The following is a 56,006-nucleotide window of genomic DNA, read 5'->3' on the forward strand; positions in this document are numbered from 1 at the left end:
CCACGCCCCATTCCGTGACCGAGGCGGATTTGCCGCCAGACGACACGCCGAAAGGCTGGCCCGCGACGGGGCCTTTGAACTTGATCCGCATCACAGTGCCCCGCATTCGAAGGTGTCCAGCGATCCCAGCGGCAGGCCAGCCGCATCGCGGGCGTTGATGAACCCAACGCCCGCCTTTCCGGCGCCAGGGAAGGTGGTGTCCGTCGCCGTGGCGACGACGGTCGTTCCGATGAACATCCGCAGTGTCGATCCCTGGACCTCGCCCCGGATCACGCCGCCCAGCGGGATAGTGGCTGACGTGCCGTTCACAATGGTCGTCACCACGCCCCCGACGGATTTGATAATCCGGGTCGCGCCATTGGCCCGCCACCACATCCCCAGCCAGTTGTTGGCATCCTGCCAGCGCAAGAAGGCGTAGAAATAGCCGTTGACCGCGACGTTCAGCTTTTCCGGCACGGTCACCTGCACATACTGATCCGCCGGCAGATCGACGTTCGCCACGGCGGCATGACTGCCAGCCGCATCCGCCGCATTGGTTCTGACCGCCGCCCCGACGATTTCCGGCGACGACCCGATAAAAGCCGTCCAGTTCGGTGAGGCCGTCAACGGCTGATCCGCCCGGTTGAAATCATCCACGAACGGCAGGTCGGACGGAATGGCCGTGGCATTGCTGACGCTGGACGCCACCTTGGCCCCGCTCGTCGCGGTCTCGACCACCGTGATCGCGGCCCCCGCATCGGCGGGATCAACCACATAGACCAGCCCGGTCGCCCCGCTGATCGGCGCCGCGCCCCGCATCCACTGATAGGACAGCGCCGGCTCGGGGTCAGCTTCGGCATAGATCCACAGCCCGCCATCGGCCGTCAGGGTCTCGCCCACATCCGCCGATCCGGTCACCACCGGGGGGACCAGATTGACGGGGCCGGCGGTCAGATCCGCCCGCGACACCAGCGCAGGCCATGTCAGCCCGGCCGCGATGCGCCGGCTATACCACGGCTCGGCCGTGACCGTGATCGGCACGTCTTGATCGGAGGGGAGGGCCTGGGCGATGGTGATGGCGATGGTCGTGTCGGCGTCCTCGATCACATCCACGCCCACCTCGACGGTGGCGGACAGGTGGCGCGTGATCTCAGGCGATCCTGCGTCATCCGTGACGGTGACCGTCACCGCAAAGACCTGCGGCGCCGCCAGCGGCGTCGTGCCCGATATGACCAGCCCGCCAAGCGTGTAGACCGGCGTGACGGTCACGCTGCCGGCGCTGGACACATAGGCCCCCAGATCCACCGCGTCCTGCGCCAGCACCCCGTCCAGCGCGGCCGTGATGGACGGATCGCGCGTGGCGATGATCGTCTCGCTCGACACCTCGACCGCGACAGACGCCGACGCCGCATCCTCTCCGATGCGGTTGAACCCGGTGTAGGTGAGAGAGAAAACGCCGGCCTCAGCCGGCACGAAGGTGTAGGTGCCCGGCTCGGTCGGGATCGGCACCGCAACGCCGTCGAAACTCGCCTGTATCGACAATTCCGGCGTGGGTGTCCCGGCCCAGACATTGGCCGGGACGGTGATCGTGATCGTGTCGCCGGGGTGCGCGATGGGCGGTGCGACCGTGATCGGATTGGCCAGCGTCGGCGCGGCCACCGCCACCGACACATCAACCGTCGCATCGGCTGCGGAAAACGCCTCGAAGTCCCCGCTCTCGGTCAATTGCTCTACCGGGCGGAACGGCACGCCGCCGTCAAAGACATGCGCCTTCCCCGTCGCTTTATGAACGTAGACGACCTTCGGCATCAGGCATACTCCAGAACGGGGTTACCGGCCGCGCCGGTGTTGACGAACGGCGGCGGCGGCACCGGCATCGACAGCACGACGCCATCCTCGATCACCCAGGCGATCAGGGGCGGCGCCGCGGTGCGGGCCGCGGTGGCGAACACGCGCGTAGTGCCGACGCTGTCGGTCACCAGCACCACCACCTGCGCCACCTGCCCGGCGGCAACCGCCGTCGAGCCAGCCACCGGCACGCCGTCGAGCAGATAGGTCGGGGTGGCGGACACGATGACCCCGGCCGCGCTGGCAAAGACGCCGGCGGTGTAGGCGCTCTGGGTCGTGTCTCCCACGGCCAGCGGCCCGAGCGACGGCGCTACCAGCGCCGTGATGATGAGCGGCTTGGCCTTGCCGCCCCCGCGCGTGAGCGAAACCCCGAACCCCAGTTGCATCTCAGACCCAGCCCGTGATGTCGGTCGCGGTGGTGCCTGTCGCGAGGATGCGGCTGGCCTGCAGGGGGTAGGTTCCGGCCGGGAGCGTGCCGGTCACCTGCTCCTCGCCGCGCAGGTTGAGCCAGGCGATGACGCCCTCGCCGCCGATGGTCACGGCGCGGATCGCGCTGGCGAGGTCGGCGGTGTCGGAGGGCGTCACGGCGAGGGAGCCCACTGCGGGCGAGGTCAGGCCGGGCTGGTGGTGCTCGAAGGGCGTTTTCATGGGCGGAACCTCAGAACTCGTTGGCGCTTTGCGGGATGCCCTCCGGCGTCATGCGCGGGAGAGGCTTGTGGATGTGCGGGTAGGTCGTGGGCCACCGGGCCTTGTCGAGCAGCCGGCTCTTGTGGATGCGGACGATCGAGACGGAGTCGCCCTGATTGCCGCCGAGGACGTAGAAGCTGGCGACATCCTCCCCGACCGCGAATCCGACGTGGCCGCCCTTGTCGCGCGAGAAGACCAGCACGGCGCCATAGGTCGGGGCGACAGCCTTGCCGAACTGGAGCCAGTTGCGGGCCCAGAAGGGATTTTCGCCGAGGGCGCCCGGAAGCGGCTCGCCCGGCAGGCCGCGGGCGAAGGCAGATTCCACCGCTTCCCCGCACCAGGGCAGGTCCGAGGGGTCGCCGAGGAACTTGCCCGCCTTCAGCCACGCCGTGAGCCGCGCCTTGTCGCGGACCTCGTGAAGCCCGAAGACGCTGCGGATCTCGCGCATCCAAGGCAGGTCGCCGTCGTTTGCCGTGGCGCCCTTCGCGCCGCCTTTGGCATAGGCCGCCGCCGCGGCGCGGGTCTTCGGCCCGTCGAGGCCGTCGATCAGCCCGGGGCTATACCCCAGCGCCTGCAGGCCCATCTGGATCATCTTGACGGCTTCGCTCACGGTCTCAGCCCCCCATCCAGTGCGAGAGCGCGCCCCAGAGCACAAGCAGCGCCACGACGCAGACCCAGGTCCGCGCCTCCTCTTTCAGCGCGATCTGGATGGCATCGCGGCGCGGGTGCGTCTTACGGCCGGCCATCGCCTCCCCCGAACTTTGCGGCGCGGGCTTCCACCTGCGCGGCGACAATGCGCAGGACGCTCATTCCGAGCGTCCCGGTGACAAAGGCGGCCATGGCGATGTTGTTGGGCGTCTCCTCGAGACCCAGCGTCGAGAGGCCCAGCGGCCAGAGGTATCGGCCGACGAGGACGCCGACGATGACGGCCACGATCCCGTCGACGATCCGCCGCGGGTGGGAGACCAGCCAGCGGGTCAGCCCGCCGGCGCCGGAGGCGATGAGGATGCGGCCGGCATCGCCGGAGAAGTAGGCGACCATTGCCGCCCACCAGATAGCCAGAGACTGCCAGAGGCCGGTGGTTCCATCAGGCACGGCGGCACCCCCAGGGGCGGCGCGGTGGGCTGGGCGAATTGCTCGATGCCATGTGAGGCTCCTATCAGGGGCCTATGGCCCGATCAGAAGCCGCACATCCTATGCGGTGGATGAGGTGACCATACCAGATGTTGCTGGCGCGCGCCAGATGATGAAGGGCGCGGCCGGGGCCTCACTGGTAGAGGGTGGTGGCGCCGAACTTGGCGACGATCTCGCGCTCGATCTTGTCGTTCAGCCGGATGCCGCCGCCCTCCTTGATGTCGGATGTGGCCTTGATCCGCGCCCGGAGCGATCGGCGCACGGTCTCGCCCGTGATCGCGAACGAGGGATAGGCCCGGTTGAACTCCTGCACCTGCCGCATCACCTTCGGCGGCGGCGGCCGGCCCTCGCGCGCCGCCTTCGTGATCTCGTTCAGGATCTCGCTCCGATCATCCTCGATCCGCTTCTGCGCGTTCATGCGGCGGTTGTTGATCTCGTAGCGTTCGGCCACCTGCGCCGGGCTGAAGCCCATCGCCTGCGAGAAGGCCTGCACGGGAGAGACCGACTCCAGCACCGGATCGCCCTTCCGGGTGGTGACCCCCTCGGCCATGTAGCGATAGGCCTTCATCAAGTCCCGCACCGACTTCGGAACCGCCGTCTCGACGCCGCGGTAGAGGTTGCCGTCGGCCGCCAGCCCGATCCCGGTGAAGACGTTGGCGCCGATCGCGGGAACCGGGCCGATCAGCTGCTCCACCCAGTAGGCGTAGGCGTCCTTGCCTTCCATCTGCCGGTCGGGCGAGCGGAACCAAAGTTCCGCCATGCCGAGGCGGCTGGTCAGATCCAGCCCGGTCACCTGCCCCGGCACGCCCTTGATGAGCGCGCCGCCGATCTGCGGGCCGAAGATGGAGATGATACCCTCCTTCAGTTCCTCCTCGATCTCGTCGCCGCCGCCGGGCGCGAACATGCCGAGAAGCGCCACCGTCAGGGCATAGCCCCAGGTGCCGGTGATGCCGACATGGAACATCATCGACATGGTGATGCCGCCCAACTGGATGCGCGCCTCCCGCCGCTCCTCCGCGGTGCGCCCGTGCATCGCCTGGTGCGTGTCACGGAACAGCCGGTAGAGCATGTTGATCTGGAAGTTGCGGAAGGTCAGCGCCACCCGCAGCCAGTCCTGCTGCAGAAGGCGCGGGCGCGCATCGGCCTCGTAGTTGAAGTGGGTGTCCCACGTCACCCGGTCGGCCTTGTCGATCGCGGCGTCATGGGAGAGGCCTTCGGCCCGGCCCAGACGGTAGGCGGCGAGGAAGGTCATCGGACTGGAAAGCCCAATCGAGGAACTCGTTGAAGATTTCCGTGCCCTTGATCTGGCTTTCGGCCGTGGCCTCCTCATCGACGTGGGTTTTCCCCTCGGAATCCCTGTACGTCACCTTGAGCGGCGCGCTGTTCAGAAGGCGCTCGACAATCTCAGCCGGGCTCAATGCCCGGTCCGAGGTGGCCCATTGGGATGCCGGATTGCCGTCAGCCTGAACCCCGAACAAGTTGCTGACCGGCTGGAACACCACCGCAGAACGGCCGTAGCCAAGGTGCTTCAGGAAGTCGGCATAGACCTGCGGCGGGATCCACGTCGATCCGAGGTTCGGCGTGATGTCGCCCGCTTCCCAGCGCGGCGGCTGCACGGCATCGAGCGCCTTGATGTTGGCGTCCAGCCCGGCGGCGATGGCAGCGTTCAGCTTCCGGCGCACAAGGCCCGACAGATAGAGGTCTGCCGGTTCCCAGCGCCCGGTTTCCGGGTCGAAGAACGCCCGCGGGCTCTCACCCTCACTCAGCGCCTTCTCCGCGCCCGCCTGATCTGTCCCGAGCAGCTGGGCGACGCGCTCAAGGTCGATCTCACCGCGCTCAGACAGCGAGACGGCGACGGCTTCCGACGCATCCTTGGCCGCGGTGATCGGTGCCGGTGGCATGGTCACGCGGCGCGACATGATGGCCGCCTTCTGCGGCTTGCCCTCAACAATCTCCTCGGCCCCGAGCGCAAGCGCGCCGTCCGGCATCGTCAGCAGCATCCGGGCGGTGCTGGCCTTGGTGAGCGGGCCGTGCGCCTTCACAAAGGCGTCGTGGGCGGCGTTCAGCTTCTCCCGGTTCCTCGCGATTTGCTTCTCGGTGCCGTCCTGCACCTCCAGCACGAACTGGCGCTTCATCAGGTCGCGGATTGGCAGCGCATCCCGCAGCATGGCGATGCGGTTCTTCCCCCAGCGGCTCGCCACCGGAACATCGGCTTGGTCGATCGTGCGGATGATCTTCTGGTTGCGCGTGGAAAGGGTGCCATCAGCCTTGCGAACCTTTGCCGGCTTGCCCTTCTCGTCCAGCACATCCTCCTGGATCTGCCACTTCCCATCACCAGCATAGGTGTAATCCGGGCTGAACGGAGTGTCGGCGGTCAGCTCGATCTCGGTCAGGAGCGGACGGCCGTCGCCAGCGTCCATCTCGACCACGGCCTTCAGGGTGCCGCTCTCATCGACGCGCACGCCGCCCGGCTCGGCCCCGGCGACCGCAAGGCGCATCGCCTCGGCCATGCAGGAGAAGCCGGCAGAGGTGCGCTCGGCGACCGCATCGCGTGGGCTGCGCTCGCGGATTCCCGCGATGGCTTCTTTCAGCTTCGCCCCGAACTCCGCCGGATTCTCCATCGTCACGTTCAGGTCGGCGCGGCCGTTCATCGTGCCGCTCGCGTCGATCTCGCCGATAACCGCGCGCGGGTTTCCTCCGTCGTCCTTGCGCGGATGATCGGAGTCACCCAGAAATGCGCCTGGAAGATCGGGCACGCCATCCGCGAGATGATGGGTCAGGCCAACTCGCCCGCAACCCAGCTCGCCGGCATCGTGGAGGTCGATGAGACCTATGTCGGCGGGGCGCCCAAGTATCGCGCTGGCAAGAAGAACAAGCGCGGCAAGGGGACGAAGAAGCAGTGCGTCCTGGTCGCCGTGGAGCGTGCCGGAAAGGCACGCGCAGCGACGCTGCCCGGATTGAAGGGATCGGACATCAAGCCGCTGGTGGATGCCTGGATCGACCCGGAGACCACGCTAATGACCGACGGCAACAAGGCATACAACAAGATCGGCGCGTGCTTCCTCGACCACCTGTCCGTCAAGCACAGCGCCAGGAACTTCGCGGATCCCGTTTCAGGTGCTCACATCAACACGGCCGAGGCGTTTTCGGCCTATGTCGAGCGCGCCCGGGTGGGCGTCTATCATCGCCTCGTCGGTATTCACGTCCAGCGTTACCTCGATGAACTCGCGTGGCGCTGGAACCGTCGGCAAGCGGCAGAGAAGGTCCGGACGGATGCCAATGGAAAGGCCTCACGCCACTTGAAGTGGCACCCGATTCCCGTGGTTCAGCAAATGCGAGAGCTGTTCAGATCCGCGCCCGGAAAGGAGATGCGACGGTCGGCAAACTACTGAATCTGCTGGCCTAATGCGTGATTTGTTTGGGGGATAACGGCGAATGTTTTCAAAGTGAAATGGTGGGCGACCCTGGAATCGAACCAGGCACGAGTCGCCTCGGCGGAGTTACAGTCCGCTGCCGCACCTTGCAGCACGTCGCCCACTGGCGGCGTGATTATCCGAGGGGCACGGTAGGGTCAAGCCTCAATCGGCGCTTTTCTTTCGCCTTGCGCCGACCCGCCTTGCGGCGCATTCTACGGCCCGTTTTCAGGAGATCCCGATGCCGAAACCCGTCAAGCCCGCCTGGGTGATCGACAAGGAGCGCGCCCGCCGCGCCTCTGCGCAGGAAACCGTCTGGCTGTTCGGTATCCACGCTGTGCGCGACGCGCTGATGAACCCGGCCCGCGAAAAGCTTCGGTTGGTGCTGACCCGCAATGCCGCTGACCGTCTGGCCGAGGCCATCGCCGCCGGCGGGATCGAACCCGAGATCGTCGACCCGCGCAAGTTTTCTGCGCCGCTTGATGAAGGCTCGGTCCATCAGGGTGCGGCGCTTGAGGCGCGGCCGCTGGAATGGGGGCGGCTGGACGATCTTGCGGCTTCGGGGGCGGGGGCGCCGCTGGTGGTTCTGCTGGACCGGGTGACGGACCCGCACAATGTGGGCGCGGTGCTGCGCTCGGCCGAGGTGTTCGGGGCGCGGGCGGTGGTGGCGCCGCACCGGCACTCGGCGCCGGAAACCGGCGCGCTGGCCAAGACCGCCAGCGGCGCGCTGGAACGCCAGCCCTATCTGCGGGTTCAGAACCTGGCCGAGGCGATGGAATCGCTGAAGGCGATGGGATACGTCCTGCTGGGGCTGGATGGCGAGGCTGAAACGACGCTGGCCGAGGCGCTGGCCGATGTGGGCAGCCGCCCGTTGGGCCTTGTGCTGGGGGCCGAGGGGCCGGGTCTGCGCGACAAGACCCGCGAGACCTGCGATCGGCTGGTGCGCATTCCGGCCCTTGGGGGATTCGGCTCTTTGAACGTGTCGAATGCCGCGGCGGTCGCGCTGTATGCCGCCAGCGTCAGATAAATCTTCACGGATGCGCGAGCGGCACTTTTCTTCGCTGCTGTGGCCCCCATGTTACAGGAAGAACGGGGCCGGAACCCTCGTTCTTCCTTCACTGTCCCTCGTTCCGCACTTGCGCCCGGCCCCCAGGTCAGGGCGCATTTTTTTTCGGAGGCGGGCATGATCGAGCCGAGCGATGAAACCCTGTGCGCGATCCTGCGCGAAACCCGAACCATCGCGCTGGTGGGCTGGTCGCCCAATCCCGACCGGCCAAGCCATGAGGTCGCGGCCTTCCTGAAGGCCAAGGGGTATCGGGTGATCCCGGTCAATCCGGGGCAGGCGGGACAACAGGCGCTGGGCGAGACGATTGCCCCCGATCTGGCGGCGCTTGCGGGCGAAGGGGTGGACATGGTCGACATCTTCCGCCGCACCGACCATGTCCCGGCGGTGGTGCGCGAGGCGCTGGCGCATCTGCCGGCGCTGAAGACCATCTGGATGCAACTGGGCATCCGCCACGCAGGGGCCGCAGACGAAGCCGGAGCGCAAGGCGTCGCAGTGGTGCAGGACCGTTGCCCGGCGATCGAGATCCCGCGGCTTGGCCTTTAGCCGCGGCGGACGCCTTCGGCGCGATCCGCGATCGTTCCGGTTCAGCCGCGGGCGGCCTTTTCGGCGACGCCCGAGGTGCCCTCGCGCCGTTCGAGTTCGGCTTTGACATCGGCAAGGCTGATGTCGCGGGCGGCCAGCATCACCAGCAAATGGTAAAGCACGTCGGCAGCTTCCGCGGTCAGCCGGGCACGGTCGCCTTTGACCGCCTCGATGATCGCCTCGACGGCTTCTTCACCGAATTTCTCGGCGCATTTCTCGGGGCCCTTGGCCAAAAGCTTGGCGGTCCAGGAACTGTCGGGGTCGGCACCGCGGCGCGACTCGATGGTGGCGGCAAGGCGGTCAAGGACGCTCATGCCAGCCGCACCGGGATGCCGGCGGCAGCCATGTGGGCCTTGGCCTCGCCAATGGTGAATTCGCCGAAGTGGAAGATCGAGGCGGCAAGGACGGCGCTGGCGCCACCCAGGGTGACGCCTTCCACCAGATGATCGAGTGTGCCGACCCCGCCCGATGCGATCACCGGGATCGGCACGGCGTCGGAAATCGCCCGCGTCAGGGGCAGGTTGAAGCCCGCCCGCGTGCCGTCGCGGTCCATCGAGGTGAGCAGGATCTCGCCCGCGCCGCGGCCTGCCACCTCTCGGGCGAATTCCACGGCGTCGATGCCGGTGGCGCGGCGGCCGCCGTGGGTGAAGATCTCCCACCGGCCGGGGGCCACGGTCTTGGCGTCGATGGCCACGACGATGCACTGGCTGCCGAAGCGGTCGGCGGCCTCGGCCACCACGTCCGGGTTCGCGACGGCGGCCGAGTTGAAGCTGACCTTGTCGGCGCCGGCCAGCAGCAGGGCGCGCACGTCCTGATGGCTGCGCACGCCGCCGCCCACCGTCAGCGGCATGAAGCATTGTTCGGCCGTGCGGGTCACGAGGTCATACATCGTGCCACGGTTTTCGTGGGTGGCGTGGATGTCGAGGAAGCAGAGTTCATCGGCGCCGGCGGCGTCATAGGCGCGGGCGGCCTCGACCGGGTCGCCGGCGTCGCGCAGGTCGACGAAGTTCACGCCCTTGACCACGCGGCCGTCGGCCACGTCCAGGCAGGGGATGATGCGGGTCTTGAGCATGGCGGGTCTCCTGCGGATGTCCTAGCGCCTTGGGCCGGGCGGGGGAAGGGGGCTCTGCCCCCTCGCCGCGGGCGCGGCTCACCCCCGGGATATTTGGGCCAGAATGAAAGTCAGCCGCGCAGGGTTTCCAGGGCCCGGGCGAGGTCGATGGCGCCGTCGTAGAGTGCGCGGCCCGAGATGGCGCCGGCGATGGTGCCGATGTCACGCAGGGCGATCAGGTCGGCCATCGACGAGACGCCGCCCGAGGCGATCACCGGGATGGTGACGGCGCGGGCGAGGGCGTCGGTTGCCTCGATGTTGGGTCCGGCCATGGCGCCGTCGCGGTCGATGTCGGTGTAGATGATGGCGGCGACGCCGGCGTCTTCGAAGGATTTCGCAAGGTCGGTGGCCATGACGTCGGTTTCGGTGGCCCAGCCCTTGGTGGCGACGCGGCCCTTGCGGGCGTCGATGCCGACTGCGACGCGGCCGGGGAAGGTGCGGGCGGCGTCACGCACGAGGGTGGGATTTTCCACCGCGACGGTGCCGAGGATGACGCGGGCGAGGCCCTTTGTCAGCCACATTTCGATGGTGGCCATGTCGCGGATGCCGCCGCCGAGCTGGGCGGGGACGGTGAGGCGCGCAAGGATCGCCTCGACCGCGGCGCCGTTCACCGGGTGGCCGGCGAAGGCGCCGTTGAGGTCGACGAGGTGGACCCATTCGCAGCCCGCGGCTTCGAAGCGGGCGGCCTGGGCGGCGGGGTCATCGCCGAACACGGTTGCGGCCTCCATTTCGCCGCGCAGCAGGCGGACGCACTGGCCGTCCTTCAGGTCGATGGCGGGGTAGAGGATCATGGGTGCTCTCCGGGTTCGGTTCGCGTGGCTTCTGGCACGGGACGGGGCGGTTGCCAAGAACCCGCGCGGACCTGACGTCAGGCTTGCGTGCGGGGGGTGGGCGCTGCGATGATTTGTCTTGTCGTGGACGGGGGAGGGTTGGCGATGAAGGCTGTGCTTTTGGCGGTGGGGCTGGGGCTGGTGGCGGGGGCGGCGCTGGCCGATCCGGTGGTGGGGGTCTGGCAGACCGAGGTGGACGAGGGCGCCTATGCCCATGTCACCATGGCGCCGTGCGGGGCGAAGATCTGCGGCACGCTGACCCGGACGTTCAATGCCGACGGCGAATACAGATCGCCCAATCTGGGCAAGGCTCTGGTCTGGGACATGGTGCCTGGGGGCGATGGCAGCTATGGCGAGGGCAAGGTCTGGCAGCCGTCGAGCGGCAAGGTCTACCGCTCGAAGATGCAGTTGCAGGGAAGTCGGCTGAAGGTGTCCGGTTGTGTCGGGCCGTTCTGCCGCGGTCAGGTCTGGAGTCGGCTGCGCTGACGCGGCTGTTCTGCCGATCGGCGGGGCCTTGTCCTGAGGCGGGGGCTTGTGCGGCGGACGGGTGCTGCGCAGCCCGGCGGGGGGCAGGGCTGCGTCAGGGGGTCCAGCGCAGGAAGTTGGCGATCAGCCGCAGGCCGGTCTTCTGGCTTTTTTCCGGGTGGAACTGGGTGCCGACCATGGTTTCGCGCCCGACGATGGCGGTGATGGCCGCGCCGTAATCGACGTGGGCCAGCCGGTCGGCGTCGTGCTTGACCCGGAAATGATAGGAATGGACGAAATAGGCGTGATCGCCGGTCGCGATCCCTTCCAGAACCGGGTGGGGGTGGTCCACTGTCAGGTCGTTCCAGCCCATATGCGGCACTTTCAGGTGGCCTTCGGGTTCGATGCGGACCACCTCGCCCTCGATCCAGCCGAAGCCGGGGGTTTCCTGATATTCAAGGCCGCGGCTCGCCATCATCTGCATCCCGACGCAGATGCCAAGGAACGGGCGGGCCTTTGCCGTCACTGCTTCCTCGATCGCTTCCGACAGACCGCCGTAGCTGCCCAGTGCCCGGCGGCAGGCGGGAAAGGCGCCATCGCCCGGCAGCACGATGCGGTCGGCGCGGGCCACGTCTTCGGGTTTGCCCGAAACAAGGACGGTGCCGCCGCCCACTTCGGTCGCCATGCGCTGGAACGCCTTTTCCGCCGAATGCAGGTTGCCGCTGTCGTAATCGACCAGAACCGTCAGCATCACAGCATCCCCTTGGTGGACGGAATGGCATCCGCGCGGCGCGGGTCGGGTTCCACCGCTTCGCGCAGGGCCCGCGCCACAGCCTTGAAGGCGGCCTCGGCGATGTGGTGACTGTTCAGCCCGTGCAGCATGTCGATATGCAGCGTGATGCCGCCATGGGTGGACAGCGCCTGAAAGAATTCACGCACCAGTTCGGTGTCGAAGCTGCCGATCTTCTGGGTGGGAAAGGGCAGGTTGCAGATCAGCCACGGCCGGCCCGACAGGTCCAGCGCCGCGCGCACAAGGGTGTCGTCCATCGCCAGATGGAAACTGCCATAGCGGCGGATGCCGCGCTTGTCGCCAAGGGCCTGCGTCAGCGCCTGACCAAGGGCTATGCCGCAATCCTCGACCGTGTGGTGGTCGTCGATATGCAGATCCCCTTCGCACCGCAGGGTGATGTCGATCAGCGAATGGCGGGCCAACTGGTCCAGCATGTGGTCGAAGAAGCCCACGCCGGTCTTGACGTCATAGACCCCGGTGCCGTCGAGGTTCACGGCGACGCTGATCCGGGTTTCGGCGGTCTGGCGAGTGATCTCGGCCTTGCGCATGGGCGGCTCCTTTGCACTTGCCCGCCTTATAGGAAGTTGCGCCGGCGGTGGGAAGGCCATGGCTTCGGGCGGATTCCATTGATTCATGTCAAGGCGGCCGGGGCAGGGCGGGTGGAGCAATTCGGTCAGGCAGGACCACGCAAGGCTGGTCAGCTGTCCGGCAAAGCCGCACACTGCGCCGGAGAGGGGTGTTTGCGGACCTCTCTGCCCCCCGATTGTGCGATGGGAGAACGATCCATGAGCCATCAACCATCAGGCCCACGCTGCGCCGCACTGGTCGGCAGCTATACCTGCGGCAAGACGACCCTTCTTGAGGATCTTCTGTTTGCCGCAGGTGCCATCGACCGGCGCGGCGCCGTGAGGGACGGCAATACCGTGGGCGATGCCGCCCCCGAGGCGCGGGCGCGCCAGATGAGCACCGAACTGTCGGTGGCGAATTTCGACTATCTGGGCGAGAGCTGGTCGCTGATCGACTGCCCCGGCTCGGTCGAGCTGACCTATGACGCGCAATGCGCGATGATGGTGGCCGACATCGTGGTGGTCGTGGCCGAGCCGATGCCGGAACGCGCGGTGACGCTGTCGCCGATCCTGCGGTTTCTGGATGACCGCAACATCCCGCACCTGATCTATATCAACAAGATGGACCTGCCCGAGGCCACCGCCCGCGGCACCTTCGAGGCGTTGCAGGCGGTGTCGTCGCGGCCCTTGGTGCTGCGCGAGATCCCGATCCGCGACGGGGCGGGCAAGGTCACCGGCATGGTCGATCTGGTCAGCGAACGGGCGTGGCGCTGGAACCCGCACAAGCCGTCGGATCTGGTAGCGATGCCCGATGCGCTGAAGGACGAGGAAGGCGAGGCGCGGGCCGGGATGCTTGAGGCGCTGGCCGATTTCGACGACGGGTTGATGGCGGAACTGCTGGAAGATGTGGTGCCCTCGACCGACGAGATCTACGCCAGCCTGACGCGGGATCTGCAAAAGGATCTGATCGTGCCGGTGTTCTTCGGCTCGGCCGAGAACGAGAACGGCATCCGGCGGCTGCTGAAGGCGCTGCGCCACGATGCGCCGGGGGTCGAGGCGACGGCCGACCGGCTGGGGATCGCCCCCGAGGGCACGATGGCGCAGGTGTTCCGCACAGTCTATGTCGGGCAGTCGGGCAAGATGTCGCTGGTCCGGGTCTGGTCGGGCGAGCTGCGCGACGGGATGACGCTGGGGCAGGACCGGGTCGGGTCGGTCAATGCGCTGATGGGGCGCAAGACCACGCCGAAGGGGGTGGCGGTCGCGGGCGAGGTCGTCTCGCTTGGCCGGATGGCGGGGGCTGCGACGGGCGATCTGCTGACCGCGCAGGGCGTGGCTGAGGCCGACTGGCCTGCACCGCCCGACCCGCTTCATGCGCTGGCGATCCGGGCCGAGAAGCAGGCCGACGATGTGAAGCTGGCGGCGGCGCTGGCGCGGCTGGCAGAGGAAGATCCGTCGATCTCGTCGGCGCATCTGGCCGAGACCGGGGAACTGGTGTTGCGCGGGCAGGGCGAGATGCAGTTGCAGATCGCGCTGTCGCGGATGAAGAACGAATACGGGCTGGCCGTGGTGGCGACAAAGCCCGCGGTTCCCTATCGCGAGACGATCACCACGCCGGCCTCGATCCATGCGCGGCACAAGAAGCAGTCGGGCGGGCATGGCGAATTTGCCGATGTCCATCTGGAAATCCGGCCGCAGCCGCGCGGCGACGGTTTCGTCTTTGGCGACCGGATCACCGGCGGCGTGGTGCCGAAGAACTATATTCCCGCGGTCGAGAAGGGGGTGCAGTCCTATCTGGCGAAGGGGCCACTGGGCCATACCGTCGTCGATATCGCGGTGACGCTGACCGACGGCAGCTATCACACCGTCGACAGCTCCGACATGGCGTTCCAGAAGGCGGCGCAGAAGGCGATGTCCGAGGCGATGCCGGGCTGCGGCCCGGTGTTGCTGGAGCCGGTGCTGGCGGTGACGGTTTCGGTTCCGTCCGAGTTCACGCCGCGCGTGCAGCGTATCGTGACTGGGCGGCGTGGGCAGTTGCTGGGATTTGACGCCAAGGCCGGCTGGCCGGGCTGGGACGAGGTGCAGGCGCTGATCCCGCAGGGCGAGATGGACGGGCTGATCGTCGAGATCCGCTCGCAGAGCCTTGGGGTGGGAACCTATGCCTGCCGGTTCGACCATTTGCAGGAGTTGCATGGTCGCGAGGCCGAGCGCGTTCTGGCGGCGCAGGGCGGCTGAGGTCTGCCCTGTCCGGGGCCGGTGCCTGAGGCCGGCGTTGCGCGGGGGGCTTCACGCCCCCCGCACCCCCCGTGGGATATTTGGGCCAGAATGAAAGGGGGAGGGTAAGGCGATCGGCGCCTTGGCTTGGGGGTCAGCCCCTTGTTTCCTTGACCGATTCCATGGCGACGTGGGTCGAGGTCGAGGCGACATGGGGCAGGGTCGAGAGTTTTTCGCCCAGCGTGCGGCGATAGTCGTGGATGTCGGCGGTGCGCACTTTCAGCAGATAGTCGAACCGGCTGGCGATCATGTGGCATTCCTCGACTTCGGGGATGGCGCGGACGGCGCGGTTGAAGGCTTGCAGGGCGGCTTCGCGGGTGTCCGAGAGTTTCACCTCGACGAAGGCGACATGGGCGAGGCCCATGCGGATCGGATCGATCCGGGCGCCGTAACCGGTGATGACGCCTTGCGATTCGAGCCGTTTCATCCGCGCCTGTGTGGGCGATTTCGTCAGGCCGATGCGGCGGGCGAGTTCGGTGGCGCTGATCCGGCCGTCGGCGGCAAGGACGCGCAGGATCGCGTGGTCGAACCGGTCGAGGGGGGGATCTGTTTGCACTGTCAGATGCCTTGATTATGGCCGATTTGGCTGTCTTCTGGAGATAAACGGGACAAACGGCTGAGGGTTACCCTGTATCATAGGCCAAACAGGAGTTTGTCGTCCATGCTTGCCGCCCCTTGTCTTCCTGCGGATGAAACCGCGCTTGTCGTCCGTCTGATTGCCGAGGCCGCGCTTGATCCCGCGGCGCGTGCCCGGATCGTTGCCCGTGGTGCCGATCTGGTGCGGCGTATCCGGCAGACCACGAAGCCCGGGCTGATGGAGGGGTTTCTGGCCGAATATGGTCTGTCCACCGACGAGGGCATTGCGCTGATGTGTCTGGCCGAGGCGCTGTTGCGGGTGCCCGACGCCGAGACGATGGATGCGTTGATCGAGGACAAGATCGCGCCTTCGGACTGGAACCGGCATCTGGGGCGGTCGGCGTCCAGTCTGGTCAATGCCTCGACCTGGGCGTTGATGCTGACGGGCAAGGTTCTGGACGAGCGCGAGCCGGGGGTGGCGGGCCATCTGCGCGGTCTTGTGAAGCGTCTGGGCGAGCCGGTGATCCGTGCGGCCGTCGCCCGGGCGATGAAGGAGATGGGCCGCCAGTTCGTGCTGGGCGAGACGATCGAGGCCGCGATGGCCCGCGCGGCCGAGCTTGAGGCGCGCGGCTATACCTACAGCTATGACATGCTGGGCGAGGCGGCGCGGACCGAAGCCGATGCGCGGCGCTATCATCTGGCCTATTCGCGGGCGATCACCGCCATTGCCGGGGCGGCGCGGTCGCGTGATATCCGCGACAATCCGGGGATCTCGGTCAAGCTGTCGGCGCTGCATCCGCGCTATGAGGTGGCCAAGGATGCGCGGGTGATGGCCGAACTGGTGCCGCGGGTGAAGGCGTTGGCGGGGTTGGCGCGGGCGGCGGGGCTGGGTTTCAACATCGATGCCGAAGAGGCCGATCGGCTGGACCTGTCGCTTCGGGTGATCGAGGCCGCGCTGGAGGAGCCGTCTCTGGCGGGCTGGGACGGGTTCGGCGTGGTGGTGCAGGCTTATGGCCGCCGTGCGGGTTGGGTGCTTGACCGGCTTTACGCGCTGGCCACGCGGCTGGATCGGCGGATCATGGTCCGGTTGGTCAAGGGTGCCTATTGGGATGGCGAGGTGAAGCGCGCGCAGGTGTTGGGGCTGGCGGATTTCCCGGTCTTTACCCGCAAGCAGGCGACCGACGTCAGCTATGTCGCCAATGCGCGCAAGCTGTTCGGGATGACCGACCGGATCTATCCGCAGTTTGCCACCCACAATGCCCATACTGTCGCCGCGATCCTGGACATGGCCGGGGGCCGCCCGTTCGAGTTCCAGCGCCTGCATGGCATGGGCGAGCGGCTGCACGATCTGGTCAAGGCCGAGGAAACCACCCGCTGCCGGATCTATGCCCCCGTGGGGGCGCATCGCGATCTGCTGGCCTATCTGGTGCGTCGGCTGCTGGAAAACGGCGCGAATTCCAGTTTTGTCAATCAGATCGTCGATGAGGGTGTTCCGCCCGATGTGGTGGCCGCCTGCCCCCTGACCGCGATGGAGGCGGCGCCGGGCGCCAATCCCGCGCTGCGCACGGGGGCCGGGCTGTTCGACGGTCGGCAGAACGCGCGCGGCTTCGATCTGACCGACGCGGCCGATCTGGCGCGGATCGAGGCCGCGCGCGGGCCGCACCGCGGGGCGATTCTGGATGCGCGGCCGCTTTTGGCGGGCTCGCTTGCGGGGGGGCTGCGGGTGGGGGTGTGCAATCCCGCCGATGGCAGCCGGGTCGGCAATGTCGTGCCCGCCACCCCGCCCGATGTCGAAACCGCGCTGCATTACGCCCTGCCGTGGGAGGCCCTGCCCGAGGACCGCGCCGAGGTGTTGCGCCGGGCCGCTGACCTGTTCGAAGCCGATTTCGGCGCGATCTTCGCGCTTCTGGCGCGCGAGGCCGGCAAGACCCTGCCCGATGCGGTGGGCGAATTGCGCGAGGCGGTGGATTTTCTGCGCTATTACGCTGCCGAAGGCGAAGGGCTTCGGGCCGTGCCTCTGGGCACCGTGGTCTGCATCAGCCCGTGGAACTTTCCCCTTGCGATCTTTACCGGCCAGATCGCGGCGGCGCTGATGGCGGGCAATGCGGTGGTGGCCAAGCCCGCCGAACAGACGCCGCTGATCGCGGCCCATGCGGTCGATCTGCTGCATCGCGCGGGCGTGCCGATGACGGCGCTGCAACTGCTGCCGGGCGAGGGCGCGACGGTGGGCGCGGCGCTGACGCGCGATCCGCGGGTGGGGGGCGTGGCCTTTACCGGCTCGACCGAAACCGCACTGGCGATCCGGCGGGCGATGGCAGATCACCTTGATCCCGCGGCACCACTGATTGCCGAGACCGGCGGGCTGAACGCGATGATCGTCGATTCGACCGCGCTGCCGGAACAGGCGGTGCGCGACATTCTGGCCTCTGGCTTTCAGTCGGCAGGGCAACGCTGTTCGGCGCTGCGCTGCCTGTATCTGCAAGAGGATGTGGCCGAAACCGTGCTGGACATGCTGTTTGGCGCGATGGACGAACTGGCGCTGGGCGATCCGTGGGATCTGGCGACCGATGTGGGCCCGGTGATCGATGCCGAGGCGCAGGGCACGATCCGCGACTGGATCGCTGCGGCCCGCGCCAAGGGCCGGGTGCTGAAGGAACTGCCGGCGCCCGCGGGGGGCACCTTCGTCGGCCCCACCGTGATCCGCGTGGACGGTATCGCCGGGATGGGGCGAGAGATCTTCGGCCCGGTGCTGCATGTTGCAACCTTCCGCGCCGCCGAGCTTGACCGGGTGATCCATGAGATCGACGCCACCGGCTATGGGCTGACCTTCGGTCTGCACAGCCGCATCGACGACCGCGTGCAGCACATCGTCGAGCGGCTGCGCGTCGGCAACATCTATGTCAACCGCAACCAGATCGGTGCGGTGGTGGGCAGCCAGCCCTTTGGCGGCGAGGGCCTGTCGGGCACCGGGCCGAAGGCGGGCGGGCCGGCCTATCTGGCGCGGTTCTGCGCCCGGCCCGCGCCCCTGACCGAGGCGGATGGCGCCAGCACGTCCGAGGCGGCGGTTCAGGCCGCGCTGGATGCCGCCCCGGCCGGGATGCCTCTGGGGTCGCGCGACATGCCGGGGCCCACGGGCGAATCGAACCGGCTGTCGTCGTTCCGCCGGCCGCCGCTGCTGTGCCTTGGGCCGGGGGCCGGGGCTGCGGCGGTGCAGGCGCAAGCGGTGCGCGATCTGGGCGGGCTGGCGATCGAGGCGCCGGGCCTGCCGCCCGAGGCGCTGGGCCGGCTGCGCGGTTTTGCCGGCGCGCTGCTCTGGGCGCCGGCCGGGGTGGGGCGGCCCCATGCGCAGGCGCTGGCGGGGCGCGCAGGGCCGATCCTGCCGCTGATCGGCGGCCTGCCCGACGAAGCGCATGTCGCGGTCGAGCGGCATCTGTGCATCGACACCACCGCCTCGGGGGGCAATGCCGACCTGCTGGCGGCGGCTTCGGGCATCTGACGGGTTGACGCGGGCGGGGGGATCGGAAACGCTGCGACGATGTTCCCGATCCGCGACCACAACCCGTCCGGCCGGACGCCCTATGTGACCTGGGCGCTGATCGCGGCCAATGTCGGGATCTTCCTGCTGATGTGGTATGGCGCGCCCTCGCAACAGGTGCTGGAGCGGTCGTATTTCGACTGGGGGCTGGTGCCCGGCGAGGTCACGCAGGGCGATGGCCTGTCGGGGCTGGTCACCTCGATGTTCCTGCATGGCGGCTGGGCGCATCTGCTGGGCAACATGTTGTTTCTATACATCTTCGGCGACAATCTGGAAGATGTGATGGGCCATCTTGGCTTTGCCGCCTTCTACCTGCTGGCGGGGCTGGCGGCGGCCGGGGGGCAGGTGTTGGCCGATCCGGGGTCGTGGATTCCGATGGTGGGGGCGTCGGGTGCCATCGCCGGGGTGATGGGCGGCTATCTGCTGCTGTTTCCCCGCGCGAAGGTGGATGTGCTGATCATCTTCGTGGTCTTCTTCCGCATCCTGCCGGTGCCGGCCTTCATCATGCTGGGGCTGTGGTTCGGGCTGCAACTGCTGGGGGGATTTGCCGCGCCCTCGGATGTGGGGGGCGTGGCCTATTGGGCCCATGCCGGCGGGTTCCTGGCGGGGGTGGCGCTGACGCTGCCGGTCTGGCTGGTGCTTGGCGGGCCGGGCTTCTGGGGCCGGACGCAGGGCGCCCCACCCCACCCCGAGGCGACCCTGCCGCGGTCGGACGTGCCGTTGATCCGGCGGCGGCGCTAAGGCGCACCGGCAGCACGGCTACCCCCGTGCGAGTGTTCCGGCGGGCCGTGGAGGACGGATCGGCCCGCTGCGGCCACAGCCGGGCCACAGCGTCACGCCGGCGGCGATCACTCGGCGCGGATGATCTTGCGGAAGGGTTCGAACAGGTTCTGGTTGCCGCAGATCAGCGCGCCATCCAGCGGGTTCTGATCCTCGCGGATGCCGGAAATCAGCCCGCCGGCTTCGCGCACCAGCACGATGCCCGCGGCCACGTCCCAGGCGCTGATCCCGCGTTCCCAATAGCCGTCGTAGCGGCCGGCCGCGACATAGGCCAGATCCAGCGCGGCCGAACCCCAGCGCCGCACGCCCGCACAGGTGGGCATCAGCCGGGCCAGATCCTGAAGCGCGGCCGGCAGGGCCGGGCGGCCGCCGAACGGCACGCCGGTGGCAAAGATCGCCTCGATCATGTGGCGGCGACCCGAGACGCGCAGCCGGCTTTCGTTCATCCAGGCGCCGGCACCCTTTTCGGCCCAGAACATCTCGTCCTTGGCGGCGTCGAAGATCACGCCGGCGACGATCTCGCCCTTGTGTTCCAGCGCGATCGACACCGCCCAGTGCGGCAGGCCATGCAGGAAGTTCGTCGTGCCGTCCAGCGGATCGACGATCCAGCGCCGGGTGGGGTCCTGGCCTTCGGCTTCCCCGGTTTCCTCGCCGACCCAGCCATAGGTCGGGCGGGCGCCCATCAGTTCCTCGCGGATGATGCGCTCGGCCTCGCGGTCGGCCTTGGACACGAAGTCGCCCGGGCCTTTCGATGAGACCTGAAGGTTCTCGACCTCGCGGAAGTCCTTCACAAGCGAGCGGCCGGCCTTGCGGGCGGCCTTGATCATCAGGTTGAGGTTCGCGCTGCCTTGCATCCGTCCGGCTCCATCCGTTCAAGGGCGCTGCTATAAGGCGGGACGCGCGCGAAGGAAAGGGCGCTTGCGTCCCGCATCGGGTAGAACAGGGATCAGGTCAGCCGGTCCAGCAGCAAAAACAGCAGTGCAGCGATCACGGCAGTGGCGGGTACGGTGATGACCCAGGCCGCGCCGATGTTCAGGAAATGCGCGCGGCGGACCAGCTTGCGCCGGCCGCGTTCATCTTGCGGGACGGGTTTGCCCTTTTGCAGCCCCAGCGCGCGGGCACGCCGTTCGGCATACCATTCGCGGAAGAAGCCCACGCCGAACACGCCCCCCACTGCGATATGGGTTGACGACACCGGCAACCCCAGCGCCGAGGCCAAGATCACCGTGATCGCCGCAGACAGCGCCACGCAATAGGCGCGCATCGGATTCAGCTTGGTGATCTCGGTGCCGACCATGCGGATCAGTTTCGGCCCGAACAGCACCAGCCCGAACGAGATCCCCGCCGCGCCGATCGCCATGACCCAGAACGGAATCGTCACCTGCGAGGCGGTGTCGTGTTCCGACACCGTATGCACGATGGCCGCCAGCGGCCCCACGGCGTTGGCCACATCGTTGGCGCCATGCGCGAACGACAGCAGCGCCGCCGAGATCACCAGCGGCAGGCCGAACAGTTTCTTCAGCGATTTCTTGCGGTTCTCCATCCCTTCGGACTGGCGCCGCACATGCGGGCGGGTCAGCAGCGTCACCGCGACCCCCACCGCCAGCCCCAGCAGGATGGCGGTGCCCAGATCGATCGCCATCAGCTTTTTCAGGCCCTTCATCGCGATATAGGTCGTGAAGGTGCCGCACATGACCCCGATCAGCAGCGGCACCCAGAACCGGGCGGCGGCGATCTTGTCCTCGCGTTCGATCAGGCGGTTCTTGATGACGGCCAGAAACAGCGCGGCGAAAATGCCGCCCAGCACCGGCGAGATCACCCAGCTTGCCGCGATCTGGCCCATGGTGGGCCAGTTTACCGCACCGACGCCGGCCGCGACGATCCCAGCCCCCATGACGCCGCCGACGATGGAATGGGTGGTCGAGACCGGCGCCCCGCTGGCGGTGGCAAGGTTCAGCCAGACCGCGGCCGCCAAAAGCGCCGACATCATCACCCAGATGAACGTGTCCGGATCGGCCACGGTTTCGGGATGCACGATCCCGCCGGAAATAGTGCTGACCACCTCACCGCCCGCGATCAACGAGCCAGAGATCTCGAACACTGCGGCGATGGCCAGCGCGCCGCCCATGGTCAGCGCATTGGCGCGCACTGCGGGGCCCATGTTGTTGGCCACGTCATTGGCGCCGATGTTCAGCGCCATATAGGCGCCGATGGTGGCGGCCGCCACGATGATCAGCGTGCCGTTTGCCCCCCCGGCCAGAATCGAGGCCGCGACACCGCAGAACACGATGAAAACAAGCGCGATTCCGATCGCGACCAGCGGGCGGCCGACGAATTGCGTCGCCTGCTCCAACTGGCTGATCCGCCTGAGATCCTTGTCCAGTGTTTTCCATTGGTTGACCGGCTTTGCGGGCCGGTCGGCCCCCGCGAGGGGCGGGGTGGGAGGGTTCGTCATGCGTGACCTGTCATCTTTCTGTCGCGCGCGGGAGGTATCCTGAATGGCTGATTCCAGCAATCCGTTTACGACTCTCTCGGGCCTGTCCCCAGCCGGGGGGGCGGCCGTTCTGTCACGTCAGGCGCCCCCGCCGGGCGGTCCGGGCCGGTCATGCAGGCGTTCTGGCCGATGGGCACCACACGGGGCGATCGATGCCCGTCGCAGGTTCTGGCTGACGCGCCGTGCGGGGTCAGGCGCGTTGCAGTTTCACCGGCTCGCTTCGGCCCAGCCGCAGGAAATGCGCCATGAAGGGCTTGGTCGCATCCTCGGTGCGGGTGGCGGCGTAAAGCCGCTTGGTCACGGTCTGCGGCCCCAGCGGGCGGGTCACATAGTCGGAATGGCTGCGAATATCGCGCAAGACCCAGTCGGGCAGCACCGACACCCCCCGATTCGACGCCACCAGCATCAGGATCACCGCCGTCAGTTCCACCTGCCGGGTGCCGCGGGGTTCGACCTTGGCCGGGGTCAGCAGTTCGGTGAAGACATCCAGCCGGTCGCGCGACACCGGATAGGTGATCAGCATCTGGTCGCGGAAATCCTCGGCCGCGATGAAATCCTTTTGCGCCAACGGGTTCGCGGCGGCGGCGACAAAGGTCGGATGATAGTCGAACAGCGGGTTGAAGGTCATCCCCTCGACCGTCACCGGGTCCGAGGAAATCACAAGGTCCACCTCTTCGCGCATCAAGGCGGGCAGGGCCTCGAAGGCGAGGCCCGCGCGGATGTCCACGTCGATCTCGGGCCAGGCGTGGCGGAACAGTTCCAGCACCGGGAACAGCCATTCGAAACATGCATGGCATTCGATGGCGATATGCAGCCGCCCCGTCCGCCCCGAGCGCAGGGCGCGGAACTCGTCTTCCAGCGCGTCGATCTCGGGCAGGATGCGTTCGGCCAGCCGCAGCATCCGCACACCGGCAGCCGACAGCTTCAAGGGCTTGGACCGCCTGACGAAAAGTTCGATCCCGGCTTGATCTTCCAGCCCCTTGACCTGATGCGACAGCGCCGATTGCGTCATGTTCAGCATGTCGGCCGCCCGCGCCAGCCCCCCCGCCTGATGGATCGCGCGGATGGTGCGAAGGTGGCGAAGTTCGAGGTGCATGCTACGGTTCGCCTCATATTGATCTTGAGTATTATGAATTTGTCTCACATGGCCGAAGCTGCGACAAGGGTGGCAAGGAACAGGAGACTATCCATGGCCAGACCGCGTATCTCGTTCGAATTCTTCCCGCCCCAGACGCTGGAAGCGTCGTTCCGGCTGTGGGAGACGGCGCAGATGCTGGCGCCCCTGAAACCCGATTTCGTCTCGGTCACCTATGGCGCGGGCGGAACCACCCGCAAGCTGACCCATGATGCGGTGGCCACGATCCACACTCATTACAAGCTGAACGTGGCCGCGCATCTGACCTGCGTCGATGCCACGAAGGCCGAGACGCTGGAAATCGCCAATTCCTACGCCGAAGTCGGCGTGACCGAGATCGTGGCACTGCGGGGCGACGCGCCCAAGGGTGCCGAACGCTTCACCCCCCATCCCGAGGGCTTCGCCAGTTCCATCGAACTGGTCGAGGCACTGGCCGCCACCGGCAAGTTCAAGCTGCGCGTCGGCGCCTATCCTGAACCGCATCCCGACTCGGCCGATACGCTGGCCGATGTCCGCTGGTTGAAGCGCAAGATCGAGGCCGGCGCGACCTCGGCCATCACCCAGTTCTTCTTCGAGGCCGAAACCTTCCTGCGCTTCCGCGACCTGTGCGTGAAGGAAGGGATCACCGCGCCGATCATTCCCGGCATCCTGCCGATCGACAACTGGAACGGCGTGAAGAAGTTTGCCGCCCGCTGCGGATCGCAAGTGCCGGGCTGGCTGGACGAGGCTTTTGCCCATGCCAAACGTGACGACCGCGAAGAGCTGTTCTCGGTCGCGCTGTGCACCGAGCTTTGCGACAAGCTGCTGGGCGAAGGGGTCGAGGATCTGCATTTCTACACCCTGAACCGTCCGACGCTGACCCGCGAAGTCTGTCATGCGCTTGGCATCCTGCCGGATGTCGCGCTGCAAAACGTGGCCTGAGGCGGGGTTTGCCGCTGGAAACAAAAAGCCCGGGATGCGGATCGCATCCCGGGCTTTTCTGCATCCGGCGTCATGGCCCGGTCAGGACCGCGACAGCAGCACGCCCGGGCGCACCTGCGACAGCCCCTTGGTGATCAGCGCCGCGATGGCGGTTTTCAGCAGGTCGCCGGCCACGAAGGGGGTCAGCAGCATCGCGGTTTCGGGCAGGGTCTTGCCCAGCTTCAGCGCCATGCCGACAAGGCCGAAGCCGTAAAGCACCACGACGCCCCCCAGCACCGCGCCCACGAAGGCAGCCAGAACCACCGGCGCCGAGCGCCATTTCTCGACCACAAGTCCGGTGACGAAGGCCGCCACCGGGAAGCCCACGACAAAGCCCGCCGTGGGCCCCGCCAGCACGCCGATGCCGCCGCGGCCGCCCGACAACAGCGGCAGGCCCAGAAACACCAGCACCAGAAACAACAGCACCGCCAGCGCCCCCTTGCGCGCCCCCAGCACCGCCCCACACAGCATCACGCCCAGCGACTGCGCCGTGATCGGCACCCCCGACATCAGCGTGATCTGCGGCACAAGGCCCAGAACCGCGATCAGCGCCGCAAACAGCGCGATATAGGCCACGTTGCGTTCCATCCTGTTCCTTTCCCTGACTTCTGCCGCAGGCGCGCGGCGCCCCGGCCATCCGTTGTTCCCCGTCGGTCCGTCACAGGCCCCCGCGGGCGCGCAGCGCCTCGGCCACCTGTTCGGCATCGTCCAGCGCCCCCAGCGCCAGCGGCACCACCAGCCGCCAGTTCGGGCGGCGCGGACTTCGGGCGCGCCACGCCTCGGCCAGCCGCTCTGCCCGGGCGAGTAGCACCGGGGTAAAGCGGATGACAAGCGCGATGCTGACCGCCAGCACCCGCGGCGACAGGCCAAGGCGCGCAAAGGGCCGGGCCAGCCGTTCCAGAACCGCAATCATCGCATCCAGCCGGGTGGTCATGGTCACAAGGTTCGCCAGCGCCACCACCGCGACCAGTTTCAGCGCGATGACCGCGCCGCGGGCGATCTCGTCGGCCCAGCCGTGCCACAGCGCAAGGATCAGCAGGAACGGCCACAGCGGCCGCAGCATCCGCACCCCATGCCCGGCAAAGCGCCAGCCCTGCGCCAGATACAGCCCCGCCACCGCGGCCGTGACCCCAAGGGCCGGAGCCACCCCCGCAACCGGCGTGATCGCGACCGTCGCCAGCGCCAGCGCGGCCAGTTTCGCGCCCGCCGGCAAGCGGTGCAGCCGCGTCTCAACCGGGGATGTCAGCGTCAGCATCCAGCGCCCCCAACCGCTCCATCTCGGCCTGATAGGCGGCGGCGACCTCGGCCGCCGGCCCATCCGCGCGCAGGCGGCCCTCGTCCAGCCAGATCACCCGGTCATGGCCCGCCACGACACGCGGATCGTGGGTGATTGTCATCAGCCGCTGCGGCAGCCCGTCCAGCAACCGGGTCAGGCGGATCTGCATCGGCAGATCCAGCCCCGAAAAGGGCTCGTCCAGCAGGATCGTCCGCGGACGCATCGCCAGCACGGCCAGCAGGCAGACAAGCTGGCGCTGGCCCTGCGACAGGCTGGCCACCGGCGCGGGCGCCCAATGCGCGCGGCCATGTGCCGCCAGCACCGCCTGCGCGGCGGCGGCGGCAGCGGCGGCGCTATGGCCCTGCTGGCGCAGGCCGAAGGACAATTCCTCGATCACCGTGGGGAAGATGATCTGGTGATCAGGGTTCTGGAACAGGATGCCCAGCGCCCGCAGCATCCCGCGCCGGTCGGCGGCCGGGTCCATCCCCTCGACCGTGACCGTCCCGGCCGTGGGCGCGACAAGCCCCGCCATCAGCCGCAGAAGCGTGGTCTTGCCCGAACCGTTGCGGCCAAGGATGCCGATCCGACGCTCGGTCAGGGACAGGGTGATGTCTTGCAGGATCGGGCGCCCCTGCACGCCATAGGACGCGCGGTGAAGCGTGATTGCCCCTGTCGGCGGATCTGTCGTGCCATGGCCCATGTCGCGCATCATAATTCGGGCGGGCGCCCAAGGCCAGCCCGTCCTGCCGCGATCGCCGCCGTGGCCCGCCCGCGACACCGCCGATTCCCGCGGGTGCGATTCATTTCCCGTTAACCTTCTCGCGCCACGGTGCAGGTCTGTGCAGAATCGAGGCGGCAATGCGCGATCCCGACGACCAGACCTTCCCTGCGGTGGCCGTCCCCGAACGCGAGCGGCTGGATTGGCTTCGGCTGATCCGCTCGCGCCGGGTGGGGCCTGCGACCTTCCACCGGCTGATCGCCGAACATGGCAGCGCGGGCGCCGCGCTTGAGGCGCTGCCCGCCATCGCCGCCGCCGCCGGGGTCGAAGGCTATGAGGTCTGTCCGATGCCGGTCGTGCTGAAGGAGCTGTCGGCGGCGCGGATGGCGGGGGCGTGGATGCTGTGTTCGGCCGATCCCGCCTATCCGGCGGCGCTGCGCGAAATCCCGGATGCGCCGCCCGTCATTTGGGGGCAGGGCGACGTGGCGCTGCTTTCGCGGCCGATGGTCGCGCTGGTGGGCGCGCGCAACGCATCCAGCCTTGGGTTGCGCATGGCGCGCAAGCTGGCACAGGCTTTGGGCGAGGCGGGCTATGTCGTGGTTTCGGGCCTTGCCCGCGGCGTCGACACCGAGGCCCATTCCGCGGCGCTGGATCGTGGCACGGTTGCGGTGCAGGCCGGCGGCGTCGAAGTGATCTACCCGTCCGAGAATGCCACGCTGGCGGGGCAGATCGCGGCCGTGGGCTGCCGGATCTCGGAACAGCCGATGGGGCTGGTGCCGCAGGCGCGGCACTTTCCGATGCGCAACCGTCTGGTGTCGGGGCTGGCAAAGGCGGTGGTGGTGGTCGAGGCCGCGGCACGGTCGGGCAGCCTGATCACCGCAAAAGAGGCGTTGGATCAGGGCCGAGAGGTGCTGGCGGTGCCCGGTCACCCGTTCGATCCGCGCGCCGCGGGCTGCAACCAGTTGCTGCGCGACGGCGCAACGCTGGTCCGCCATGCCGCCGATGTGATCGAGGCGATCGGGACCGCGCGTCCCGAGCTTGCGCTGCCGCCGGCCGAGCCGCGCGCCGACCCGCCGCGCCGCCCGCTTTACGAAATCGCGGCGCTGCACGGCCTGATCCTTGACCGGCTGGGGCCGGTTCCGGTGACCGAGGATCAGCTGATCCGCGACCTGTCGCTGCCTGCGGGCCGGGTGGCGCAGGAACTGGTGACGCTGGAACTGGACGGTCGAATCCGGCGCGACGCGGGCGGAATGGTGTCGCGCAGCATCTGAGCCGTGCATTGACAACGGGGCGCGATCCCCCACATGGTGCCCCGCCAATCCGAAAGCGCAGGGCAGAAGAGGGTCCAATGCCTGTCGTCGTCGTCGAAAGCCCGGCCAAGGCCAAGACAATCAACAAATATCTGGGCTCGGATTACACCGTGCTGGCGTCTTATGGCCATGTCCGCGACCTGCCGGCCAAGGATGGCTCGGTCGATCCCGAGCATGACTTCCTGATGACATGGGAGGTCGCGCCCGAGTCGAAGAAACATGTCCGCGCGATTGCCGACGCGCTGAAGACCGATGACACGCTGATCCTTGCCACCGACCCTGATCGCGAGGGCGAGGCGATCTCGTGGCACCTGCAAGAGGCGCTGGCCTCGTCCTTGAAGAAGGGCAAGACCGTCCGCCGGGTGACCTTCAACGCGATCACCAAATCGGCGGTGACCGAGGCGATGAAGTCGCCCCGCGACGTCGATACCGCGCTGGTCGAGGCTTACCTTGCCCGCCGCGCGCTGGATTATCTGGTGGGCTTCACCCTTTCGCCGGTGCTGTGGCGCAAGCTGCCCGGCGCGAAATCGGCCGGCCGGGTGCAGTCCGTCTGCCTGCGCCTGATCGTCGAGCGCGAGATGGAGATTGAAGCCTTCCGCGCGCGCGAATTCTGGACCGTTGCGGCCGTTCTGGTCACCCCGCGCGGACAAGAGTTCGAGGCCCGCCTGACCGTTCTGGGCGGCAAGAAGCTGGACAAGTTCGACCTGCCCACCGCCGAGTCCGCGGAACTGGCGGTTCAGGCCGTGACCTCGCGGCCGCTGAAGGTGGCCTCGGTCGAGGCCAAGCCCGCCAGCCGCAACCCGTCGGCGCCCTTCATGACCTCGACCCTGCAGCAAGAGGCGTCGCGCAAGTTCGGCATGGGCGCGAAACAGTGCATGTCGGCGGCGCAGCGTCTGTATGAGGCCGGCCACATCACCTATATGCGGACCGACGGCATCGACATGGCGCCCGAGGCGGTGATGGCCGCCCGCGATGAGATCAAGCGCCGGTTCGGCGCGGCCTATGTTCCCGATTCTCCGCGTATGTACAAGAACAAGGCCAAGAATGCGCAGGAAGCGCATGAATGTATCCGGCCCACGGATATGTCGGCCGCGCCCGACAGTCTGCGCCTGACCGAGGCCGATCAGCGCAAGCTGTATGAACTGATCTGGAAGCGCACGCTCGCCAGCCAGATGGCGGCGGCGCGGCTGGAACGCACCACCGTCGATATCGCCAGCGCCGACGGGCAGGTGGGCCTGCGCGCGACGGGTCAGGTGGTGCTGTTCGACGGGTTCCTGAAGGTTTACGAGGAAGGCCGCGACGATCGCCCCGATGGCGAGGATGACGAAGGCCGCCTGCCGCAGATCATGCAGGGCGAGGCCGTGGAAAAGCGCGCCATCACCCCCGAGCAGCATTTCACCCAAGCCCCCCCGCGCTATACCGAGGCGACGCTGGTCAAGCGGATGGAAGAACTGGGTATCGGCCGGCCCTCGACCTATGCCAGCATCGTCTCGACGATTCAGGATCGCGAATATGTCCGCAAGGACAAGAACCGCCTGATCCCCGAGGACAAGGGCCGGCTGGTGACGGCCTTCCTTGCCAACTTCTTCCGCAAATATGTCGAATACGACTTCACCGCGGATCTGGAAGGCGAGCTTGACGACGTCTCGGCCGGTGAGCGCGACTATAAGGAAGTGCTGGCGCGGTTCTGGCGCGACTTTTCGGCCGCGGTGGCCGAAACCGCCGATCTGCGCATCGGCGAGGTGCTCGACAAGCTGGATGATTTCCTTGCGCCGCATCTGTATCCCGCGCGGCCGGACGGGTCCGATCCGCGGATCTGCCCGACCTGTGGCGCGGGGCGGCTGCATCTGAAAACCGCACGCGGTGGCGGGGCCTTCATCGGTTGCGGCAACTATCCCGACTGCCGCTATACGCGCCCGATCTCGGTTTCGGGCGACGAGGATGGCGCGATTTCGCCCGATGGCAAGCTGTTGGGGCAGGATGAGTCCGGGACGCCGATCTCGTTGCGGTCGGGGCGTTTCGGGCCTTATGTCCAGAAGGGCGAGGCCACGGCCGAACAGCCCAAACCGCCGCGGGCCAGCCTTCCCAAAGGCTGGGCGCCCGACAGCATTGATCTTGACCGCGCGCTGTTGCTGTTGAACCTGCCGCGGCTGGTGGGGCATCACCCCGACGACGGTGCCCCGATCGAGGCCGCGATCGGCCGCTATGGCCCGTATGTCAAGCACAACTCGACCTATGCCAACCTGCCCGACGCCGAGGAAGTGTTCACCATCGGCATGAACCGCGCGGTCGAGGTTCTGGCGCAGAAGGCGGCCGGTCGGCGCGGTGGCGCGGCGCCGGCCCAGCCGATCAAGGAGTTGGGCGAACACCCCGAGGGTGGGATTCTGGCTGTGATGCCAGGGCGTTACGGGCCGTATGTGAAGTGGGGCAAGGTCAACGCCACCCTGCCGAAAGACATCGAGCCCGAGGCGATCACGTTTGAGGAAGCCTTGGCGCTGGTGGCCGAGAAGGCCGCCAAGAGCCCGAAGAAGAAGGCGCCGGCGAAGAAGGCGGCCAAATCCGAGACCGGCGCCAAGGCCCCGGCGAAGAAGGCCGCGGCCAAGTCGGCCGAAGGGGATGCGCCGGCGAAGAAGCCTGTCGCCAAGAAGGCCGCGGCAAAGACCGGCGGCGCTTCGGTGGCAAAATCCAAAGCCGAGCCGGTGACGAAGGCCGGAAAGGCGAAAAAGGCGGCGCCCGACATCGACGCCGCCTGACGTTCAGACCTTGCCGCGCGGATCGATCAGGCGGCCCATCACCTCTTGGGGGCGGATGGTGCCGATCACCGCGCCGGCTTCGGTCACGGCCAGTTCGCCGGCGCCGTCGCGCAGCATCTCCATCACCATGCGCACGGTGGTGTCGGCTGCGACGCTGTGGGCGGCCGGCGAGGGGCCGGCCCGCATCACATCGCGCGCGGTCAGCACGCCCAGCGGATTCATGTGGGCGACGAAATCGGCCACATATTCCGACACCGGATTGGCGATGATCTCGCGGGCGGTGCCGCACTGGACGATGCGGCCGCCCTCCATCAGAGCGATGCGGTTGCCGATCTTGAACGCCTCGTCCAGATCGTGGCTGACGAAGATGATGGTGCGTTTCAGCTTGCGTTGCAGGTCCAGCAGTTCGTCCTGAAGCCGCGAACGGATCAACGGGTCAAGCGCCGAGAACGGCTCGTCCATCAGCAGGATCGGTGCCTGCGTGACAAAGGCGCGGGCAAGGCCCACACGCTGCTGCATGCCGCCCGACAACTCGCCCACCTTGCGGTCGGCCCAGTTGGTCAGGTTCACCAGTTCCAGTTGTTCATCCACCAGCGCGCGGCGGTCGAGCGCCGGCATCCCGGCCATTTCCAGCCCAAGGCCCACATTGTCGCGCACCGTCCGCCACGGCAGCAGGCCGAAAGCCTGAAACACCATGGCGATCCGCGACAGCCGCAGCCGCCGCAGGTCGGGCGGCGTCGCGCGGGTGACCGACACCATCCGGTCGCCGTCCGATACCCGGACCTCGCCGCGCACGACGGGGTTCAACCCGTTCACGCCGCGCAGAAGCGTGGACTTGCCAGAGCCGGAAAGGCCCATCAGCACCAGGATCTCGCCCTCGGCCACGGTCAGGTCGCAGTCATGCACGCCCAGAACCTGACCCGTGGCGGCCTGCACCTCGGCCCGGCTTTTGCCCTGATCCATCAGCGGCAGGGCGCGTTCGGGATTGTCCCCGAACACGATGGACACACGGTCGAATTCAACGGCGGTCATTTGCGCGTCACCCTCAGCATACGGTCCAGGATGATCGCCACGACGACGATGATGAAGCCCGATTCAAAGCCGAGCGAGGTGTTCACCGTGTTCAAAGCCCGCACCACCGGCACGCCCAGGCCGTTGGCGCCGACCAGCGCCGCGATCACCACCATCGACAGCGACAGCATGATGGTCTGGTTCAACCCGGTCATGATCTGGGGGAAGGCCCATGGCAGTTCGACCTTCCACAGCCGCTGCCGGGGCGTGGCGCCGAAGGCGGTTGCCGCCTCCATCAGGGCCATCGGTGTCGAGGCGATGCCCAGATGCGTCAGCCGGATCGGCGCGGGCAGCACGAAGATCACCGTGGCGATCAGGCCGGGCACCATGCCAAGGCCGAAGAACACGATGGCCGGGATCAGGTAGACGAAGGTCGGCAGCGTCTGCATCAGGTCCAGAAGCGGGCTGAGAGCGCGGTAAAGCCGGGGTCGGTGCGCCGCGGCGATGCCCAGCGGCACGCCGATCGCCATGCAGGTCACGCAGGCCAGCGCGATCAGCGTCAGGCTTTGCATCGTTTCGTCCCAATAGCCCTGATTCAGGATGAAGGCGAAACCCGCAACCACCAGCGCGGCCACCCGCCAGTTGCGTTGCAGATACCAGCCCAGTCCCGCCAGCACCGCGATCACCACCACCGGCGGCGTGACATCCAGCACCATCAGCATGGCGTCGATGACCGCCTGCATCATCCGGCTGATAAGATCGAAGAAGGGCCCGCCATGGGCGTTGAACCAGTCGAAGATCATTTTCGACCAGCGGCCGACGGGCAATTTGTGATCGGTCAGCCAATCAAGCATGCAGATCCCGGGATCATAAGAAGGTTTTGACCAGTCGCGCCAGCGGTGGCCGGACATCGGCGAAGGCGCGCCCCCCGCAGCGCATGGCCGCGGGGGGCGCAGGGCGCATTACAGCCCCAGCGTCTGTTTCACCGCCGCAAGCGCCTCGGCGCCGTCGCGGGTGGTGACGCCGGCCAGCCACGGATCGACCGTTTCGGGGTGGGCCTTCAGCCATTCCAGCACGGCCTCATCGGGGTCCATGCCGTCATCGAGGATCTTGCCCATGATCTCGTTTTCCATCGGCAGGGTGAAGGTCTGCTGCGACAAAAGCTTGGCCACGTTCGGGCATTCCTCTTTGAAGCCCTTGCGCGCCATGGTCTTGACCACGCCTTCCTCGCCAAAGAACGCCTCGCCGCCGGGCAGGTATTTCAACGCGAAGGTGGCGTTCATCGGGTGCGGCTCCCATCCCAGGAAGACCACGCCCTTTTCCTGCGGATAGAAGCGCGAGACCTGCGCCAGCATCCCCTGTTCCGAGCTTTGCACGATCTCGAAGCCTTCCAGCGGCTTGCCGGCCTCGGTCAGGCTGATGAGGTATTCGTTGCCCTCGTTGCCCGGTTCGATCCCGTAGATCTTGCCGCCCAGTTCATCCTTGAACTTGCCGATGTCAGCGTAGCTTTGCAGCCCCTTGTCGTAAAGATAGCTGGGCACGGCCAGCGTGTATTTCGTGCCTTCGAGGTTGGTGGTGATTTCCTCGATCGTGCCCTTTTCCAGATAGGGGCCGATGGCGCCCTGCTGCGCGGGCAGCCAGGTGCCCAGGAACACATCCACGTCGCCCTTGTCCATCGAGGCATAGGTGACCGGCACGCCGAGGATATCGACCTCGACTTCATAGCCCAGGGCTTCCAGCACCTGCCGGGTGGCCGAGGTGGTCACGGTGATGTCGGTCCAGCCGACATCAGAGAAGGTAACCGAGGTGCACTCGGCCAGGGCCGGCCCGGCGATGGCAAGTGTCGAGACCGCGGCAAGCAGGGCCTTGCGGATGGGCGTCATGGTGTCTCCCCGTTTTTTGTTGATTGACGAGTCAATAAACTTCACGATAGCTCGGCTTGGCAACCACAAAATCAGGTATCTTGCACATGCCGAAACTCGGTATGGAGCCTATTCGAAAGGCCGCACTTGTCCAAGCCACGATCACCGAGATCGGGCGAACGGGCAGCCTTGAAGTGACGGTCAGTCAGATCGCCAAGCGTGCGGGGATGTCCTCGGCGCTGGCGCACCATTACTTCGGCGGAAAAGAGGCGCTTTTTCTGGCGGCGATGCGTCATGTGCTGTCGCTTTATGGCGCCGAGGTGCGCGGCGCGCTGCTTTCGGCCGCGGGGCCACAGGCGCGGATAACCGCGATCCTGCGCGCCTCGTTCTCGCCCACCAACTTCCGGCGCGAGGTGGTGGGGGCCTGGCTCAACTTTTACGTTCTTGCCCAGACCGTCCCCGAGGCGAAACGGCTGCTGGCGATCTATCAGCGCCGGCTGCGGTCGAATCTGCTGCACGATCTGCGCCCGCTGTCGGGGGCGCGGGCGGGGGAACTGGCCGACGGGCTGGGGGCGCTGATCGACGGCCTTTACCTGCGCGAAGTGCTGAAGGACGGCCCGCCCGACGGCGAGGCCGCGGTGGCCTGCGCGCGTGCCTATCTTGATTCTCATCTGAAGGAACCGTCTCTGTGAAAGCCCAGCCCGCCGCCAGCCATTTCGTCGACGGTCGCCCGCTGGAGGATGCCGCTGGCGCGGCCATTCCGGTGATCTACCCTGCCACCGGCGCAGAGATCGCCCGGCTGCACGAGGCGACGCCCGCGGTAATCGAGGCGGCGCTGGCGTCCGCGGCGCGGGCACAGACGGCATGGGCCGCGCTGCGTCCGGTGGACCGCGCCCGCATCCTGCGCCGCGCCGCCGATCTGATCCGCGAGCGGAACGAGGATCTGAGCGTTCTGGAAACGCTGGATACCGGCAAGCCGTTGCAGGAAACGCTGGTGGCCGACTGGGCTTCGGGCGCCGATGCGCTGGAATGGTTCGCGGGTCTGGCGCCTTCGGTGGGCGGCGAGACGATCCCGCTGGGCGGCGATTTCGTCTATACGCTGCGCGAGCCCTTGGGTGTTTGTGTCGGCATCGGCGCCTGGAACTATCCCAGCCAGATCGCCTGCTGGAAGGCCGCGCCGGCGCTCGCCTTCGGCAATGCGATGATTTTCAAACCGTCCGAGGTGACACCGCTGGGCGCGTTGAAGCTGGCCGAGATTTTGATCGAGGCGGGGTTGCCGCCGGGTCTGTTCAACGTGGTGCAGGGCCGCGGCGCGGTGGGGGCGGCGCTGGTCAGCGATCCGCGGGTGGCGAAGGTGTCGCTGACAGGCTCGGTTCCCACCGGGCGCAAGGTCTATGCCATGGCGGCCGAGGGCATTCGCCATGTCACGATGGAACTGGGTGGCAAGTCGCCCTTGATCGTGTTTGACGATGCCGATCTGGATAGCGCCATCGGCGCGGCGATGCTGGGGAATTTCTATTCCGCGGGCCAGATCTGTTCCAATGGCACGCGGGTCTTCGTGCAGAAGGGCATCAAGGCGGCCTTCCTGTCGGGGCTGGCTGCGCGGGCCGACGCGATCCGCATGGGCGATCCGCTGGACCCGGACACGCAGATGGGGCCGCTGGTGTCGCAGGCGCAGCTGGAAAAGGTGCTGGCCCATATCGACCGCGCCCGGTCCGAGGGCGGCCGGCTGGTCTGCGGCGGCGAGGCCTCGGTCAGCCCCGGCTGCTATGTTCAGCCCACGGTCTTCGCCGATGTGACCGACAGCATGACCCTTGCGCGCGAGGAAGTCTTTGGCCCGGTGATGGCGGTTCTTGATTTCGACACCGAGGACGAGGTGATCGCCCGCGCCAATGCCACCCAGTTCGGCCTTGCGGCGGGGGTGTTCACCGCGGATCTGACCCGTGCGCATCGGGTCGTGGCGCGGCTTCAGGCCGGAACCTGCTGGATCAACGCCTATAACCTGACCCCGGTCGAGGCCCCCTTTGGCGGTGTGAAGCTGTCGGGCGTGGGGCGCGAGAACGGCCGCGCCGCCATTGAACATTATACGCAGGTGAAGTCGGTTTATGTGGGTATGGGCCCGGTTGATGCCCCCTACTGAGGACACGGAATGTTCGATTATGTAATCGTCGGCGCGGGCTCTGCCGGCTGCGCCATGGCCTACCGGCTGGGCGAGGCCGGGCGTTCGGTTCTGGTGGTGGAACATGGCGGCTCTGACGCCGGGCCGTTCATCCAGATGCCGGCGGCGCTGTCCTATCCGATGAACATGGGGCTTTACGACTGGGGTCTGAAGACCGAACCCGAACCGCATCTGGGCGGGCGGGTGCTGGCCACGCCGCGCGGCAAGGTGATCGGGGGGTCGTCCTCGATCAACGGCATGGTCTATGTCCGCGGTCATGCGCGCGATTTCGACCATTGGGCCGAACAGGGCGCGGCCGGCTGGGGCTTTGCCGATGTGCTGCCCTATTTCAAGCGGATGGAGAACTGGCACGTTCCGGGGGACGCGGACTGGCGCGGCCATGACGGGCCGCTGCATGTGACGCGCGGTCCGCGGTCCAACCCCTTGTTCAACGCCTTTATCAAGGCGGGCCAGCAGGCCGGCTATCCCGTGACCGACGACTATAATGGCGCGGCGCAGGAAGGCTTCGGCCCGATGGAGGCGACGATCTGGCAGGGCCGGCGCTGGTCGGCGGCCAATGCCTATCTGAAGCCCGCGATGAAACGGTTCGGGGTCAAGCTGACCCGGGCGCTGGCGCTGCGCGTGGTGATCGAAGGGGGCAGGGCGGTCGGCGTCGAAGTCCTGCGCCGCGGCAAGCGCGAGGTGATCCGCGCGGGGCGCGAGGTCATTCTGGCGGCCTCGTCGCTGAACACGCCGAAACTGCTGATGCTGTCGGGGATCGGGCCGGCACAGCATCTGGCGCAGCATGGGGTGGCGCTGGTCGCTGACCGCCCCGGCGTGGGCCAGAACCTTCAGGATCATCTGGAGGTCTACATGCAGTATTCCAGCCTTCAGCCGATCACCCTGTTCAAGCACTGGAACCTGCGCGGCAAGCTGTCGGTGGGGGCGCAGTGGCTGTTCACCGGCCGCGGCCTTGGCGCTTCGAATCAGTTCGAGGCCTGCGCCTTCATCCGGTCGCGCGCCGGGGTGGATTACCCCGACATCCAGTATCACTTCCTGCCCATCGCGGTGCGCTATGACGGGCAGGCGGCGGCGGGCGGGCACGGCTTTCAGGTTCATGTCGGGCCGATGCGGTCGCCCTCGCGCGGGGCGGTCACCTTGCGCTCGGCCGATCCCGAGGCGCCGCCGGTGATCCGCTTCAACTACATGTCCTGCCCCGAGGACTGGCAGGATTTCCGCCGCTGTGTCCGGCTGACGCGCGAGATCTTCGGGCAAGAGGCATTCCGCCCCTTCGTCAAGGCCGAGATCCAGCCCGGCCCCGACTGCCAGTCCGATGACGAGATCGACGCCTTCCTGCGCGAGCATGTCGAAAGCGCCTATCACCCCTGTGGCACCGCGCGGATGGGCCGGCGCGACGATCCGATGGCGGTCGTCGATCCCGAATGCCGGGTGATCGGCGTCGATGCGCTGCGGGTGGCCGACAGTTCGATCTTTCCGCGGGTGACGAACGGCAACCTGAATGCGCCTTCGATGATGGTGGGCGAGAAGGCGGCCGACCACATCCTTGACCGTGCGCCGCTGGCGCCCCTGAACCTGGAGCCGGTGGTGAATCCCGACTGGCGGGTGGCGCAGCGGTAGGGGGCGTTAACGCTTTCTTAACCTTCTGGCGGGTTCTGGCTTGATTTCGGCCCTTCGGGGCCGGACATCTGGGACATGTTAATCCTTCGTTGCCTTCTCGTTCTTATTTGTATCGCCACCCCGGCCGTTGCGGCCAGTGTCGAAGGCGCCGCCCGCGTCATCGACGGCGACACGCTTGATGTGGCGGGAACCCGCGTGCGCCTGTTCGGGATCGACGCGCCCGAGGCACGCCAGACCTGCCGCGAAGCCGGCACGGACTGGGCCTGCGGCACTTGGGCCAGCCGGATGCTGGCCGAGGCGGTCGAGGGGCGATCCGTCCGATGCGAAGGCGAGGGGCTGGACCGCTATGGTCGCCTGCTGGCCAGTTGCAGTGCGGGCGGGCAGGATCTGGGCCGCCGGATGGTCCAGACCGGCGCGGCACTGGCCTATCGCCGCTATTCCACGCGCTACGCCACGGATGAGGCCCGCGCCGCAGCCGCCGGCCGCGGCATCTGGTCGGGCGAAATGGCCCGCCCCGAGGATGTCCGCCACCCCGCGGGGTCAACCCCGCCCGGGGCCTGCGCGATCAAGGGCAATGTATCATCGCGGGGGCGGATCTATCACCTGCCGGGGCAGGACGCCTATGGCCGAACCGTCATCTCGGGGGCCGAGGAACGCTGGTTCTGTTCGCCCGCCGAAGCCGAGGCGCAAGGTTTCCGTCCGGCGCTTCGCTGACAGATTCCCGGCCTTCTGTATATGACGCGCATCAAGGCGCAAAACGATTCGCCCGCATAACCTGACTTTAACGAAACGAAGAAGGGAGCATCGCATGACGCATACGCCGCACGAGCTGGCGGAAGATTTTCCGGGCGATGCCGAGCAAATCCGCGATCTCAGGATTTCCGACCCGCATTTCGCGCGTCTTGTTGAGGAGTATCACGCGGTGAACCGTGCGGTTCACCGGGCCGAGACCCTGATAGAGCCGCTCGAGTCGCTTCAGGAACAAGACCTTCGCCGCAAGCGTGTGCAACTGAAAGATGAAATCGTCAGCCGCCTCAAGGTGGCATCCTAGTCGACTATTTCGTAGGGTAGCAACCCGCGCCTGTCGGGGTCCACTCGAAGGCGCCTTTCCAGCGGCGGCACAGACCGCTGGTGGCACTCCTGCCGGTCACAGATCCGGCAGGAGATGCCGATGGGCTCGAACCGGCCCTTCAGATCCATCCCATCCGCATAGACCAATGCATCCGCGTGCTGAACCTCGCAGCCCAGTGCGATGGCATAGCGCCGGACCGGCGCGGTGAACGATCCCCCCCGCTTGGAAACCTCGCGCGCCAGCAGAAGATAGCGCACACCATCGGGCGTCTGCGCCAGTTGGCGCAGGAACTGGCCCGGCGTCTCGAAAGCGCGGTGAACGTTCCACAGCGGGCAGGCGCCGCCGAAGCGTGCGAACTGGAACCGCGTGGCGGAATGGCGCTTGGTGATGGTGCCGGCCTGATCCACCCGCACGAAGAAGAACGGCACCCCCTTGGCGCCGGGCCGTTGCAGCGTCGACAGCCGGTGCGCCACCTGCTCGATCGAGGCGCCGAACAGGTCGGCCAGCCGTTCCAGATCGTGGCGCGTCTCGGCTGCGGCCTGAAGGAAGGGGCGATAGGGCAGAAGGGCCGCGCCGGCGAAATAGTTGGCCAGCCCGATCTTGGCGATGTCGCGCGCCTCGGGGGTCTGGAAGCGGGCCAGATCCAGTGTCGCTTCCAGCAGGTCGTTCTGGGTCAGCAGGGCCACCTGATGCAAAAGCTGGAACCGCTGCGTCGGCCCCGCCACGCGCGAGGAAATCTTCAGCGCGCCGCCATCAAAGCTGCGCACGGCCGGAATGTCCGAAATCTGCAAGTCGATCCCGGCCTTCGCCAGCGTCTCGGCCGCGGCGGAAATCACGTCGCGGCGGATACCTCCGGGCGCAGAGTAATGTTCGGCGGCCCGATCCACGGCATCCAGATAGTTGTCGCAATAGTGAAAGAAGTCGCGAACTTCCTCCCATGGTGAGGGGCGCAGGGCGGCGTCGTCGCGCCCCAGCGCCTCGTCCAGCGAGGCCAGCCGTTCATGGGTCTGGCGATAGGCGCGGTGCAGGTCCAGAAAGGCCCGCGCCAGCGCCGGCGCGTTCGATGCCACCAGCCGCAGATCCGCCAGCGGCGGGCTGTCGGAAAACACCGGATCGGCCAGCGCCTCGCGCATGTCGGTCACGATGCGCTCGGCTTCCGAGGTGGTCAGCTTGGTGACATCCACCCCGAATTCCTGCGCCAGCGCCAGCACAACCGTGGCCGAGACCGGACGGTGGTTGTTCTCCATCTGGTTCAGATAGGGCAGCGAGGCGCCCAGACGTTCGGCAAACACCTTCTGCGTCAGGCCGAGATGCATCCGCAACTCGCGCAGTTTCGCGCCGGCATAAAGTTTCTGGGCCAAGCCGCATCCCCCGCTTTGCAAAGACTGTATCGCCTTTGCAAAGGGTGGGCGTCAACCGGGCAGGCCAAGGGCGCGGCTGCGGCGGATCACCCACAGGATGGCCGCGACCGAGGCAAGGCTGGACGCGGCCATGATCACGATCAGCGGCATCTCTCCGCTGCCCGGGTGCAGCACCACGCCGGCCAGCGCCGCCAGTGCCGCGCCGCCGCCGATCATGATCGCCCCGCCCAGCCCTGATGCGGTGCCCGCCAGCGCCGGGTTGATCGACAGCATGCCGGCATTGGCATTGGGCAGCACCATGCCGTTGCCAAGCCCGATCAGGGTGGTCATGCCGAAGAAGACGGCGGGGTGATGCAGCCCCGCCGCCGTCACCGCCAGCAGGATGGCCATGCCCGTCGTGGTGACCAAAGCCCCCCACAGCACCATCCGGGTCATCCCCACCCGCACCGAATAGCGCCCCGACAGGAAGTTGCCGACCCCGTAGCCCACCGCGGGCGCGGCGAAATAGATGCCGACCTGCGCCGAGGTCAGGCCGAACACCTCGGTTCCGACAAAGGGCGCGCCGCCCAGATAGGCAAAGAAACAGCCCGAGGCGAAGGCCGCGCACAGCACATAGCCCCAGAACCGGCGCGAGGCCAGAAGCTGCGGATACTGCCGAAGTTGCGCGGCAAAGCTGGTGGGCCGGGTCTGCGAGGTCTCGCCCAGATCGGCCCATACCAGCGCGGTCACCACCAGACCCAAGCCCAGCAGCAGCGCGAAATTCGCGTGCCAGCCAAAGGCTTCGTCCAGAAAGCCGCCGATCACCGGGCCGATCATCGGCACCAGCGACATGCCCATGGTGACATAGCCGATCATCGAGGCCGCCTGTTCGTCCGGCACCATGTCGCGCACGACGGCCCGGCTGACCACGATCCCCGCCGCAATCACCGCCTGCGCCATGCGAAAGGCCAGAAACACCCCGGCGTTGGGTGCCAGCAGCGTGCCCACCGTCGCCAGCAGGAACAGTCCCAGTGACCACAGGATCACCGCGCGTCGCCCGAACCTGTCCGAAATCGGCCCGATCAGCAGTTGCAGCACTGCGCTCAGCCCCAGATACAGCGCCACCGACAGTTGCATCAGCTGATAGGGCGCATCGAACCACGCCGCCATTCCGGGCAGCGACGGCAGGAAGATGTTCATCGCCAGCGCCGCAAGCCCGGTCAGCAGGACAAGCGTCACGATATGGGGCGGCGACGTGCGGTTCAGGAAACGGACAGGGGGCATCGGTCACAGTTAGGGCGGGGCTTGCCCCAAGTCCATCACGACCAGCGGTGGAAGATGAAGAACGCCCCCGCCGCGATCAGCGCGAATCCCACAAGGTGATTCCAGTGCAGCGGCTCTTTCAGGTAAAGGACCGAGAAGGCGGCAAAGACGACAAGGGTGATGACCTCCTGGATCGTTTTCAGTTCGGCGGCGGAATAGTGGCCGTGGCCGAGCCGGTTCGCCGGCACCTGCAACAGGTATTCGAAGAAGGCGATCCCCCAGCTTGCCAGGATCACCACCATCAGCGGTGCGGTCTTGAACTTCAGATGCCCATACCACGCGAAAGTCATGAAGATGTTCGAGGCAAGAAGCAGGCCGATGGTGACGATCGGCACGGAAAGCTGCGGCATGAAGCACCAGAGTTAGCGGGATTTGCGATTTGCAGGCGATCTTTGCAAAGTAATTTGCAAATATCCCGAAATTTTCTTTCGTCCGGGACAGCGTGTGACTATGGTGCCCGCAAACTCGGGGGGCAAGACCATGAAGGATATTCTCCAGGAACTCGAAGACCGTCGCGCGATCGCCCGCGCCGGTGGCGGCCAGCGCCGCGTCGAGGCCCAGCACAAGCGCGGCAAGCTGACCGCGCGCGAACGGATCGACCTGCTTCTCGATGAAGGCTCGTTCGAAGAGTTCGACATGTTCGTGCGGCACCGCTGCACCGACTTCGGCATGGAAGACGACCGCCCGGCGGGCGACGGCGTGGTGACCGGCTGGGGCACGATCAACGGCCGCATGGTCTATGTCTTCAGCCAGGACTTCACCGTGTTCGGCGGATCGCTGTCGGAGACGCACGCGCAGAAGATCTGCAAGATCATGGATATGGCGATGCAGAACGGCGCGCCGGTGATCGGGTTGAACGATTCGGGCGGCGCGCGGATTCAGGAAGGCGTGGCCTCGCTGGCCGGCTATGCGGATGTGTTCCAGCGCAACATCATGGCGTCGGGCGTGATCCCGCAGATCTCGGTCATCATGGGCCCCTGCGCGGGCGGCGCGGTCTATTCGCCGGCCATGACCGACTTCATCTTCATGGTGCGCGACACGTCCTATATGTTCGTGACCGGCCCCGATGTGGTGAAAACGGTGACGAACGAGGTGGTGACGGCCGAGGAACTCGGTGGCGCCTCGACCCATACCAAGAAGTCGTCGGTTGCGGATGGCGCGTTTGAAAACGATGTCGAGGCGCTGGCCGAGATCCGCCGTCTGGTCGATTTCCTGCCGCTGTCGAACCGCACGCCCGCCCCGGTGCGCCCCTTCTTCGACGATGTGGCCCGGGTCGAGGACAGCCTTGATACGCTGATCCCCGACAACCCGAACCAGCCCTACGACATGAAGGAACTGATCCTGAAGATCGCCGACGAGGGCGACTTCTACGAGATCCAGAAGGACTACGCCGCCAACATCATCACCGGCTTCATCCGTCTGGAAGGTCAGTCGGTCGGCGTGGTGGCGAACCAGCCGATGGTTCTGGCGGGCTGCCTCGACATCGACAGCTCGCGCAAGGCGGCGCGGTTCGTGCGCTTCTGCGATGCCTTCAACATTCCGATCCTGACGCTGGTCGACGTGCCGGGCTTCCTGCCGGGGACGGGCCAGGAATATGGCGGCGTCATCAAGCATGGCGCGAAGCTGCTGTTCGCCTATGGCGAGGCGACGGTTCCGAAGGTCACCGTCATCACCCGCAAGGCCTATGGTGGTGCCTATGACGTAATGTCGTCCAAACATCTGCGCGGCGACTTCAACTATGCCTGGCCCACCGCCGAGATCGCGGTGATGGGGGCCAAGGGCGCGACCGAAATCCTTTACCGCGCCGAACTGGCCGACAAGGAGAAGATCGCCGCCCGCACCAAGGAATATGAAGACCGCTTTGCCAACCCCTTCGTGGCGGCCGAGCGTGGCTTCATCGACGAGGTGATCATGCCCCATTCGACCCGTCGCCGGGTGTCGCGCGCCTTCGCCAGCCTGCGCAACAAGAAGCTGAGCAATCCGTGGAAAAAGCACGATAACATCCCGCTCTAGGTCTTGTTGACGGGGAGGGGATCATGCGACCGGCCAAGCGGATCGGAGCGAGGACTGCCGCGGGCGCCATCGGTGCCCGCCCCTTCCAGCCATGGAGGGGGTGAATGACCACGCAGGAAGCCGCGCCCATCGCCGTGCCTTCGGGCCAGCCGGTGACCCTTCTTGAAACGATCTGGAACGAGCCCGGCCCCGCCGGGCTGACGTTCCGCTTCCGCTTTCTTGCGCCCGAGATCGGCTTTGGCGGCTCTGTCGACTATGACACCGCTTATGCCGACATCGTCGCGCTGTGCGAAAGCTATGTCCTGCCGCGGCTGAACGGCACCGAGCCGGCGCCTGCGCAGGTCATCGTCTCGCTTTCCGACCGCCCGTTGCCTTTCGGCGCGGCGGACCCGGAAGTCACTCAATTCTTCGAGGCCTTCAGCATCAGCGATGGCCACTGCATCTGGGAGGCTTTTTGATGACTACACCATCTATTGTGGTCAACCCCCGGATTTCGCGGGGGGGCGATGCAGAAGAGTCACAGGGTCGGGCTTTGCGCCGCGCGCTGTGTCATTCGCCTTTTGGATCAGATACGATGGCGGCTGACCGAACCCAAGCGGTCTATGCCTCGCAAGAAGTCCACGCAGGGGAACAGTTCCCGGCGTCGGCTAGCAAAAAATGGAGTAGAGGATGTCGAAGAGCACCGTCGTTTTCGCGCTGTGCCTGGTTGCCGTCGTGGCCGCCTGCGCTAAGAAAGAAGAAACCGTCTACGTCGACCAGCCGCCGGTCACGACCGAGCCGGTCTACACGGGCAAATACAAGTAATCTGCCCGGGCGGGTCGTCGAGTTTCTCCGGCCCGCCCTTGGCCTCGCCCTTCTGTTGAAGGGGGGCGTGGCGTCATGCTGAAGCACCGCGGCTTTCCCAGCCGGCTTCCCGGCACCGATCTGCAATACACCGTCCGCCGCGCCAACAAGGATGGTGCCACGCGCATCATCAAGCGCGAGCGGTATCGCGACCGCAAGGCGGTTGATCGCGCCGCCGATGCGGGCTTTCTTGCCGCCCTCTGGGCGCATTTCGGTGAAGACCCGTTCGAGCGCGGAAACCTTGATGCGGGGCGTCTGTCGTGGCTGTTCGGCCGCGAGGTCGTGCCCGCCGAAGATCCCTTCGATCCCGAATCCTACGAGGCCCTTCTGCGGATAGACCGCAAGAAGGCCGAAGCCGCCTTTCCCGAAATCTTCGCCCCAGATGCGCCGGTGCAGACCGGCGACTGGGACGATTGGGACGATGCAGAGGAAGACTAGCCGTGTGTCCGGGTGCCTCCTTGTCCCAGCGGCCTGATTTCGCGCTTCGCGAACTGACGGCAGGTTCTGCCGGACAGGCAGCGCCGGGCTGCGCTGTGGCGTGCCCGGCCCGCGGGGGGCGCAGCCTTTCCCATCGGTCCGCCGGCAGTGTCGGGCCGGTCCTTGGCGCGGGTAAGCACAAATCGGCCGAACCCGTCGGGGTGGTCATTTTCGCCTTTTCCGGCGCAACCGATGCGGTATTCCTTGCCCCAGACATAATCCGGAACGGAGGCAGAGCATGTCCAACATCACGAAATTCCTTGTTCTCGGCGCCATCGCCGCGACCCTTTCGGCCTGCGACACGCCCACGGGGCGTGCCGGCGGCGGTGCGCTTGTCGGCGCGGCGCTTGCCGATGCGACCGACCAGAACATGGTCGCCGGTGCCGCGCTTGGCGCGCTGGCTGGCGCTGCAAGCTGCGGCGTTCCGGGCATGCCGCCCTGCCGTTCGGGCGGCGGCTACTACTGAGTTCGTCGCCGCCTCGCGCGGCGTGCGTTTCACCGAAGGGACCGTCCGGGCCGTGCGCCCGGTCGGTCCTTTTCTATTTGCGCCCTCAACGGCGCTGCTGACAAAGGGACGATGATGTTCAAGAAGATCCTGATCGCGAACAGGGGCGAGATCGCCTGCCGCGTCATCAAGACCGCCCGCAAGATGGGCATCAAGACGGTGGCGGTCTATTCCGACGCCGACCGCAACGCTCTCCATGTCAGCATGGCGGACGAGGCGATCCACATCGGGCCGCCGCCCGCCAACCAGTCCTATATCGTGATCGACAAGATCATGGAGGCCATCAAGCAATCGGGCGCCGAAGCCGTGCACCCCGGCTATGGCTTCCTGTCGGAGCGGATGGATTTCGCCGCCGCGCTGGAAGCGGCCGGCGTCGTCTTCATCGGCCCGCCGTCGCCGGCGATCGAGGCGATGGGCGACAAGATCACCTCGAAGAAACTGGCGCAAGAGGCCGGGGTTTCAACCGTTCCGGGCTACATGGGCCTGATCGCCGACGCGGATGAGGCGGTGAAGATCTCGGATCAGATCGGCTATCCGGTGATGATCAAGGCCAGCGCCGGCGGCGGTGGCAAGGGGATGCGGATCGCCTGGAACGCCGAGGAAGCGCGCGAAGGTTTCCAGTCGTCGAAGAACGAGGCCGCCAACAGCTTCGGTGACGACCGGATCTTCATCGAGAAGTTCGTGACCCAGCCGCGCCATATCGAAATTCAGGTGCTGGCCGACAAGCACGGCAACTGCGTCTACCTGCACGAGCGCGAATGTTCGATCCAGCGCCGGAACCAGAAGGTCATCGAAGAGGCGCCCTCGCCGTTCCTGGATGAAGCGACCCGGAAGGCCATGGGCGAACAGGCCTGCGCGCTGGCGAAAGCCGTAGGCTATGCCAGCGCCGGCACGGTCGAATTCATCGTGGACGGGCAGAAGAACTTCTACTTCCTGGAAATGAACACCCGCCTTCAGGTGGAACACCCCGTGACCGAGCTGATCACCGGCATCGACCTGGTCGAGCAGATGATCCGCGTGGCCGCCGGCGAAAAGCTGCCCTTCCAGCAGTCCGACCTGAAGATCAACGGCTGGGCGATGGAAAGCCGGCTGTATGCCGAAGACCCCTATCGCAACTTCCTGCCCTCGATCGGGCGGCTGACCCGCTATCGCCCGCCGGTCGAAGCGGTCACGCCCACCTCGGTCGTGCGCAACGATACCGGCGTGTTCGAAGGCGGCGAGATCTCGATGTATTACGACCCGATGATCGCCAAACTTTGCACCTGGGCGCCGACCCGCGAAGCCGCGATCGAGGAAATGCGGATCGCGCTGGATACGTTCGAGGTCGAAGGCATCGGCCACAACCTGCCCTTCGTGGGCGCGGTGATGGATCATCCGCGCTTCGTCAGCGGCGACATCACCACCGCCTTCATCGCGGAAGAATATCCCGATGGCTTCCAGGGGGCGACGCTGGATGAACCCACGCTGCGCCGTGTGGCTGCCGCCGCCGCCGCGATGAACCGCGTGGCCGAAATCCGCCGCGCCCGCATTTCCGGCACGATGGACAACCACGAACGCAAGGTGGGCGACGACTGGGTGGTGTCCTTGCAGGGCGAGGATTTCCATGTGGGCATCGCCGCCGACCGCGAAGGCTCGACCGTGACGTTCTGTGACGGCTCGTCGCTGCGCTGCACCTCGGACTGGACGCCGGGCCAGCCGCTGGCCCGCGTGATGGTGGACGGCAAGCCGTTGGTGATGAAGGTCGGCAAGATCCCGATGGGCTTCCGTGTCCGCCTGCGCGGCGCGGATCTGAAGGTGCATGTCCGCACCCCGCGTCAGGCGGAACTGGCGGTGCTGATGCCTGAAAAGCTGCCGCCGGACACCTCGCGCTTCCTGCTGTGCCCGATGCCGGGTCTGGTGGTGAAGATCAACGTCGAGGAAGGCGACGAGGTGCAGGAAGGTCAGGCCCTCGCCACCGTCGAGGCCATGAAGATGGAAAACATCCTGCGCGCCGAGCGCAAGGGCGTAGTCAAGCGCATCGCCGCCGCGGCCGGCTCCAGCCTGCGCGTCGACGACATCATCATGGAGTTCGAATGAGCTATCGGCCGGCCGGGTTCCTGTCGAACATTTCCTCTCGTCTGAGGGGGAACTTGTCGATGGCCCGGCCGATCTCGCGCACGTCCCAGGGCAGGGGCTTGCGCAACTTCACCTGCCCGTCCTTGTCCAGGATCACGAGCGAGAAGCCGCGCGGATGCAACGCGCGGCGGATCTCGCTGGGGTTGGCGGGGTCGGTGTCGGTGATGACGATCACATCGCGTTCGTCCAACTGGTCGATGCGCGCTGCGATCATCTGCATCTGCCGTTCGAAATTCGGATCGGCGGGCGTGTCGGCAAAGACGACCAGCGGTCGCCTGGTCCAAAGAAACTCGGACAGCGACAGGTCGGCTGCGTCCACGGGCCCCGGCCCGTCAGGTTCGCCCGCACCCGCCGTCAGGGGCAGGAAAGCGGCAAGGACAAGAATTTGAAGGGGTTTCATGCGGCCTCCGTGGTTCCCGATATAGGGCAGGCGGCGCCGAAACCCAAGGATCGACGCGAAGGCCAGGGCGCCGCCGCGACAAGAAAGGGAAGACCCGATGACCGATAAGCTGGCCGCGTGGCAAAAGCTTGCCGAAAAAGAGCTGAAGGGCCGCAGCCCCGACAGCCTGACCTGGAACACGCTGGAAGGCATCCCGGTGAAGCCGCTTTACACGCGGGCCGACATCGAGGGGCTGGACCATCTCGATGGTGTGCCGGGCGTGGCGCCCTTCACCCGCGGCGTGCGCGCCACGATGTATGCCGGCCGGCCCTGGACGATCCGGCAATATGCCGGCTTCTCGACCGCCGAAGCCAGCAACGCCTTTTACCGCAAGGCGCTGGCGGCGGGGCAGCAGGGCGTGTCGGTGGCCTTCGACCTGGCCACCCACCGCGGCTATGACAGCGACCACCCCCGCGTGGTGGGCGACGTCGGCAAGGCCGGCGTGGCCATCGACAGCGTCGAGGACATGAAGATCCTGTTCGACGGCATCCCGCTGGAAAAGATTTCCGTCTCGATGACGATGAACGGTGCGGTGATCCCGATCCTTGCGAGCTTCATCGTGACAGGCGAGGAACAGGGCGTTCCGCGGGCCGAGCTTTCGGGCACGATCCAGAACGACATCCTGAAAGAGTTCATGGTCCGCAACACCTATATCTATCCGCCCGAGCCTTCGATGCGGATCATCGCGGACATCATCGAATACACCGCGAAAGAGATGCCGAAGTTCAACTCGATCTCGATTTCCGGCTATCACATGCAAGAGGCGGGCGCGAACCTCGTGCAGGAACTCGCCTATACGCTGGCCGACGGGCGCGAATACGTCCGCGCCGCCATCGCCCGCGGCATGAACGTGGATGAATTCGCCGGGCGCCTCAGCTTCTTCTTCGCCATCGGCATGAACTTCTTCATGGAGGCGGCGAAACTGCGCGCCGCGCGCATGCTCTGGCACCGGATCATGTCGGAATTCGAGCCGAAGAAACCCGGCAGCCTGATGCTGCGCACCCATTGCCAGACCTCGGGCGTCAGCCTGCAAGAGCAAGACCCCTACAACAACGTGATCCGCACCGCCTATGAGGCGCTGGCCGCGGCGCTGGGCGGCACGCAGTCGCTGCACACCAACGCGCTCGACGAAGCCATCGCCCTGCCCACCGAATTCAGCGCCCGGATCGCGCGCAACACCCAGCTCATCCTTCAGGAAGAAACCGGGGTGACGAAGGTCGTCGACCCGCTGGCCGGCAGCTATTACGTCGAAAGCCTGACCAACGAACTGGCCGAAAAGGCCTGGGCGCTGATCGAGGAAGTCGAGGCGATGGGCGGCATGACCAAGGCCGTGGCCTCGGGGATGCCCAAGCTGCGGATCGAGGAATCCGCCGCCCGCCGTCAGGCCGCCATCGACCGCGGCGAGGATGTGATCGTCGGCGTGAACAAGTATCGTCTCGCCAAGGAAGACCCGATCGAGATCCTCGACATCGACAACGTGGCAGTGCGCGACGCCCAGATCGCCCGGCTCGAAAAGATGCGCGCCACCCGCGACGAGGCCGCCTGCCAGAAGGCTCTGGACGAACTCACCCGCCGCGCGTCCGAAGGCGGCAACCTGCTCGAAGCCGCCGTGGACGCCTCGCGCGCCCGCGCCTCTGTCGGAGAGATCAGCATGGCCATGGAGAAAGTGTTCGGCCGCCACCGCGCCGAAGTGAAAACCCTCTCGGGCGTCTATGGCGCCGCCTATGAAGGCGACGACGGCTTCGCCGCGATCCAGAAGGACGTGGAGACCTTCGCCGAGGAAGAAGGCCGCCGGCCCCGGATGCTGGTGGTCAAGATGGGCCAGGACGGCCACGACCGCGGCGCCAAGGTGATCGCGACCGCCTTTGCCGACATCGGCTTCGACGTCGATGTGGGCACGCTGTTCCAGACCCCCGAGGAAGCGGCACAGGATGCCATCGACAACGACGTGCATGTGGTGGGCATCTCGTCGCTCGCTGCCGGCCACAAGACGCTGGCGCCGAAACTGATCGAGGCGCTGAAGGCCCAGGGCGCCGGCGACATCCTGGTGATCTGCGGCGGCGTGATCCCGCAGCAGGATTACGATTTCCTCTATAATTCCGGCGTCAAGGCCATCTTCGGCCCCGGCACCAACATCCCCTCGGCGGCCAAGCAGATCCTCGACCTGATCCGCCAGGCCCGCGCCTGACCCGTTCGGCGGCTCGCCCCCAGGGGCGGCCGTCCCCGCCAGAACCCGCGCCCGCCGCCCGATCCGGGCGGCGGGCAAGGCCATTCTGCCGATTTCGGCATCAAAGCTACACGGCGCGGGACAAGCCTTTGCCCATTCATTCTGGCCCAAATATCCCGGGGGCACGGGGGCAGCGCCCCCGCCCTTCAACCCGTGCTCCCATTGCCGGTTCCAGCCCGTCCCGTTCCGCCGCAATGTCGCCTTTGCGCCCCAAAACGTCGCCTTCGCTTTTCGCTGGACAGGGCCTTTCGCGCCGCGCTAGGTGAAGCAATCAGGATCGGGAGAATCCGGGGCACCCCCCGGTGCCGAAGGAGCAAACGCCCCAGGAAACTCTCAGGCGCAAGGACCGTCCTGACACGAAGACTCTGGAGAGTGGCCGGTCGGCCCGCCGAAGGGATAACGATCTCAGGCGCAAGGGACAGAGGGGGCACTGCGGGGCGGGAAACCGTCCGCGCGGTGCCGTGCATTCCGCCGGCATCGACAGTCAGGAGGGCGGCATGACCGAAGAATCCCCGAACCTGCGGCGGCTTCCGCTGCATGGCATTCACCTGCGCCTTGGTGCCCGCATGGTGCCCTTTGCCGGCTGGGAAATGCCGGTGCAGTATCCTGCCGGCGTGATGAAGGAACATCTGCACACCCGCGCCGCCGCGGGCCTGTTCGATGTCAGCCACATGGGCCAGCTTCTTCTGCGTCCCCGGTCCGACATGGCCGCGCTCGGCGCCGCGTTCGAACGGCTGATGCCGGTGGATGTGCTGGGTCTTGCCCCCGGCCGCCAGCGGTATGGGATGCTGACCACCGACACCGGCGGCATCCTTGACGACCTGATGTTCGCCAACCGCGGCGATCACCTGTTCGTCGTGGTCAACGCCGCCTGCGCATCGCAGGACACCGCCCATCTGCGCGCCCATCTGGCCGACGTGGCCGAGGTGGTCGCCGTGGAAGACCGCGGTCTTCTGGCCCTGCAAGGCCCCGCCGCCGAAGCCGCGCTGTCCCGCCTGATCCCGGCGGCCGCGGCCATGCGCTTCATGGATCTGATCTCGGCCGACTGGCGGGGCCATGACCTCTGGATCTCGCGGTCGGGCTATACCGGCGAGGATGGCTATGAAATCTCGGTCCCCGTGTTGGTGATCGAGGCGTTCACCGAAAGCCTGCTGGCGATGCCCGATGTGGCCCCCATCGGCCTTGGCGCCCGCGACAGCCTGCGTCTGGAAGCCGGCCTTTGCCTTTACGGCCACGACATCGACACCACCACCTCGCCCATCGAGGCCGGCCTTGGCTGGGCGATCCAGAAGGCCCGCCGCCCGGGCGGGGCGCGCGCAGGCGGCTTTGCCGGCGCCGAGCGTATCCTTGCGGAACTGGCCGATGGTCCCCGGCGCCTGCGCGTGGGCCTGCGCCCCGAGGGCCGCGCGCCCATGCGCGAGGGCACCGACCTGTTCACCCCCGACGGCACCCCGGTCGGCCGCGTCACCTCGGGCGGCTTTGGCCCCTCGGTCGAGGCGCCGGTGGCGATGGCCTATGTCGCCGCGGCCCATGCCGCCCCCGGCACCCAGCTTCTGGGCGAGGTCCGCGGCAAGCGTCTGCCCGTGACCGTCGTCCCGCTTCCTTTCCGACCCTCCACCTACAAACGCTGAGGCAAGACATGAAATACACCAAGGAACACGAATGGCTGCGCGTCGAGGGCGACCTTGTCGTGGTTGGCATCACCGAACACGCCGCCACGCAACTGGGCGATGTGGTGTTCATCGAACTGCCCGAGATCGAGACCATGGTCGCCGAGGGCGACGAGGTGGCGGTGATCGAAAGCGTCAAGGCGGCCTCGGATATCGCGGCGCCGATGGATGGCGAGATCGTGGCGGTGAACGACAAGCTGGTGGAAAAGCCCGGCCTTGTGAACGCCGACCCGATGACGGCGTGGTTCTTCAAGATGCGTGTCGATGATCTGTCGGTTCTCGACGATTTCATGGACGAAGACGAATACCAGGACATGATCGGCTGACGCGATGACCTTTACCCCCACCGACTACAACGCCTACGATTTCGCCAACCGCCGGCACATCGGCCCGTCGCCCTCGGAAATGGAAGAGATGCTGCGCGTGGTGGGGGTTTCCTCGCTCGATCAGCTGATCGACGAGACGGTGCCGGCCTCGATCCGGCAGGAAAGCCCGCTGGACTGGGCGCCCCTGGCCGAACATGAACTTCTGGCCCGGCTGCGAGAGGTCGCGGCGAAGAACCGGGTGATGGTCTCGTTGATCGGGCAGGGCTATTACGGCACCGTGACGCCCCCGGCGATTCAGCGCAACATTCTGGAAAACCCGGCCTGGTATACCGCCTATACCCCCTATCAGCCCGAAATCGCCCAAGGGCGGCTGGAAGCCCTGCTGAACTATCAGACCATGGTGGCCGACCTGACCGGCCTGCCGATCGCCAACGCTTCGCTTCTGGATGAGGCGACGGCCGCGGCCGAGGCGATGACCATGGCCCAGCGTGCCGCCAAGTCGAAGGCGCGGGCCTTCTTTGTCGATGCCGACTGCCATCCCCAGACTATCGCGGTGATCCGGACCCGGGCCGAGCCGCTGGGGATCACGGTGATCGTGGACCACCCCGACCGGCTTCAGCCGGCCGAGGTGTTCGGCGCGCTGTTCCAGTATCCCGGCACCTATGGCCTTGTGCGCGACTTCACGGCCGAGATCGCGGCCCTGCATGACGCCCGCGCGGTGGCCGTGGTCGCGACCGATCTTCTGGCGCTGTGTCTGCTGAAGGAGCCGGGCGCGATGGGGGCCGACATCGCCGTGGGCTCGGCGCAGCGGTTCGGGGTGCCGATGGGCTATGGCGGGCCGCATGCGGCCTTCATGTCCTGCCGGGACGAGTTGAAACGCGCGATGCCCGGCCGTCTGGTCGGCGTGTCGGTCGATGTGCGCGGCAACAAGGCCTATCGCCTTGCGCTGCAAACCCGCGAACAGCATATCCGGCGCGAAAAGGCGACGTCCAACGTCTGCACGGCGCAGGCGCTTCTGGCGGTGATGGCCAGCTTTTACGCGGTGTTCCACGGCCCCAAGGGGCTGCGCCATATCGCGGAACGGGTGCATCTGAACACCGTGCGTCTGGCGCAGGCGCTGAAGGATGCAGGCGCCCGCGTCAGCCCCGACGCCTTTTTCGACACGATCACCGTCGAGGTGGGGGTGGGGCAGGCGGGCATCCTTGCCGCCGCGCGTCACCGCGGCATCAACCTGCGCAAGGTGGGCCGCGACCGGGTGGGGATCTCGCTGGACGAGACCACGGATGCGGGCGTGATCGCCCGGGTTCTCGATGCCTTTGGCATCCCCGATGCCGCCCCGGCCCAGGTGGGCCTTGGCTTCCCCGAGCCGATGCTGCGCCAGACCGATTATCTGACCCATCCGGTCTTTCACATGAACCGGGCCGAATCCGAGATGATGCGCTATATGCGCCGTCTGTCGGACCGCGATCTGGCGCTGGATCGGGCGATGATCCCCCTGGGCTCTTGCACGATGAAGCTGAATGCCGCAGCCGAGATGATGCCGATCACATGGCCTGAATTTGCCACGCTGCATCCCTTTGCCCCGGTCGATCAGGCTGCCGGCTATCACGAGGCGATCCGCGATCTGGCGGCGCGGCTGTGCCGGATCACCGGCTATGACGCGATGTCGATGCAGCCGAACTCGGGCGCGCAGGGCGAATATGCCGGGCTGCTGACAATCCTTGCCTGGCATCGCGCCCGGGGCGAGGCGCAGCGCGACATCTGTCTGATCCCGGTTTCGGCGCATGGCACCAACCCGGCGTCGGCGCATATGGCGGGGATGAAGGTCGTGGTGGTGAAATCGGCGCCGAACGGCGACGTCGATCTGGATGACTTCCGCGACAAGGCGGCCGAGGCGGGCGACCGGCTGGCCGCCTGCATGATCACCTATCCCTCCACCCATGGCGTGTTCGAAGAGACCGTGCGCGAGGTCTGCCGGATCACCCACGACCACGGCGGTCAGGTCTATATCGACGGCGCCAACATGAACGCGATGGTGGGCCTTGTGCAGCCCGGCGCCATCGGCGGCGATGTCAGCCACCTGAACCTGCACAAGACCTTTGCCATCCCGCATGGCGGCGGCGGTCCCGGCATGGGGCCGATCGGGGTCAAGGCGCATCTGGCACCCTATCTGCCGGGACACCCCGAAGTCAGCGGCCCGCTGACCGGCGGCGACAGTGCCGCGGCGCATGAGGGGCCGGTGTCGGCGGCGCCCTATGGCTCGGCCTCGATCCTGCTGATTTCATGGGCCTATTGCCTGATGATGGGCGGCGAGGGGCTGACACAGGCCACGCGGGTGGCGATCCTGAACGCCAACTATATCGCGGCACGGCTGAAGGGCGCCTATGAGGTGCTGTTCATGGGCAACCGCGGCCGGGTGGCGCATGAATGCATCCTTGATACCCGCCCCTTCGCAGAGGTGGGCGTCACCGTCGATGACATCGCCAAGCGCCTGATCGACAACGGCTTTCACGCCCCCACCATGAGCTGGCCGGTGGCCGGCACGCTGATGGTGGAACCCACCGAATCCGAGACCAAGGCCGAGATCGACCGCTTCATCACCGCGCTTCTGGCCATCCGCGACGAGATCCGCGCGGTTGAAACCGGCGAGATTTCGGCGGCCGACAGCCCGCTGCGCCACGCGCCGCACACGGTCGAGGATCTGGTGGCCGGCTGGGATCGGAAATACCCGCGCGAACAGGGCTGCTTTCCGCCCGGCGCGTTCCGGGTGGACAAATACTGGCCGCCGGTGGGCCGGGCCGACAATGCCTGGGGCGACCGGAACCTTGTCTGCATCTGCCCGCCGGTGGAAAGCTACGCCGGCTAGTCCGCCGCGCCCCGCCAAAGCGCCCCGGCAATCTGCCGGGGCCCAGCCGTTCCGCGGTAGTTCGACTTGTCGGCATTTGCCGCAAGGTCGGCACCCTGTCGCGCCGGTTTCGCCGACCCTTGTCGTCAGACCGGCTTATCCGCCCTGTCAGAGGGCGGGCGCGAAACAGGCTGGGTCATGGTGCAAGAGGAGCAGGATACCCCCCAAGGGGCCGCGGTGCTGGTCGAAGGGATCTTCGCCGGCACCAGCGTTGCCACGCCCAAGGGCTGGCGCGCAGCCGAACTGATCCGTGAAGGCGATGCGGTCCTGACCATGGACGGACCGCCGCAGCCGGTGCGGATGGCGCGGCACAGCCGCATCCGGCCCGCGCAATGGCCACCGTCGTTGGCGCCGCTGCATGTGCCGCCGGGGGCGTTGGACAATCGCGCGGCGCTGCTGCTGCTATCGGGGCAACTGGTGCTTCTGGAAACCGAACGGGCCGAAACCCTGTGCGGAGAGCCCTTCGCACTGGTGCCCGCGGCGGCGCTGGACGGGTTCCGCGGCATCGCGCGGATGCCGCCACCGGACGAGACGCTGGCGGTCTCGCTTGGCTTTGCGCAGGAGCAGGTGATCTATGCTGCCGGCGCCACGTTGTTGCGCTGCGCCGGGCTTGAGGTGCCGGAAGATCCCGTTCAGGCGATGCTGACGCGGACGGCTGTGGCAAGGCCGCCCGCGCTGACCCTTGAACAGGGGCTGCATCTGATCGCCTGCCTTCTGGCCGAAGAGGCAGGCGCCGCCCTGCGGGGTCAGGCCGCGCGCGAACGGGGCGCGAACCGGCCGTAGAAGCTGTCGCCCGCGGCCGCCATGTCGCGCAGAAGCTGCGGCACTGCAAAGCGGGCGCCGTGGCGCGCGGCCAGTCCGTCGCAGATCTCGACCGCGCGGGGCGCCCCGATCATGTCCAGCCAGCTGAACGGCCCGCCTGACCATGGCGCAAAGCCCCAGCCAAGGATCGCGCCCACGTCGCCTTCGCGGATGTCGGTCAGAACGCCTTGTTCCAGCGCCCGCACCGCTTCCAGCACCTGCGCGAACAGCAGCCGGTGCTGCACCTCGGGCAGGGCGGGCTGGGGATCCAGGACCGGCCAGAACCCGTCAAGCCCCGGCCACAGGCCCAGCCTTTTTCCTGCCTCGTCATAGGCATAGAAGCCAGCGTTGGCCTTCTTGCCCAGCCGCCCCTGATCCGCCAGCCGGAAGATCACCGCATCCACCGCCGCGTCGGGATAGGCCTCGCCCATCGCGGCCTTTGTCGCCTTGGCGATCTTCACCCCAAGCTCGATCGAGGTTTCATCCACCAGTTGCAGCGGCCCCAGCGGCATCCCCACCAGCTTGGCGGCATTCTCGATCAGCGCGGGGGCCACGCCTTCGGCCACCATGCGGATGCCCTCGTTGATATAGGGGATGATGCAGCGGTTGGCGTAGAAGAAGCGCGCGTCATTCACCACGATAGGGGTCTTGCGGATCTGGCGCACGAAATCCAGCGCCTTGGCCACCGCGCGGTCGCCGGTCTGTTGGCCGCGGATGATCTCGACCAGCATCATCTTGTCGACCGGCGAGAAGAAATGGATGCCGATGAACTGTTCGGGGCGCTGGCTGGCCTTGGCCAGCCCCGAGATCGGCAGGGTCGAGGTGTTGGTGGCGAAGATGCAGTCGGCCGGGGTGGCGGCCTCTGCCCGGCGGGTGACATCGGCCTTCACCGCCGGATCTTCGAACACCGCTTCCACGATCAGATCGGCCCCGGCAAGGGCCGCATAATCGGTGGTGGGGGTGATGCGGGCCAGCACCTCGGCGCGGGTCTCGGCGGTGATC

53 protein-coding genes, 1 tRNA gene, 1 pseudogene and 2 riboswitches (1 of these 57 running past the window's edge) are annotated in these 56,006 nt (G+C 67.0%); of the genes and pseudogenes, 26 read left to right on the top strand and 29 right to left on the bottom strand.

What is annotated here, in order from left to right; translation table 11 throughout:
* Positions 1-90: 90 nt before the first annotated feature.
* From CRO07_RS00005 to CRO07_RS18575, 8 genes are all read right to left on the bottom strand, one after another.
* Positions 91-1,788 (bottom strand): hypothetical protein, encoded by a 1,698-nt coding sequence (locus tag CRO07_RS00005; protein WP_097028647.1) that lies wholly within the window; start codon positions 1,786-1,788, stop codon positions 91-93.
* Entirely contained in the window at positions 1,788-2,213 is a 426-nt protein-coding gene (locus CRO07_RS00010) for a hypothetical protein (RefSeq protein WP_097028648.1), read from the bottom strand. The genes CRO07_RS00005 and CRO07_RS00010 overlap by 1 nt, the downstream gene beginning before the upstream one ends.
* A gap of 1 nt (position 2,214) precedes the next feature.
* Positions 2,215-2,475, bottom strand: a complete 261-nt coding sequence (locus tag CRO07_RS00015) for a spike base protein, RCAP_Rcc01079 family (protein WP_097028649.1) — start codon at positions 2,473-2,475, stop codon at positions 2,215-2,217.
* 10 nt (positions 2,476-2,485) lie between these two features.
* Positions 2,486-3,124 (bottom strand): NlpC/P60 family protein, encoded by a 639-nt coding sequence (locus CRO07_RS00020; RefSeq protein WP_235840888.1) that lies wholly within the window; start codon positions 3,122-3,124, stop codon positions 2,486-2,488.
* Between the two features lie 4 nt (positions 3,125-3,128).
* A complete protein-coding gene (locus CRO07_RS19280; RefSeq protein WP_268876221.1) occupies positions 3,129-3,260 on the bottom strand; it encodes a hypothetical protein in 132 nt (43 codons plus the stop codon).
* Positions 3,247-3,555, bottom strand: a complete 309-nt coding sequence (locus tag CRO07_RS00025; protein ID WP_097028650.1) for a hypothetical protein — start codon at positions 3,553-3,555, stop codon at positions 3,247-3,249. Before CRO07_RS00025 ends, CRO07_RS19280 begins: the two co-directional genes overlap by 14 nt.
* A 226-nt stretch (positions 3,556-3,781) precedes the next feature.
* Entirely contained in the window at positions 3,782-4,900 is a 1,119-nt protein-coding gene (locus CRO07_RS00030; RefSeq protein ID WP_176504449.1) for a PLxRFG domain-containing protein, read from the bottom strand.
* Entirely contained in the window at positions 4,848-6,404 is a 1,557-nt protein-coding gene (locus CRO07_RS18575) for a hypothetical protein (RefSeq protein WP_176504450.1), read from the bottom strand. Before CRO07_RS18575 ends, CRO07_RS00030 begins: the two co-directional genes overlap by 53 nt.
* Between CRO07_RS18575 and CRO07_RS00035 the strand changes: the two genes are divergently transcribed.
* Entirely contained in the window at positions 6,363-7,040 is a 678-nt protein-coding gene (locus CRO07_RS00035; protein ID WP_097028652.1) for an IS1595 family transposase, read from the top strand. The two genes, CRO07_RS18575 and CRO07_RS00035, sit on opposite strands and share 42 nt — an antisense overlap.
* A gap of 60 nt (positions 7,041-7,100) precedes the next feature.
* Here CRO07_RS00035 and CRO07_RS00040 read toward each other — a convergent pair.
* Positions 7,101-7,184 (bottom strand) — tRNA-Tyr (locus tag CRO07_RS00040).
* Between the two features lie 118 nt (positions 7,185-7,302).
* On the opposite strand from CRO07_RS00040, the gene rlmB reads away from it, so the two are divergent.
* A complete protein-coding gene (gene rlmB / locus CRO07_RS00045) occupies positions 7,303-8,088 on the top strand; it encodes a 23S rRNA (guanosine(2251)-2'-O)-methyltransferase RlmB (RefSeq protein ID WP_097028653.1) in 786 nt (261 codons plus the stop codon).
* 156 nt (positions 8,089-8,244) lie between these two features.
* Positions 8,245-8,670 carry a CoA-binding protein gene (locus CRO07_RS00050; protein WP_097028654.1) on the top strand — a complete coding sequence of 142 codons (426 nt, stop codon included), beginning with the start codon at positions 8,245-8,247 and terminating at the stop codon, positions 8,668-8,670.
* A gap of 41 nt (positions 8,671-8,711) precedes the next feature.
* Here the strand turns inward: CRO07_RS00050 and CRO07_RS00055 are convergent, their stop codons facing one another.
* The 3 genes from CRO07_RS00055 to hisA form a co-directional block, all read right to left on the bottom strand.
* A complete protein-coding gene (locus CRO07_RS00055; protein ID WP_097028655.1) occupies positions 8,712-9,023 on the bottom strand; it encodes a phosphoribosyl-ATP diphosphatase in 312 nt (103 codons plus the stop codon).
* A complete protein-coding gene (gene hisF, locus CRO07_RS00060) occupies positions 9,020-9,781 on the bottom strand; it encodes an imidazole glycerol phosphate synthase subunit HisF (RefSeq protein WP_097028656.1) in 762 nt (253 codons plus the stop codon). Before hisF ends, CRO07_RS00055 begins: the two co-directional genes overlap by 4 nt.
* A 110-nt stretch (positions 9,782-9,891) precedes the next feature.
* The gene (hisA, locus tag CRO07_RS00065) at positions 9,892-10,611 is read right to left on the bottom strand and encodes a 1-(5-phosphoribosyl)-5-[(5-phosphoribosylamino)methylideneamino]imidazole-4-carboxamide isomerase (protein WP_097028657.1); all 720 of its coding nucleotides are present in this window, start codon (positions 10,609-10,611) and stop codon (positions 9,892-9,894) included.
* A 144-nt stretch (positions 10,612-10,755) separates the two neighbouring features.
* Here hisA and CRO07_RS00070 point away from each other — a divergent pair, with 144 nt between their 5' ends.
* Positions 10,756-11,136, top strand: coding sequence for a DUF2147 domain-containing protein (locus CRO07_RS00070; RefSeq protein ID WP_097028658.1), 381 nt, complete (start codon positions 10,756-10,758; stop codon positions 11,134-11,136).
* Positions 11,137-11,230: 94 nt separating this feature from the next.
* Here the strand turns inward: CRO07_RS00070 and hisH are convergent, their stop codons facing one another.
* Complete coding sequence (hisH, locus tag CRO07_RS00075; protein ID WP_097028659.1) at positions 11,231-11,866, bottom strand: imidazole glycerol phosphate synthase subunit HisH; 636 nt, start codon at positions 11,864-11,866, stop codon at positions 11,231-11,233.
* A complete protein-coding gene (gene hisB, locus CRO07_RS00080; RefSeq protein WP_097028660.1) occupies positions 11,866-12,453 on the bottom strand; it encodes an imidazoleglycerol-phosphate dehydratase HisB in 588 nt (195 codons plus the stop codon). Before hisB ends, hisH begins: the two co-directional genes overlap by 1 nt.
* Before the next feature lie 237 nt (positions 12,454-12,690).
* On the opposite strand from hisB, the gene CRO07_RS00085 reads away from it, so the two are divergent.
* Entirely contained in the window at positions 12,691-14,703 is a 2,013-nt protein-coding gene (locus CRO07_RS00085) for an elongation factor G (RefSeq protein WP_097028661.1), read from the top strand.
* Positions 14,704-14,836: 133 nt separating this feature from the next.
* Here CRO07_RS00085 and CRO07_RS00090 read toward each other — a convergent pair whose 3' ends face one another.
* On the bottom strand, positions 14,837-15,298 hold the full coding sequence (locus CRO07_RS00090; protein WP_097028662.1) for an Lrp/AsnC family transcriptional regulator: 462 nt from the start codon (positions 15,296-15,298) through the stop codon (positions 14,837-14,839).
* Positions 15,299-15,403: 105 nt separating this feature from the next.
* On the opposite strand from CRO07_RS00090, the gene putA reads away from it, so the two are divergent.
* The gene (putA, locus tag CRO07_RS00095) at positions 15,404-18,814 is read left to right on the top strand and encodes a bifunctional proline dehydrogenase/L-glutamate gamma-semialdehyde dehydrogenase PutA (RefSeq protein WP_097028663.1); all 3,411 of its coding nucleotides are present in this window, start codon (positions 15,404-15,406) and stop codon (positions 18,812-18,814) included.
* A 39-nt stretch (positions 18,815-18,853) separates the two neighbouring features.
* Positions 18,854-19,594: a rhomboid family intramembrane serine protease gene (locus tag CRO07_RS00100; protein ID WP_097028664.1), complete on the top strand. Its 741-nt coding sequence runs from the start codon at positions 18,854-18,856 to the stop codon at positions 19,592-19,594.
* A gap of 107 nt (positions 19,595-19,701) precedes the next feature.
* On the opposite strand, the gene CRO07_RS00105 is transcribed toward CRO07_RS00100, so the two are convergent.
* From CRO07_RS00105 to CRO07_RS00115, 3 genes are all read right to left on the bottom strand, one after another.
* Complete coding sequence (locus CRO07_RS00105; RefSeq protein WP_097028665.1) at positions 19,702-20,487, bottom strand: inositol monophosphatase family protein; 786 nt, start codon at positions 20,485-20,487, stop codon at positions 19,702-19,704.
* Between the two features lie 92 nt (positions 20,488-20,579).
* Positions 20,580-22,088 carry an inorganic phosphate transporter gene (locus CRO07_RS00110; RefSeq protein WP_097028666.1) on the bottom strand — a complete coding sequence of 503 codons (1,509 nt, stop codon included), beginning with the start codon at positions 22,086-22,088 and terminating at the stop codon, positions 20,580-20,582.
* Between the two features lie 229 nt (positions 22,089-22,317).
* On the bottom strand, positions 22,318-23,223 hold the full coding sequence (locus CRO07_RS00115; RefSeq protein ID WP_097028667.1) for a LysR family transcriptional regulator: 906 nt from the start codon (positions 23,221-23,223) through the stop codon (positions 22,318-22,320).
* A gap of 93 nt (positions 23,224-23,316) precedes the next feature.
* Here CRO07_RS00115 and metF point away from each other — a divergent pair, with 93 nt between their 5' ends.
* Complete coding sequence (gene metF, locus CRO07_RS00120; RefSeq protein WP_097028668.1) at positions 23,317-24,183, top strand: methylenetetrahydrofolate reductase [NAD(P)H]; 867 nt, start codon at positions 23,317-23,319, stop codon at positions 24,181-24,183.
* Between the two features lie 81 nt (positions 24,184-24,264).
* Here the strand turns inward: metF and CRO07_RS00125 are convergent, their stop codons facing one another.
* The 3 genes from CRO07_RS00125 to CRO07_RS00135 form a co-directional block, all read right to left on the bottom strand.
* Positions 24,265-24,810, bottom strand: coding sequence for a biotin transporter BioY (locus tag CRO07_RS00125; RefSeq protein ID WP_097028669.1), 546 nt, complete (start codon positions 24,808-24,810; stop codon positions 24,265-24,267).
* 70 nt (positions 24,811-24,880) lie between these two features.
* Positions 24,881-25,477 carry an energy-coupling factor transporter transmembrane component T gene (locus CRO07_RS00130; RefSeq protein WP_097028670.1) on the bottom strand — a complete coding sequence of 199 codons (597 nt, stop codon included), beginning with the start codon at positions 25,475-25,477 and terminating at the stop codon, positions 24,881-24,883.
* Positions 25,452-26,207, bottom strand: coding sequence for an energy-coupling factor ABC transporter ATP-binding protein (locus tag CRO07_RS00135; RefSeq protein ID WP_407919611.1), 756 nt, complete (start codon positions 26,205-26,207; stop codon positions 25,452-25,454). The genes CRO07_RS00130 and CRO07_RS00135 overlap by 26 nt, the downstream gene beginning before the upstream one ends.
* 149 nt (positions 26,208-26,356) lie before the next feature.
* Here CRO07_RS00135 and dprA point away from each other — a divergent pair, with 149 nt between their 5' ends.
* Both dprA and topA read left to right on the top strand, forming a co-directional pair.
* Positions 26,357-27,487: a DNA-processing protein DprA gene (gene dprA / locus CRO07_RS00140; RefSeq protein ID WP_097028671.1), complete on the top strand. Its 1,131-nt coding sequence runs from the start codon at positions 26,357-26,359 to the stop codon at positions 27,485-27,487.
* A gap of 77 nt (positions 27,488-27,564) precedes the next feature.
* Positions 27,565-30,198, top strand: a pseudogene (gene topA / locus CRO07_RS00145) (type I DNA topoisomerase); the annotation flags it as partial.
* 84 nt (positions 30,199-30,282) lie between these two features.
* Here topA and choV read toward each other — a convergent pair.
* The 3 genes from choV to choX all read right to left on the bottom strand — a co-directional run bounded on the left by choV (position 30,283) and on the right by choX (position 33,173).
* Positions 30,283-31,311, bottom strand: coding sequence for a choline ABC transporter ATP-binding protein (gene choV, locus CRO07_RS00150; protein WP_097028672.1), 1,029 nt, complete (start codon positions 31,309-31,311; stop codon positions 30,283-30,285).
* Positions 31,308-32,144: a choline ABC transporter permease subunit gene (gene choW, locus CRO07_RS00155; RefSeq protein ID WP_097028673.1), complete on the bottom strand. Its 837-nt coding sequence runs from the start codon at positions 32,142-32,144 to the stop codon at positions 31,308-31,310. Before choW ends, choV begins: the two co-directional genes overlap by 4 nt.
* Positions 32,145-32,252: 108 nt before the next feature.
* A complete protein-coding gene (gene choX / locus CRO07_RS00160) occupies positions 32,253-33,173 on the bottom strand; it encodes a choline ABC transporter substrate-binding protein (protein ID WP_097028674.1) in 921 nt (306 codons plus the stop codon).
* An 86-nt stretch (positions 33,174-33,259) separates the two neighbouring features.
* Between choX and betI the strand changes: the two genes are divergently transcribed.
* From betI to CRO07_RS00185, 5 genes are all read left to right on the top strand, one after another.
* Positions 33,260-33,844, top strand: a complete 585-nt coding sequence (betI, locus tag CRO07_RS00165; protein WP_097028675.1) for a choline-binding transcriptional repressor BetI — start codon at positions 33,260-33,262, stop codon at positions 33,842-33,844.
* Complete coding sequence (betB, locus tag CRO07_RS00170) at positions 33,841-35,292, top strand: betaine-aldehyde dehydrogenase (RefSeq protein WP_097028676.1); 1,452 nt, start codon at positions 33,841-33,843, stop codon at positions 35,290-35,292. Before betI ends, betB begins: the two co-directional genes overlap by 4 nt.
* Before the next feature lie 9 nt (positions 35,293-35,301).
* Positions 35,302-36,948, top strand: a complete 1,647-nt coding sequence (gene betA, locus CRO07_RS00175) for a choline dehydrogenase (RefSeq protein ID WP_097028677.1) — start codon at positions 35,302-35,304, stop codon at positions 36,946-36,948.
* Between the two features lie 75 nt (positions 36,949-37,023).
* Positions 37,024-37,662, top strand: a complete 639-nt coding sequence (locus CRO07_RS00180; RefSeq protein ID WP_097028678.1) for a thermonuclease family protein — start codon at positions 37,024-37,026, stop codon at positions 37,660-37,662.
* Between the two features lie 94 nt (positions 37,663-37,756).
* Entirely contained in the window at positions 37,757-37,999 is a 243-nt protein-coding gene (locus CRO07_RS00185) for a YdcH family protein (protein WP_097028679.1), read from the top strand.
* Here the strand turns inward: CRO07_RS00185 and CRO07_RS00190 are convergent.
* The 3 genes from CRO07_RS00190 to CRO07_RS00200 are packed head-to-tail and all read right to left on the bottom strand — an operon-like array spanning position 37,996 to position 41,033.
* Positions 37,996-39,381: a helix-turn-helix domain-containing protein gene (locus tag CRO07_RS00190; RefSeq protein ID WP_097028680.1), complete on the bottom strand. Its 1,386-nt coding sequence runs from the start codon at positions 39,379-39,381 to the stop codon at positions 37,996-37,998. The genes CRO07_RS00185 and CRO07_RS00190 overlap by 4 nt on opposite strands.
* Before the next feature lie 51 nt (positions 39,382-39,432).
* A complete protein-coding gene (locus CRO07_RS00195; protein ID WP_097028681.1) occupies positions 39,433-40,644 on the bottom strand; it encodes a multidrug effflux MFS transporter in 1,212 nt (403 codons plus the stop codon).
* 35 nt (positions 40,645-40,679) lie between these two features.
* A complete protein-coding gene (locus CRO07_RS00200) occupies positions 40,680-41,033 on the bottom strand; it encodes a DMT family protein (RefSeq protein WP_097028682.1) in 354 nt (117 codons plus the stop codon).
* A gap of 130 nt (positions 41,034-41,163) precedes the next feature.
* On the opposite strand from CRO07_RS00200, the gene CRO07_RS00205 reads away from it, so the two are divergent.
* From CRO07_RS00205 to CRO07_RS00230, 6 genes are all read left to right on the top strand, one after another.
* On the top strand, positions 41,164-42,696 hold the full coding sequence (locus CRO07_RS00205) for an acyl-CoA carboxylase subunit beta (protein ID WP_097029019.1): 1,533 nt from the start codon (positions 41,164-41,166) through the stop codon (positions 42,694-42,696).
* Positions 42,697-42,800: 104 nt separating this feature from the next.
* Positions 42,801-43,154, top strand: coding sequence for a DUF6497 family protein (locus CRO07_RS00210; RefSeq protein WP_097028683.1), 354 nt, complete (start codon positions 42,801-42,803; stop codon positions 43,152-43,154).
* Between the two features lie 211 nt (positions 43,155-43,365).
* Positions 43,366-43,500, top strand: a complete 135-nt coding sequence (locus CRO07_RS19285) for a hypothetical protein (protein ID WP_097028684.1) — start codon at positions 43,366-43,368, stop codon at positions 43,498-43,500.
* Between the two features lie 75 nt (positions 43,501-43,575).
* On the top strand, positions 43,576-43,977 hold the full coding sequence (locus tag CRO07_RS00220; protein ID WP_097028685.1) for a hypothetical protein: 402 nt from the start codon (positions 43,576-43,578) through the stop codon (positions 43,975-43,977).
* A gap of 277 nt (positions 43,978-44,254) precedes the next feature.
* Complete coding sequence (locus CRO07_RS00225; protein WP_097028686.1) at positions 44,255-44,482, top strand: hypothetical protein; 228 nt, start codon at positions 44,255-44,257, stop codon at positions 44,480-44,482.
* A gap of 114 nt (positions 44,483-44,596) precedes the next feature.
* Positions 44,597-46,597 (top strand): acetyl-CoA carboxylase biotin carboxylase subunit, encoded by a 2,001-nt coding sequence (locus tag CRO07_RS00230; RefSeq protein ID WP_097029020.1) that lies wholly within the window; start codon positions 44,597-44,599, stop codon positions 46,595-46,597.
* A gap of 1 nt (position 46,598) precedes the next feature.
* Here the strand turns inward: CRO07_RS00230 and CRO07_RS00235 are convergent, their stop codons facing one another.
* Entirely contained in the window at positions 46,599-47,036 is a 438-nt protein-coding gene (locus CRO07_RS00235) for a DUF4174 domain-containing protein (RefSeq protein ID WP_097028687.1), read from the bottom strand.
* A 97-nt stretch (positions 47,037-47,133) separates the two neighbouring features.
* On the opposite strand from CRO07_RS00235, the gene scpA reads away from it, so the two are divergent.
* The 5 genes from scpA to CRO07_RS00260 all read left to right on the top strand — a co-directional run bounded on the left by scpA (position 47,134) and on the right by CRO07_RS00260 (position 54,986).
* Positions 47,134-49,263 (top strand): methylmalonyl-CoA mutase, encoded by a 2,130-nt coding sequence (scpA, locus tag CRO07_RS00240; RefSeq protein ID WP_097028688.1) that lies wholly within the window; start codon positions 47,134-47,136, stop codon positions 49,261-49,263.
* Positions 49,264-49,569: 306 nt separating this feature from the next.
* Positions 49,570-49,661: riboswitch (glycine riboswitch) on the top strand.
* A gap of 4 nt (positions 49,662-49,665) precedes the next feature.
* Positions 49,666-49,726: riboswitch (glycine riboswitch) on the top strand.
* Between the two features lie 73 nt (positions 49,727-49,799).
* A complete protein-coding gene (gcvT, locus tag CRO07_RS00245; RefSeq protein ID WP_097028689.1) occupies positions 49,800-50,933 on the top strand; it encodes a glycine cleavage system aminomethyltransferase GcvT in 1,134 nt (377 codons plus the stop codon).
* A gap of 8 nt (positions 50,934-50,941) precedes the next feature.
* Complete coding sequence (gene gcvH / locus CRO07_RS00250) at positions 50,942-51,298, top strand: glycine cleavage system protein GcvH (RefSeq protein ID WP_097028690.1); 357 nt, start codon at positions 50,942-50,944, stop codon at positions 51,296-51,298.
* A 4-nt stretch (positions 51,299-51,302) separates the two neighbouring features.
* A complete protein-coding gene (gene gcvP, locus CRO07_RS00255) occupies positions 51,303-54,164 on the top strand; it encodes an aminomethyl-transferring glycine dehydrogenase (protein WP_097028691.1) in 2,862 nt (953 codons plus the stop codon).
* A gap of 177 nt (positions 54,165-54,341) precedes the next feature.
* Entirely contained in the window at positions 54,342-54,986 is a 645-nt protein-coding gene (locus CRO07_RS00260) for a Hint domain-containing protein (RefSeq protein ID WP_097028692.1), read from the top strand.
* Here the strand turns inward: CRO07_RS00260 and CRO07_RS00265 are convergent.
* Positions 54,950-56,006, bottom strand: partial view of a 3-hydroxyacyl-CoA dehydrogenase NAD-binding domain-containing protein gene (locus CRO07_RS00265; RefSeq protein ID WP_097028693.1) — the end only. 1,145 nt of this gene lie beyond the right edge of the window; 1,057 of the gene's 2,202 nt are visible here — the last part of the coding sequence; its start codon lies off the right edge, out of view; it ends in the stop codon at positions 54,950-54,952. The two genes, CRO07_RS00260 and CRO07_RS00265, sit on opposite strands and share 37 nt — an antisense overlap.

It is taken from the genome of Cereibacter ovatus (assembly GCF_900207575.1).
GTDB classification, from domain to species: Bacteria; Pseudomonadota; Alphaproteobacteria; order Rhodobacterales; family Rhodobacteraceae; genus Cereibacter_A; species Cereibacter_A ovatus.

Coding starts and splice junctions, on each gene's coding strand:
- CRO07_RS00005 (WP_097028647.1), bottom strand. CDS start 1,788: ATGCCGAAGGTCGTCTACGTTCATAAAGCGACGGGGAAGGCGCATGTC.
- CRO07_RS00010 (WP_097028648.1), bottom strand. CDS start 2,213: ATGCAACTGGGGTTCGGGGTTTCGCTCACGCGCGGGGGCGGCAAGGCC.
- CRO07_RS00015 (WP_097028649.1), bottom strand. CDS start 2,475: ATGAAAACGCCCTTCGAGCACCACCAGCCCGGCCTGACCTCGCCCGCA.
- CRO07_RS19280 (WP_268876221.1), bottom strand. CDS start 3,260: ATGGCCGGCCGTAAGACGCACCCGCGCCGCGATGCCATCCAGATCGCG.
- CRO07_RS00025 (WP_097028650.1), bottom strand. CDS start 3,555: ATGGTCGCCTACTTCTCCGGCGATGCCGGCCGCATCCTCATCGCCTCC.
- CRO07_RS00030 (WP_176504449.1), bottom strand. CDS start 4,900: ATGACCTTCCTCGCCGCCTACCGTCTGGGCCGGGCCGAAGGCCTCTCC.
- CRO07_RS00035 (WP_097028652.1), top strand. CDS start 6,363: ATGATCGGAGTCACCCAGAAATGCGCCTGGAAGATCGGGCACGCCATC.
- rlmB (WP_097028653.1), top strand. CDS start 7,303: ATGCCGAAACCCGTCAAGCCCGCCTGGGTGATCGACAAGGAGCGCGCC.
- CRO07_RS00050 (WP_097028654.1), top strand. CDS start 8,245: ATGATCGAGCCGAGCGATGAAACCCTGTGCGCGATCCTGCGCGAAACC.
- CRO07_RS00055 (WP_097028655.1), bottom strand. CDS start 9,023: ATGAGCGTCCTTGACCGCCTTGCCGCCACCATCGAGTCGCGCCGCGGT.
- hisF (WP_097028656.1), bottom strand. CDS start 9,781: ATGCTCAAGACCCGCATCATCCCCTGCCTGGACGTGGCCGACGGCCGC.
- hisA (WP_097028657.1), bottom strand. CDS start 10,611: ATGATCCTCTACCCCGCCATCGACCTGAAGGACGGCCAGTGCGTCCGC.
- CRO07_RS00070 (WP_097028658.1), top strand. CDS start 10,756: ATGAAGGCTGTGCTTTTGGCGGTGGGGCTGGGGCTGGTGGCGGGGGCG.
- hisH (WP_097028659.1), bottom strand. CDS start 11,866: ATGCTGACGGTTCTGGTCGATTACGACAGCGGCAACCTGCATTCGGCG.
- hisB (WP_097028660.1), bottom strand. CDS start 12,453: ATGCGCAAGGCCGAGATCACTCGCCAGACCGCCGAAACCCGGATCAGC.
- CRO07_RS00085 (WP_097028661.1), top strand. CDS start 12,691: ATGAGCCATCAACCATCAGGCCCACGCTGCGCCGCACTGGTCGGCAGC.
- putA (WP_097028663.1), top strand. CDS start 15,404: ATGCTTGCCGCCCCTTGTCTTCCTGCGGATGAAACCGCGCTTGTCGTC.
- CRO07_RS00100 (WP_097028664.1), top strand. CDS start 18,854: ATGTTCCCGATCCGCGACCACAACCCGTCCGGCCGGACGCCCTATGTG.
- CRO07_RS00105 (WP_097028665.1), bottom strand. CDS start 20,487: ATGCAAGGCAGCGCGAACCTCAACCTGATGATCAAGGCCGCCCGCAAG.
- CRO07_RS00110 (WP_097028666.1), bottom strand. CDS start 22,088: ATGACGAACCCTCCCACCCCGCCCCTCGCGGGGGCCGACCGGCCCGCA.
- CRO07_RS00115 (WP_097028667.1), bottom strand. CDS start 23,223: ATGCACCTCGAACTTCGCCACCTTCGCACCATCCGCGCGATCCATCAG.
- metF (WP_097028668.1), top strand. CDS start 23,317: ATGGCCAGACCGCGTATCTCGTTCGAATTCTTCCCGCCCCAGACGCTG.
- CRO07_RS00125 (WP_097028669.1), bottom strand. CDS start 24,810: ATGGAACGCAACGTGGCCTATATCGCGCTGTTTGCGGCGCTGATCGCG.
- CRO07_RS00130 (WP_097028670.1), bottom strand. CDS start 25,477: ATGCTGACGCTGACATCCCCGGTTGAGACGCGGCTGCACCGCTTGCCG.
- CRO07_RS00135 (WP_407919611.1), bottom strand. CDS start 26,207: ATGCGCGACATGGGCCATGGCACGACAGATCCGCCGACAGGGGCAATC.
- dprA (WP_097028671.1), top strand. CDS start 26,357: ATGCGCGATCCCGACGACCAGACCTTCCCTGCGGTGGCCGTCCCCGAA.
- choV (WP_097028672.1), bottom strand. CDS start 31,311: ATGACCGCCGTTGAATTCGACCGTGTGTCCATCGTGTTCGGGGACAAT.
- choW (WP_097028673.1), bottom strand. CDS start 32,144: ATGCTTGATTGGCTGACCGATCACAAATTGCCCGTCGGCCGCTGGTCG.
- choX (WP_097028674.1), bottom strand. CDS start 33,173: ATGACGCCCATCCGCAAGGCCCTGCTTGCCGCGGTCTCGACACTTGCC.
- betI (WP_097028675.1), top strand. CDS start 33,260: ATGCCGAAACTCGGTATGGAGCCTATTCGAAAGGCCGCACTTGTCCAA.
- betA (WP_097028677.1), top strand. CDS start 35,302: ATGTTCGATTATGTAATCGTCGGCGCGGGCTCTGCCGGCTGCGCCATG.
- CRO07_RS00180 (WP_097028678.1), top strand. CDS start 37,024: ATGTTAATCCTTCGTTGCCTTCTCGTTCTTATTTGTATCGCCACCCCG.
- CRO07_RS00185 (WP_097028679.1), top strand. CDS start 37,757: ATGACGCATACGCCGCACGAGCTGGCGGAAGATTTTCCGGGCGATGCC.
- CRO07_RS00195 (WP_097028681.1), bottom strand. CDS start 40,644: ATGCCCCCTGTCCGTTTCCTGAACCGCACGTCGCCGCCCCATATCGTG.
- CRO07_RS00200 (WP_097028682.1), bottom strand. CDS start 41,033: ATGCCGCAGCTTTCCGTGCCGATCGTCACCATCGGCCTGCTTCTTGCC.
- CRO07_RS00205 (WP_097029019.1), top strand. CDS start 41,164: ATGAAGGATATTCTCCAGGAACTCGAAGACCGTCGCGCGATCGCCCGC.
- CRO07_RS00210 (WP_097028683.1), top strand. CDS start 42,801: ATGACCACGCAGGAAGCCGCGCCCATCGCCGTGCCTTCGGGCCAGCCG.
- CRO07_RS19285 (WP_097028684.1), top strand. CDS start 43,366: ATGTCGAAGAGCACCGTCGTTTTCGCGCTGTGCCTGGTTGCCGTCGTG.
- CRO07_RS00220 (WP_097028685.1), top strand. CDS start 43,576: ATGCTGAAGCACCGCGGCTTTCCCAGCCGGCTTCCCGGCACCGATCTG.
- CRO07_RS00225 (WP_097028686.1), top strand. CDS start 44,255: ATGTCCAACATCACGAAATTCCTTGTTCTCGGCGCCATCGCCGCGACC.
- CRO07_RS00230 (WP_097029020.1), top strand. CDS start 44,597: ATGTTCAAGAAGATCCTGATCGCGAACAGGGGCGAGATCGCCTGCCGC.
- CRO07_RS00235 (WP_097028687.1), bottom strand. CDS start 47,036: ATGAAACCCCTTCAAATTCTTGTCCTTGCCGCTTTCCTGCCCCTGACG.
- scpA (WP_097028688.1), top strand. CDS start 47,134: ATGACCGATAAGCTGGCCGCGTGGCAAAAGCTTGCCGAAAAAGAGCTG.
- gcvT (WP_097028689.1), top strand. CDS start 49,800: ATGACCGAAGAATCCCCGAACCTGCGGCGGCTTCCGCTGCATGGCATT.
- gcvH (WP_097028690.1), top strand. CDS start 50,942: ATGAAATACACCAAGGAACACGAATGGCTGCGCGTCGAGGGCGACCTT.
- gcvP (WP_097028691.1), top strand. CDS start 51,303: ATGACCTTTACCCCCACCGACTACAACGCCTACGATTTCGCCAACCGC.
- CRO07_RS00260 (WP_097028692.1), top strand. CDS start 54,342: ATGGTGCAAGAGGAGCAGGATACCCCCCAAGGGGCCGCGGTGCTGGTC.